The 55,065-nt window shown below is 67.6% G+C and carries 56 protein-coding genes, 3 tRNA genes and 1 other RNA gene (2 of these 60 cut by a window edge); 35 read left to right on the top strand and 25 right to left on the bottom strand.

Annotated features, from left to right (window positions below):
• On the top strand, positions 1-1,458 hold the 3' portion of the coding sequence (gene recQ / locus FZ029_RS04355) for a DNA helicase RecQ (RefSeq protein WP_149268141.1). The gene continues 459 nt to the left of window position 1, outside the view; only the last 1,458 of its 1,917 coding nucleotides appear in the window; its start codon lies beyond the left edge, outside the window; its stop codon occupies positions 1,456-1,458.
• A gap of 103 nt (positions 1,459-1,561) precedes the next feature.
• Positions 1,562-1,636: transfer RNA gene (locus FZ029_RS04350), tRNA-Thr, on the top strand.
• Between the two features lie 172 nt (positions 1,637-1,808).
• Here the strand turns inward: FZ029_RS04350 and map are convergent.
• Together map and sfsA are read right to left on the bottom strand one after the other, a co-directional pair.
• Positions 1,809-2,618, bottom strand: coding sequence for a type I methionyl aminopeptidase (map, locus tag FZ029_RS04345; protein WP_014246700.1), 810 nt, complete (start codon positions 2,616-2,618; stop codon positions 1,809-1,811).
• Positions 2,619-2,674: 56 nt separating this feature from the next.
• Positions 2,675-3,412, bottom strand: a complete 738-nt coding sequence (gene sfsA, locus FZ029_RS04340) for a DNA/RNA nuclease SfsA (RefSeq protein ID WP_149268175.1) — start codon at positions 3,410-3,412, stop codon at positions 2,675-2,677.
• A 66-nt stretch (positions 3,413-3,478) separates the two neighbouring features.
• Here sfsA and FZ029_RS04335 point away from each other — a divergent pair, with 66 nt between their 5' ends.
• Both FZ029_RS04335 and FZ029_RS04330 read left to right on the top strand, forming a co-directional pair.
• Entirely contained in the window at positions 3,479-4,279 is an 801-nt protein-coding gene (locus tag FZ029_RS04335) for a molybdopterin-binding protein (RefSeq protein WP_149268140.1), read from the top strand.
• 105 nt (positions 4,280-4,384) lie between these two features.
• Positions 4,385-4,630, top strand: a complete 246-nt coding sequence (locus FZ029_RS04330; RefSeq protein WP_109152243.1) for a hypothetical protein — start codon at positions 4,385-4,387, stop codon at positions 4,628-4,630.
• Here FZ029_RS04330 and FZ029_RS32880 read toward each other — a convergent pair whose 3' ends face one another.
• Positions 4,631-4,804, bottom strand: coding sequence for a hypothetical protein (locus tag FZ029_RS32880; RefSeq protein WP_174757217.1), 174 nt, complete (start codon positions 4,802-4,804; stop codon positions 4,631-4,633).
• 255 nt (positions 4,805-5,059) lie between these two features.
• Between FZ029_RS32880 and FZ029_RS04325 the strand changes: the two genes are divergently transcribed.
• A tRNA-Leu gene (locus FZ029_RS04325) sits at positions 5,060-5,144 on the top strand.
• Between the two features lie 111 nt (positions 5,145-5,255).
• Here the strand turns inward: FZ029_RS04325 and FZ029_RS04320 are convergent.
• The 3 genes from FZ029_RS04320 to FZ029_RS04310 all read right to left on the bottom strand — a co-directional run bounded on the left by FZ029_RS04320 (position 5,256) and on the right by FZ029_RS04310 (position 6,142).
• On the bottom strand, positions 5,256-5,441 hold the full coding sequence (locus tag FZ029_RS04320) for a hypothetical protein (protein ID WP_149268139.1): 186 nt from the start codon (positions 5,439-5,441) through the stop codon (positions 5,256-5,258).
• Positions 5,438-5,668 (bottom strand): hypothetical protein, encoded by a 231-nt coding sequence (locus FZ029_RS04315; RefSeq protein ID WP_149268138.1) that lies wholly within the window; start codon positions 5,666-5,668, stop codon positions 5,438-5,440. The genes FZ029_RS04320 and FZ029_RS04315 overlap by 4 nt, the downstream gene beginning before the upstream one ends.
• 90 nt (positions 5,669-5,758) lie before the next feature.
• Entirely contained in the window at positions 5,759-6,142 is a 384-nt protein-coding gene (locus FZ029_RS04310) for a rhodanese-like domain-containing protein (protein ID WP_149197875.1), read from the bottom strand.
• Between the two features lie 175 nt (positions 6,143-6,317).
• On the opposite strand from FZ029_RS04310, the gene FZ029_RS04305 reads away from it, so the two are divergent.
• Positions 6,318-6,671, top strand: a complete 354-nt coding sequence (locus FZ029_RS04305) for a carboxymuconolactone decarboxylase family protein (protein WP_149268137.1) — start codon at positions 6,318-6,320, stop codon at positions 6,669-6,671.
• Positions 6,672-6,722: 51 nt separating this feature from the next.
• On the opposite strand, the gene FZ029_RS04300 is transcribed toward FZ029_RS04305, so the two are convergent.
• Positions 6,723-6,807 (bottom strand) — tRNA-Leu (locus FZ029_RS04300).
• A 234-nt stretch (positions 6,808-7,041) separates the two neighbouring features.
• On the opposite strand from FZ029_RS04300, the gene FZ029_RS04295 reads away from it, so the two are divergent.
• On the top strand, positions 7,042-7,560 hold the full coding sequence (locus FZ029_RS04295) for a disulfide bond formation protein B (RefSeq protein ID WP_149197877.1): 519 nt from the start codon (positions 7,042-7,044) through the stop codon (positions 7,558-7,560).
• Positions 7,561-7,613: 53 nt separating this feature from the next.
• A complete protein-coding gene (locus FZ029_RS04290) occupies positions 7,614-8,141 on the top strand; it encodes a demethoxyubiquinone hydroxylase family protein (RefSeq protein WP_149268174.1) in 528 nt (175 codons plus the stop codon).
• 59 nt (positions 8,142-8,200) lie between these two features.
• Here the strand turns inward: FZ029_RS04290 and FZ029_RS04285 are convergent, their stop codons facing one another.
• On the bottom strand, positions 8,201-8,764 hold the full coding sequence (locus FZ029_RS04285) for an HNH endonuclease (protein ID WP_149197879.1): 564 nt from the start codon (positions 8,762-8,764) through the stop codon (positions 8,201-8,203).
• Between the two features lie 410 nt (positions 8,765-9,174).
• Between FZ029_RS04285 and FZ029_RS32875 the strand changes: the two genes are divergently transcribed.
• The gene (locus FZ029_RS32875; RefSeq protein ID WP_014248815.1) at positions 9,175-9,342 is read left to right on the top strand and encodes a hypothetical protein; all 168 of its coding nucleotides are present in this window, start codon (positions 9,175-9,177) and stop codon (positions 9,340-9,342) included.
• A 60-nt stretch (positions 9,343-9,402) separates the two neighbouring features.
• Entirely contained in the window at positions 9,403-10,248 is an 846-nt protein-coding gene (gene gluQRS / locus FZ029_RS04280; protein WP_149268136.1) for a tRNA glutamyl-Q(34) synthetase GluQRS, read from the top strand.
• A gap of 3 nt (positions 10,249-10,251) precedes the next feature.
• Here gluQRS and FZ029_RS04275 read toward each other — a convergent pair whose 3' ends face one another.
• The 5 genes from FZ029_RS04275 to ffs all read right to left on the bottom strand — a co-directional run bounded on the left by FZ029_RS04275 (position 10,252) and on the right by ffs (position 15,798).
• Positions 10,252-12,417: an NAD(P)/FAD-dependent oxidoreductase gene (locus tag FZ029_RS04275; protein ID WP_149268135.1), complete on the bottom strand. Its 2,166-nt coding sequence runs from the start codon at positions 12,415-12,417 to the stop codon at positions 10,252-10,254.
• 180 nt (positions 12,418-12,597) lie between these two features.
• Entirely contained in the window at positions 12,598-13,191 is a 594-nt protein-coding gene (gene recR, locus FZ029_RS04270) for a recombination mediator RecR (RefSeq protein ID WP_149268134.1), read from the bottom strand.
• 182 nt (positions 13,192-13,373) lie between these two features.
• Positions 13,374-13,697: a YbaB/EbfC family nucleoid-associated protein gene (locus tag FZ029_RS04265; RefSeq protein WP_085090301.1), complete on the bottom strand. Its 324-nt coding sequence runs from the start codon at positions 13,695-13,697 to the stop codon at positions 13,374-13,376.
• A gap of 3 nt (positions 13,698-13,700) precedes the next feature.
• Positions 13,701-15,596 carry a DNA polymerase III subunit gamma/tau gene (locus FZ029_RS04260; protein WP_149268133.1) on the bottom strand — a complete coding sequence of 632 codons (1,896 nt, stop codon included), beginning with the start codon at positions 15,594-15,596 and terminating at the stop codon, positions 13,701-13,703.
• Between the two features lie 104 nt (positions 15,597-15,700).
• An RNA gene (ffs, locus tag FZ029_RS04255) (signal recognition particle sRNA small type) lies at positions 15,701-15,798 on the bottom strand.
• Between the two features lie 151 nt (positions 15,799-15,949).
• Here ffs and FZ029_RS04250 point away from each other — a divergent pair.
• Together FZ029_RS04250 and FZ029_RS04245 are read left to right on the top strand one after the other, a co-directional pair.
• Positions 15,950-17,113: an AAA family ATPase gene (locus tag FZ029_RS04250; RefSeq protein WP_149268132.1), complete on the top strand. Its 1,164-nt coding sequence runs from the start codon at positions 15,950-15,952 to the stop codon at positions 17,111-17,113.
• 125 nt (positions 17,114-17,238) lie between these two features.
• Positions 17,239-18,123, top strand: coding sequence for a hypothetical protein (locus FZ029_RS04245; RefSeq protein WP_211104093.1), 885 nt, complete (start codon positions 17,239-17,241; stop codon positions 18,121-18,123).
• 110 nt (positions 18,124-18,233) lie between these two features.
• Here the strand turns inward: FZ029_RS04245 and FZ029_RS04240 are convergent, their stop codons facing one another.
• Positions 18,234-19,427: a phosphoglycerate kinase gene (locus FZ029_RS04240; protein WP_149268130.1), complete on the bottom strand. Its 1,194-nt coding sequence runs from the start codon at positions 19,425-19,427 to the stop codon at positions 18,234-18,236.
• A gap of 318 nt (positions 19,428-19,745) precedes the next feature.
• On the opposite strand from FZ029_RS04240, the gene FZ029_RS04235 reads away from it, so the two are divergent.
• Positions 19,746-21,350 (top strand): CYTH and CHAD domain-containing protein, encoded by a 1,605-nt coding sequence (locus tag FZ029_RS04235; RefSeq protein WP_149268129.1) that lies wholly within the window; start codon positions 19,746-19,748, stop codon positions 21,348-21,350.
• An 11-nt stretch (positions 21,351-21,361) separates the two neighbouring features.
• Positions 21,362-21,985 (top strand): ParA family protein, encoded by a 624-nt coding sequence (locus FZ029_RS04230; RefSeq protein ID WP_149268128.1) that lies wholly within the window; start codon positions 21,362-21,364, stop codon positions 21,983-21,985.
• A 159-nt stretch (positions 21,986-22,144) separates the two neighbouring features.
• Here FZ029_RS04230 and FZ029_RS04225 read toward each other — a convergent pair whose 3' ends face one another.
• The 3 genes from FZ029_RS04225 to FZ029_RS04215 all read right to left on the bottom strand — a co-directional run bounded on the left by FZ029_RS04225 (position 22,145) and on the right by FZ029_RS04215 (position 24,805).
• A complete protein-coding gene (locus FZ029_RS04225) occupies positions 22,145-22,939 on the bottom strand; it encodes a methyltransferase domain-containing protein (RefSeq protein WP_247892142.1) in 795 nt (264 codons plus the stop codon).
• A gap of 79 nt (positions 22,940-23,018) precedes the next feature.
• Positions 23,019-23,207 (bottom strand): hypothetical protein, encoded by a 189-nt coding sequence (locus FZ029_RS04220; RefSeq protein ID WP_085090296.1) that lies wholly within the window; start codon positions 23,205-23,207, stop codon positions 23,019-23,021.
• Between the two features lie 119 nt (positions 23,208-23,326).
• A complete protein-coding gene (locus FZ029_RS04215; RefSeq protein ID WP_149268127.1) occupies positions 23,327-24,805 on the bottom strand; it encodes a HAMP domain-containing sensor histidine kinase in 1,479 nt (492 codons plus the stop codon).
• A gap of 131 nt (positions 24,806-24,936) precedes the next feature.
• Between FZ029_RS04215 and rfaE1 the strand changes: the two genes are divergently transcribed.
• The 3 genes from rfaE1 to FZ029_RS04200 all read left to right on the top strand — a co-directional run bounded on the left by rfaE1 (position 24,937) and on the right by FZ029_RS04200 (position 27,321).
• Positions 24,937-26,382 (top strand): D-glycero-beta-D-manno-heptose-7-phosphate kinase, encoded by a 1,446-nt coding sequence (gene rfaE1 / locus FZ029_RS04210; protein WP_149268126.1) that lies wholly within the window; start codon positions 24,937-24,939, stop codon positions 26,380-26,382.
• Between the two features lie 197 nt (positions 26,383-26,579).
• Positions 26,580-26,789, top strand: a complete 210-nt coding sequence (locus FZ029_RS04205) for a cold-shock protein (RefSeq protein WP_109052004.1) — start codon at positions 26,580-26,582, stop codon at positions 26,787-26,789.
• Between the two features lie 163 nt (positions 26,790-26,952).
• Positions 26,953-27,321: a DUF6481 family protein gene (locus FZ029_RS04200; RefSeq protein ID WP_149197891.1), complete on the top strand. Its 369-nt coding sequence runs from the start codon at positions 26,953-26,955 to the stop codon at positions 27,319-27,321.
• 179 nt (positions 27,322-27,500) lie between these two features.
• On the opposite strand, the gene FZ029_RS04195 is transcribed toward FZ029_RS04200, so the two are convergent.
• The gene (locus FZ029_RS04195) at positions 27,501-27,659 is read right to left on the bottom strand and encodes an entericidin A/B family lipoprotein (protein ID WP_042443141.1); all 159 of its coding nucleotides are present in this window, start codon (positions 27,657-27,659) and stop codon (positions 27,501-27,503) included.
• A gap of 289 nt (positions 27,660-27,948) precedes the next feature.
• Between FZ029_RS04195 and lpdA the strand changes: the two genes are divergently transcribed.
• Positions 27,949-29,346, top strand: coding sequence for a dihydrolipoyl dehydrogenase (gene lpdA / locus FZ029_RS04190; RefSeq protein WP_149268125.1), 1,398 nt, complete (start codon positions 27,949-27,951; stop codon positions 29,344-29,346).
• Between the two features lie 87 nt (positions 29,347-29,433).
• Here lpdA and FZ029_RS04185 read toward each other — a convergent pair whose 3' ends face one another.
• The 4 genes from FZ029_RS04185 to fsa form a co-directional block, all read right to left on the bottom strand.
• Positions 29,434-31,614, bottom strand: coding sequence for a methyl-accepting chemotaxis protein (locus FZ029_RS04185; protein WP_149268124.1), 2,181 nt, complete (start codon positions 31,612-31,614; stop codon positions 29,434-29,436).
• A 309-nt stretch (positions 31,615-31,923) separates the two neighbouring features.
• Positions 31,924-32,874, bottom strand: a complete 951-nt coding sequence (locus FZ029_RS04180; protein ID WP_149268123.1) for a tyrosine recombinase XerC — start codon at positions 32,872-32,874, stop codon at positions 31,924-31,926.
• Complete coding sequence (locus tag FZ029_RS04175) at positions 32,871-33,593, bottom strand: DUF484 family protein (protein ID WP_149268122.1); 723 nt, start codon at positions 33,591-33,593, stop codon at positions 32,871-32,873. The genes FZ029_RS04180 and FZ029_RS04175 overlap by 4 nt, the downstream gene beginning before the upstream one ends.
• A 17-nt stretch (positions 33,594-33,610) precedes the next feature.
• A complete protein-coding gene (fsa, locus tag FZ029_RS04170) occupies positions 33,611-34,267 on the bottom strand; it encodes a fructose-6-phosphate aldolase (RefSeq protein ID WP_085090287.1) in 657 nt (218 codons plus the stop codon).
• A 105-nt stretch (positions 34,268-34,372) separates the two neighbouring features.
• Here fsa and FZ029_RS04165 point away from each other — a divergent pair, with 105 nt between their 5' ends.
• Complete coding sequence (locus FZ029_RS04165; RefSeq protein WP_247892141.1) at positions 34,373-36,691, top strand: primosomal protein N'; 2,319 nt, start codon at positions 34,373-34,375, stop codon at positions 36,689-36,691.
• A gap of 210 nt (positions 36,692-36,901) precedes the next feature.
• Positions 36,902-37,408 carry a cache domain-containing protein gene (locus FZ029_RS04160; protein WP_246457692.1) on the top strand — a complete coding sequence of 169 codons (507 nt, stop codon included), beginning with the start codon at positions 36,902-36,904 and terminating at the stop codon, positions 37,406-37,408.
• Positions 37,409-37,520: 112 nt separating this feature from the next.
• Here the strand turns inward: FZ029_RS04160 and FZ029_RS04155 are convergent, their stop codons facing one another.
• Positions 37,521-37,904 carry a hypothetical protein gene (locus FZ029_RS04155; RefSeq protein WP_149268121.1) on the bottom strand — a complete coding sequence of 128 codons (384 nt, stop codon included), beginning with the start codon at positions 37,902-37,904 and terminating at the stop codon, positions 37,521-37,523.
• Positions 37,905-38,289: 385 nt separating this feature from the next.
• On the opposite strand from FZ029_RS04155, the gene FZ029_RS04150 reads away from it, so the two are divergent.
• The 7 genes from FZ029_RS04150 (at position 38,290) to gstA (ending at position 45,225) form a co-directional block, all read left to right on the top strand.
• Positions 38,290-38,859 (top strand): F0F1 ATP synthase subunit delta, encoded by a 570-nt coding sequence (locus tag FZ029_RS04150; RefSeq protein ID WP_149197901.1) that lies wholly within the window; start codon positions 38,290-38,292, stop codon positions 38,857-38,859.
• Complete coding sequence (atpA, locus tag FZ029_RS04145) at positions 38,859-40,388, top strand: F0F1 ATP synthase subunit alpha (RefSeq protein WP_109075927.1); 1,530 nt, start codon at positions 38,859-38,861, stop codon at positions 40,386-40,388. The genes FZ029_RS04150 and atpA overlap by 1 nt, the downstream gene beginning before the upstream one ends.
• A gap of 87 nt (positions 40,389-40,475) precedes the next feature.
• Positions 40,476-41,363, top strand: coding sequence for a F0F1 ATP synthase subunit gamma (locus tag FZ029_RS04140; RefSeq protein ID WP_109075928.1), 888 nt, complete (start codon positions 40,476-40,478; stop codon positions 41,361-41,363).
• Positions 41,364-41,449: 86 nt separating this feature from the next.
• Positions 41,450-42,871, top strand: coding sequence for a F0F1 ATP synthase subunit beta (gene atpD, locus FZ029_RS04135; RefSeq protein ID WP_109075929.1), 1,422 nt, complete (start codon positions 41,450-41,452; stop codon positions 42,869-42,871).
• Between the two features lie 145 nt (positions 42,872-43,016).
• Positions 43,017-43,433: a F0F1 ATP synthase subunit epsilon gene (locus FZ029_RS04130; protein ID WP_149268120.1), complete on the top strand. Its 417-nt coding sequence runs from the start codon at positions 43,017-43,019 to the stop codon at positions 43,431-43,433.
• A gap of 272 nt (positions 43,434-43,705) precedes the next feature.
• Positions 43,706-44,530 (top strand): acyl-ACP desaturase, encoded by an 825-nt coding sequence (locus FZ029_RS04125; RefSeq protein WP_149268119.1) that lies wholly within the window; start codon positions 43,706-43,708, stop codon positions 44,528-44,530.
• A gap of 80 nt (positions 44,531-44,610) precedes the next feature.
• A complete protein-coding gene (gene gstA, locus FZ029_RS04120) occupies positions 44,611-45,225 on the top strand; it encodes a glutathione transferase GstA (protein WP_149268118.1) in 615 nt (204 codons plus the stop codon).
• 74 nt (positions 45,226-45,299) lie between these two features.
• Here gstA and FZ029_RS04115 read toward each other — a convergent pair whose 3' ends face one another.
• Positions 45,300-46,805, bottom strand: coding sequence for a DEAD/DEAH box helicase (locus FZ029_RS04115; RefSeq protein ID WP_149268117.1), 1,506 nt, complete (start codon positions 46,803-46,805; stop codon positions 45,300-45,302).
• A gap of 318 nt (positions 46,806-47,123) precedes the next feature.
• A complete protein-coding gene (locus FZ029_RS04110; RefSeq protein ID WP_149268116.1) occupies positions 47,124-47,687 on the bottom strand; it encodes a superoxide dismutase family protein in 564 nt (187 codons plus the stop codon).
• A gap of 141 nt (positions 47,688-47,828) precedes the next feature.
• On the opposite strand from FZ029_RS04110, the gene FZ029_RS04105 reads away from it, so the two are divergent.
• From FZ029_RS04105 to FZ029_RS04070, 8 genes are all read left to right on the top strand, one after another.
• Positions 47,829-48,275, top strand: coding sequence for a Fur family transcriptional regulator (locus FZ029_RS04105; RefSeq protein WP_149197905.1), 447 nt, complete (start codon positions 47,829-47,831; stop codon positions 48,273-48,275).
• Positions 48,272-48,496: a hypothetical protein gene (locus tag FZ029_RS04100; protein WP_109152216.1), complete on the top strand. Its 225-nt coding sequence runs from the start codon at positions 48,272-48,274 to the stop codon at positions 48,494-48,496. The genes FZ029_RS04105 and FZ029_RS04100 overlap by 4 nt, the downstream gene beginning before the upstream one ends.
• A gap of 289 nt (positions 48,497-48,785) precedes the next feature.
• Positions 48,786-49,604 (top strand): phage capsid protein, encoded by an 819-nt coding sequence (locus FZ029_RS04095; protein ID WP_149197907.1) that lies wholly within the window; start codon positions 48,786-48,788, stop codon positions 49,602-49,604.
• Positions 49,605-49,667: 63 nt separating this feature from the next.
• Positions 49,668-49,940: a hypothetical protein gene (locus FZ029_RS04090; RefSeq protein WP_149268115.1), complete on the top strand. Its 273-nt coding sequence runs from the start codon at positions 49,668-49,670 to the stop codon at positions 49,938-49,940.
• A 78-nt stretch (positions 49,941-50,018) separates the two neighbouring features.
• Positions 50,019-50,588 (top strand): hypothetical protein, encoded by a 570-nt coding sequence (locus FZ029_RS04085; RefSeq protein WP_149268114.1) that lies wholly within the window; start codon positions 50,019-50,021, stop codon positions 50,586-50,588.
• A 13-nt stretch (positions 50,589-50,601) separates the two neighbouring features.
• Positions 50,602-52,497, top strand: a complete 1,896-nt coding sequence (locus FZ029_RS04080) for a hypothetical protein (RefSeq protein WP_149268113.1) — start codon at positions 50,602-50,604, stop codon at positions 52,495-52,497.
• Positions 52,497-53,303 carry a hypothetical protein gene (locus FZ029_RS04075; protein ID WP_149268112.1) on the top strand — a complete coding sequence of 269 codons (807 nt, stop codon included), beginning with the start codon at positions 52,497-52,499 and terminating at the stop codon, positions 53,301-53,303. Before FZ029_RS04080 ends, FZ029_RS04075 begins: the two co-directional genes overlap by 1 nt.
• 232 nt (positions 53,304-53,535) lie before the next feature.
• Positions 53,536-55,065, top strand: partial view of a glycosyl hydrolase family 28-related protein gene (locus FZ029_RS04070; protein WP_149268111.1) — the 5' portion only. 501 nt of this gene lie beyond the right edge of the window; the window shows 1,530 of its 2,031 coding nt (coding positions 1-1,530); it begins with the start codon at positions 53,536-53,538; the stop codon falls past the right edge of the window.

The raw sequence follows: 55,065 nt of genomic DNA, 5'->3' as shown, positions 1-55,065 counted from the left end.
TTCGCGCTGGACGAGGCGCATTGCGTGTCGCAGTGGGGGCACGATTTCCGTCCTGAATATCTGCAGCTGTCGATCCTGCACGAGCGCCACCCGATGGTGCCGCGCATCGCGCTGACCGCGACCGCCGACGTGCAGACCCGCGCCGAGATCAAGGACAAGCTGGGGCTGACCGACGCCCGCGTCTTCCTGTCCAGCTTCGACCGGCCCAACATCACCTACCGCGTGGTGCCGAAGAAGAGCGAGCGCCAGCAGATGCTGGCCTTCCTGCGCGAGAACCACCCGGAAGACGCCGGCATCATCTATTGCATGTCGCGCAACAAGGTGGAGGATGTCGCGGCCTGGCTGAACCAACAGGGCCGCGAGGCTCTGCCCTACCATGCCGGGCTGCCTGCCGAGACGCGCGAGGCCAACCAGGACCGCTTCATCAAGAGCGAGGGTCTGGTGATGGTCGCCACGGTGGCCTTCGGCATGGGCATCGACAAGCCGAACGTCCGCTTCGTCTGCCACCTCGACCCGCCCAAGAGCCTGGAAGCCTATTACCAGGAGACCGGCCGCGCCGGCCGCGACGGCTTGCCTGCCAACGCCTGGATGGCCTACGGCATGGCCGACGTGGTGATGTTGCGCCAGATGCTGGAGCAGTCGGAGGCCGGCGACAGCCACCGCCGGGTGGAACGCGGCAAGCTGGAGGCCCTGCTTGGCTTCTGCGAGACGCCGGACTGCCGCCGTCAGGTGCTGCTGAATTATTTCAACGAGACGCTGCCGGAGCCCTGCGGCAACTGCGACACCTGCCTCGACCCGGTCGAGACCTGGGACGGCACCATCGCCGCGCAGAAGGCGCTGTCGGCGGTCTACCGCACCGGCCAGCGCTATGGCGCCGGCCACCTGATCGACGTGCTGGTCGGCAACGCCACCGAGAAGGTGGTGCAGCAGAACCATGACCAGCTGAAGACCTTCGCCGTCGGCAAGGATTTGACCAAGGTCGAATGGCAGTCGGTCTACCGCCAGCTGGTGGCGACCGGTCTGCTGACCGTCGATCTGGAGGGCTATGGCGGCTTCCGCCTGACCGATGCCGGGGTCGCCGTCATCAAGGGGCAGCGGGTGGTGAAGCTGCGCAAGGACCCGGTGCTGGAGCGCCGCCGTGGCGTCCATGACGCCCTGCGCCGCCACACCGCGCGGGGCGGAAGCTTGAACGGGGAGGGCGTGTCGCGCTCCGGCGCCCGCGGTGCGTTGTCGGCGGCCGACGACGCGCTGTGGCACGCGCTGAAGGACTGCCGGACGGCGCTGGCCAAGGCGCAGAGCGTGCCGCCCTATGTGATCTTCCACGACAGCACGCTGTTGGAAATGGTGGCCCAGCGCCCGCGCGACCACGCCGCCTTCGCCCATCTGCCGGGGGTCGGCGGGCGCAAGCTGGAACGCTACGCCGACGCCTTCCTGGAGGTGATCCGGCAGCACGGATGAGGCGTTCGGGTGCATGGCAGGCTTGAGGAGGAGCGGCCGATTTTTCCGAAATTCACCGCTTGCATCCCGCGAAGCACCTCGCTATGTTCCGCGCCACAACGACGCCGCAGTAGCTCAGGGGTAGAGCAACTGATTCGTAATCAGTAGGTCCGGGGTTCAAATCCCTGTTGCGGCACCAGTTTCTTCAAGGGCTCGGCAAGCAATTGCCGGGCCCTTGATCGTTTCAGGGCTGTTTCGGCGTTGTCCGTTGCGGCGATGGTCAATCGAGTGCTTGGCCGTTGCCACAAACAACTCGGGCGCCGCATCCCCCGACACGGCGCCCGCCACTCACCCGAAACTACCCGACTCCCTCACTCCACCGCGTAAGGCGGCTTCGTGTACCCCGCCGGCGACAGGGTGAAGATCTCCGCGCCGTCGGCCGTCACGCCGATGGAATGCTCGAACTGGGCGGAGAGCGACTTGTCCTTGGTCACGGCGGTCCAGCCGTCGCCCAGGATCTTCACGTCGGGGCGGCCGGTGTTGATCATCGGCTCGATGGTGAAGATCATGCCTTCCTTCAGGACCAGACCCTCGCCCGGCTTGCCGTAATGCAGGACCGACGGCGGTTCGTGGAAGACGCGGCCGACGCCGTGGCCGCAGAAATCGCGCACCACCGAAAAACGGTGGGACTCGGCGAAGGTCTGGATGGCGTGGCCGATGTCGCCCAGCGTGGCGCCCGGCTTCACCGCGGCGATGCCGATCATCAGCGCGTCATAGGTGACGTCGACCAGCTTGCGTGCCTTCACCCCGACCTCGCCGCACAGATACATGCGGCTGCTGTCGCCGTACCAGCCGTCGACGATCGGCGTCACGTCGATGTTCAGGATGTCGCCGTCGACCAGCCGCTTGTCGCCGGGGATGCCGTGGCAGACGACATGGTTGACCGAGATGCAGTTGGCGCGCGGGAAACCGCGATAGCCCAGCGGGGCGGGGATGCCGCCATGGTCGCGGATGAACTGCTCCAGCAGGCGGTCGAGCTCGCCCGTGGTGACGCCCGGCTGCACATAGGGGACGATGTAGTCCAGTGCCAGCGCGGCCAGACGGCCGGCCTTGCGCATGCCTTCGAATCCCTCCGGACCATGAAGGCGGACGCGGTTGGATTCGACGTGATCCTGTTCCAAGACGAAAGCCCCTATGCCAAGTAACCGAAAGCCGGATGCCGAAGCCCGCCACAGCCCTAAAGCCGGATCGGCAGCGGCCGGTCCAATTCAATCGATTCGGGCGTGATCGCGCAAGACCAACACAGCGCCTCCACCCCCGAATCCAGCGCGCGGCGCAGACCGTCATGATAGGCCGGATCGAGATCGGCCGCCGTGCGGAAATGGGAACAATCGCCGCGCTGGACAAGGTAGAGCATGACCGCACGGCAGCCCTGGGCCACCATCGCCGCCATCTCCTGCAGATGCTTGGCGCCGCGGGCGGTGACGCAGTCGGGGAACTCGGCGGCATCACCATGGGGGCCGTCGGGGCGGCGGAGGTGGACGTTTTTCACTTCGACATAGGCGGGAGGCCGGGCGCCGGGCTTGGCCGGGTCGTCCTCCAGAAGAACGTCGATGCGGCTGTTGCGGCCGTATTTCACCTCGCGCCGCAGCCGGTCGTAGCCGGCAAGTTCCGGGATGGTGCCGGCAGCGACGGCGGCGGCGACCAGCGCGTTCGGGTGGCCGGTGTTGACGCCGACCAGCCCCTCGCCCCAGGGGGTGGCGGCCTCCACCAGTTCCAGCGTGTAGGCCAGCTTGCGGTTGGGGTTGTCGGAGCGCGAAAGCCAGACGGCGGAGCCGGGAATGTCCAGCCCGATCATGCTGCCGGAATTGGGGACATGCGCCGTCACCTCCACCCCGTCCAGCAGGACGTCGGCGAGAAACCGCTTGTAGCGGCGGATCAGGCGGCCTTGAAGAAGGGGGGTGGGAAAGCGCATCTTGGCCGCGACGCTACCCTTGGCCTTCCCGCTCGACAAGAGCGTTCCACGGAGCCCCGCACCGCCATGACGTCCGAAACCGCAGAAAGCCCGGTTGCCGTGAACCTGACCGCCGCAAATCCCACTGCCGCCGTCCTGGTGATCGGCAACGAGATCCTGTCGGGCCGCACCAAGGACGCCAATCTGGGCCACATCGCCGAGAAGCTGACGGAGATCGGCGTGCGGCTGCGCGAGGCCCGCGTGGTGCCGGACGTGGAGGAGGAGGTCGTCGCCGCGGTCAACGCGTTGCGCGCCCGCTATACCTACGTCTTCACCACCGGCGGCATCGGCCCGACCCACGACGACATCACCGCCGCCTGCGTCGCCAAGGCCTTCGGCGTGGCATTGGAGCGCAATCCGGAGGCGGTCGCCCGGCTGGAGCGCCATTACGCCGCCGGCCAGTTGAACGAGGCGCGGCTGCGCATGGCGAACGTCCCGGCCGGCGGCATCCTGATCGACAACCCGATCAGCCAGGCGCCGGGCTTCCAGATCGGCAACGTCTTCGTCATGGCCGGCGTGCCCAACATCATGCGGGCGATGCTGGACGGCATTTTGCCGCGGTTGGCCGGCGGGCCGGCGCTGCATGCCCGCACGGTGGCCTGCGAGCTGGCCGAGGGTGTGATCGCCGCCGAGCTGTCGGCTCTGCAGGACCGCCATCCCGCCCTGGAGATCGGCAGCTATCCTTACTTCCGCGCCGGCTTCTTCGGGGTCAGCCTGGTCCTGCGCGGCACCGACGAGCAGGAATTGGCGGCCGCCACCGACGAGTTGGCGGAGATCGTCCGCCGTCTGGGCGGCACGCCCACCGTCACGGTTGGTACGAAAGGGTAGTCGGACTATGACCGCTGGTATGTCGGTGGGTCGATTGTCCCGGACCGATTCGGTCCTACATCAACAAACCGTCATCCAAATCAGCTTTGCCGCGGGAGTCCCGCCATGAAGAGCTTCGAGAAAGCAGCGCTGCTGTTTCTTCTCCGCCACCTGTTCGCCGGCATTGTCGGCGCCGTGGTGCTGGCGACCGGTCTCTTGTGGTTCGACGTCGCCAAGCTGGCGACGCTGATCGGCAACAGCGATTACGGCATCACCGCCACGGTGATGCTCTATGCCGGCCTGATGCTGACCTTCGGCAGCGTGTCGATGGGAATCGGCATCATGACGATGAACGAGGACACCCGTCCTTAATCAGATGCCGAACGGCCCGAATCGGTTATAGACCCAGACCAGGGCGACGATCAGCGCCAGCCAGAGCGCGGCATTGCGCAGCACGACTCCGCGGTTCCGGCGAAGGGCGGCCGGCACCACCAGGACCGCGACCATCAGCAGCGCCACCAGCGACATCCATTGCGTCTCGCTCACGCCGCCTCCTTCCTTCTTCCGGCCCTGTTCCGGGCCTGTCTCCCAGTTGCGCTTCCTTCGATATGGGAATGCCTGCGGTATTGCGAAGGCCTCTTGACCCGCAGCCCCGCGATTGTCTAAGTCATGACCACGGAACGGTGCGTTGCATATCGAGGTATGCAATCTGCGCGGGCAGCGCGGGACCGCTCCGTGGACATGAGCTTTGCCGTACGGATCCGGTCGCATGGGCTGGATTGCGATGGCAGAGTCCGGGGCGCGGGCGTGGCGAAACCGGTAGACGCAAGGGACTTAAAATCCCTCACCCTTAGGTATGCGGGTTCGAGTCCCGCCGCCCGCACCATATTGAATGTAAACGGCTTTCCTGGCGGATGTTTGAGCCTCCCGACGGGCGTGGAGCGGTCGGGAACCCACCCAGGTCCCACCCGTGCGAGACTTCCGCACCGGCGGTCGCTCACCGCGCCTCGACCGGGCCGCAGGTTCGGCGATGGGCCAGCAGGCAGTCTTCGGTCTTCGACTGCCGCATCAAGGCGTCCATCAGCCAATAGCCCAGCACGAGGACGATCATGATGGCGACGGCGGCGCCGAGATTGGCGGCCATGCGGGGGCGGTCGTCGTTCGGCGTCCTGTCGGGCATCATTTCTTGTCCGGCTTCCGCTTGGTCCGGCCATTGGCCGCCTCGCCCTCCTTGCGCTGGAGGAACAGGCGGCCGGCCTGCATCGCGGCTGTACGGCTGATGTAGCTGCCGCAGTCGAAGCGCCGGCCGTCGAACATCACCGTTAGGGTGAAGCTCTGCGGGGCGGCTTCATCGACCATGATCGACGAGGGGGCGGTCGGGGGGGCGGTCGGGGGGGAGGCGGGCTTCATGCGCTGGTCTCTGCTTCTTGCCTGCGGCGAAAGGATTCATACGTCCCCGGCTACGCGCAGACCAGCGGCTTCGACGAGCCCGCCTTCCACTCAGCGCTCCACCTTTCCGCCGGCATTGACCCAGGCGGCGAAACCGCCGCGCAGGCGGTTGATGGTGCCGGTGTGGCCGGCGGCCATCATGCGTTCGGCGGCCGGACCGCAGCGCATGCCGCCCTGGCAATGGAAGACCAGATGCTTGCCCGGATCGGTCGGGACGCGCGACGGGTCGAACCGCGACAGCGGGTTCAGGATCGCGCCCGGAATGTGGCCGGCGGCGTGTTCGTGCGGTTCGCGGACGTCGACGATCACCGCCTCGCCCTTGGACTGCCATTGGATCGCGGTCGCCGCGTCGATCTGCTGGATGCGGCCGGCACCGCTCTGGCCATCCGAGGGTGCCGCGGGAATCAGGCGGCGGAAAAGCGAGCACAGCGACATGATTCGTGGTCCTTCCAAATTCTTGGGGCGATTGGTGGGGATGGTGCGGGCGGGGAGGCGCCCGCGGACGGCCCTTGACCAATAAATTAGTATATTCTAATTTATTGTCAATGAATGGCGGTGCCGCCTGGGCGCAGATGGTCGGGCGGGCGCCTTTCAAGAACAGGAGACGACCATGCATAAGAACTGGCCGCAGATGACCGGTGAGCTGTCCGGCGCCATCCGTGAACTGCGCGGCGGTGCGCCCGACGTCATGAAGGCCTTTTCCGGAATGGCCCAGGCGGCGCTGAAGGCGAATGCGCTGGACACCAAGACCAAGGAGCTGATCGCGCTTGCCATCGCGGTGGCGATCCGTTGCGACGGCTGTGTCGCGTTCCATGCCGAAGCGGCGATGAAGCAGGGGGCGAGTCGCGACGAGGTGATGGAGACGATGGGGATGGCGGTCTATATGGGCGCCGGGCCGTCGGTGATGTATGCCGCCCAGGCGGTCGAGGCGTTCGACCAGTTCGCCGAAAAGGCGGCCGGCTGACCGGAAGACTTGATCCGGCCGGAAAGCGCGATCCCGAGTTTGGGGATCGGGTGGTGCGGGCGGTCGGACTCGAACCGACACTCCTTGCGGAACCGGATTTTGAGTCCGGCGCGTCTACCAATTTCACCACGCCCGCAGCGACGCCTCTTCTAACGCAACAGTCCGGAAACGGAAAGTGCAAAAGAACGGGGCGTCCGGGCAACCCCGTCCGGACATCGCCAAGCGTTGAGGACGCCGCCGCGGTGCCGCTTATTCCCCGCAGCGGCCGTTGCCCCTGCCATGCCGTCGCAGGGGCGCTGCGGGTGTCGCGGACGGCTGGCCGAACGGCCCGGTACGCGCTACCTTGTCGGCCATGACGACCAAGCCATTCATGTCCCGCGTCTTCGACGATCCCCGCGTGGCCGCCCTGCTGCTGGCGCTGGCCAGCGCCGGGGTGCTGCTGTCGGCCCTGTTTTTCCAGTTCGTGCTGGATTACCAACCTTGCGTGCTGTGCATCCTGCAGCGCTGGCCCTATGTGGCGGTGATGGTGCTGGGGCTGGTGACCTGGCTGTTCCGCCGCTGGAAGGGGCTGGGCGACGCGTTGCTGGTGGTGAGCGGGCTGGCCCTGCTGGCCGGTGCCGGCATCGCCGCCTATCATGTCGGGGTGGAGCAGCATTGGTGGGCCGGCACCTCGTCCTGCGGCGGGTCGGCGCCGGCCAATTCGCTGGAGGCGTTGCGCGCCCAGGTGATGGCCGCCCCGGTCACCCGCTGTGACGAAGTAGCGTGGTCGCTGTTCGGGATCTCAATGGCGGGCTACAACGTGGTGATCTCGCTGGCGCTGGCGGCCTACGCCTTCGTCGCGGCACGCATCGCCTACACCCGCACCCCGGTGTCGAGGACCGCATTGTGAGTGAAACGACGTCTGCCACCACTGTTTCCCGTTCCGGTTCGCTGCCCGGATCGATGCCCGGCGATTTGCCGCGGCGCGAGCGGCTGGCCCGCATCGTCCGCGTCGACCATGCCGGCGAATATGGCGCCAAGCGCATCTATGAGGGCCAGATCGCCGTCATGGGCAAGGGGCGCCACGGCAAAACCCTGCGCCACATGGCGGAGCAGGAACTGGTCCATCTGGAATATTTCGAAAAGCAGCTGAACCGGCGCCGGGTGCGGCCGACCCTGCTGCAGCCCCTGTGGCACGTCACCGGCTTCCTGCTGGGCGCCGGCACCGCGATCCTGGGCGAGCGCGCGGCGATGGCCTGCACCGTCGCGGTGGAAGAGGTGATCGAGGAGCATTACGAGGCGCAGCTGAAGCATCTCGGCCCCGAGGAGCGGGACCTGTCCGACAGCATCCGCAAGTTCCAGGCGGAGGAGGTCGAGCACCGCGACATCGGGCTGCGGAACGAGGCGGAGCGCGCGGCGGGCTATCCGATCCTGTCGGCGGCGATCAAGGCCGGCACCCGGGCGGTGATCTGGGTGGCCGAGAGGGTGTAGCGGGCGGGCGTAACCGGCGGGTGCAGGGGGGGCGACACCGTCCCCCCATCCGCACCGCGCTACGTCGGGTCCAATTCCGAGTCCCAATAAAGAAAATCCCGCCAACTTTCATGGAGGAAGTTTGGCGGGAAGGCGCGTCCGTTCTCTTGCAGCTCGTAGGCACTGGGCTGGAAGGGCGGACTGAGGGGGATCATGCCGCAGACGTGGGGAAGGCGGTCGCCCTTCGCCAGGTTGCAGGCCGAACAGGATGTTATGACGTTTTCCCACGTCGTCCGACCGCCGCGGGACCGCGGAATCACATGGTCGAAGGTCAGATCGTGGGTGGGGAAGGGGCGGCCGCAATACTGGCAGGTGAAGCGGTCGCGCAGGAAGACGTTGAAGCGGGTGAAGGCCGGGCGGCGCGTGGCCGGGATGAACTCTTTCAGCGAGATGACGCTGGGCAACCGGACTTCGAAACTTGGGGATCGGACGACCCGGTCATAGTGCGATACGATGTTGACCCGTTCCAGAAAGACCGCCTTGACCGCTTCCTGCCAGGACCATAGCGACAAGGGGAAGTAACTGAGCGGGCGGAAATCCGCGTTCAGCACCAGAGCCGGACAGTGATCGGGTGGTGGAGCCAATGGCCACTCCCTTATCTGAAACCGTTGTCTGGATCCCGGCACGCGACACTGGTGCGGCTTGTGCGCGGGGGCGTCTATGCTCCGCCCCGGCGGCCGGATCGCCGATCCGGGACAACCAAATACATAGTGGATCAGGGGGCCGGACTCAACATCTTGACCCGGTGCAGCCGAATTTCTTCACCGATGTGTAACCTTTTTTGCGCTGTGGACATGCCCGGAAAGGCGGCGGACCGCCATCCGGACCTTCGCGCGGGGGCTGTGACATCGACAACGATATCGGTAGAAAGTCCGGCCGCTTCCCTTGCACGCTTACCCCTCGTTAACCATGACGGCGCCATGGTGGGTCTCGTTGATCCAAGCTGATCCCGCCGGTTCGAACCGGCCGGAAGCGACCCCGAGGAAAGTCCGCCATGACCGCCGTCATCATCGACCTCGCCCAGAAGCGCCGTGAACGCGAGGAGCGTGAGCGCCAGATCCGCATCGACGCGTTCGACCGCGAACTGCGTCGCCGTCTGGCGCTGTATCTGGAAGGCGAGGAGATCCCGGTCGAGCCGATCCGCGACAATCCTTATATCTAAGTCCCGCCTTCCCGACAGATCCGCTGCCCGGTCCGGCGCGCGATCCGCTATAAGGCGGGGATGAGCGATCTCGTCACCCGCTTCGCCCCCAGCCCCACCGGGCACCTGCATCTGGGCCATGCCCATTCCGCGCTGTTCGGCTGGACCACCGCCCGCAGCGCCGCCGCCCGATTCCTGTTGCGGATCGAGGACATCGATCCCAACCGCTGCCGCCCCGAGTACGAGCGCGACCTGATCGAGGATCTGGCGTGGCTCGGTCTCGACTGGGACGGCCCGATCCGGCGGCAGTCCGATCATTTCGACGATTTCCGCGCAGCACTGGCCCGGCTCGAGTCGCTGGGCGTGCTCTATCCCTGTTTCTGCACCCGCAAGGACATCGCCGCCGAGATCGCGCGGGCCGGTGCGGCGCCTCATGGACCGGATGGGCCGCTCTATCCCGGCACCTGCCGGCACCGCTCCGCCGAGGAGCGCGCGGAGCGGATCGGCCGTGGCGACAGTTGGGCGCTGCGACTCGACGTGGAGGCCGCCCGGCGGCTGACCGGACCGTTGCGCTGGCACGACCGGGCGCGGGGCTGGCAGGATGCGGCGCCGGAACTGCTGGGCGACGTGGTGCTGGCGCGCAAGGACACGCCGACCAGCTATCATCTCAGCGTCACCGTCGACGACCATCTGCAGGGCGTGACCCTGGTCACCCGTGGCGAGGACCTGTTCTTCGCCACCCACCTGCACCGGCTGCTGCAGGCGCTGCTGGGCTACGATCCGCCGGACCATCACCATCACGGCCTGCTGCGGAACGCGGCGGGCGAGCGGCTGGCCAAGCGCGACCGTGCCCAGTCCCTGCGCTCGCTCCGCGCCGACGGCCGCAGCCCGGCCGAGGTGCGGGCGCTGGCGGGGTTTCCGGAATAGCGGTCAGCCCATCTGCGCCACCGGCAGGGCGGGGGAGCGGACGGCCTGCCCGGCGGGGCCTCGCAGGGCCTCGGGGGCCAGGCTTTCCTTGCCCAGCAGGGCTTCGGCCGCCAGCCGTCCGGAGATGACGCAGGCCTCGACGCCGGGACCGGGAAAGACGCCGGCGCCGGTCAGGCCCAGGCCGGGGATCGGGCTGCGGCGGGTCAGCCGTTTGTGGTCTGGGGCAATGCCGTAGATGCTACCGTCGCTGGTGTGGGCATAGCGGGCGAAGGTGGCGGCGCTGGCCTCCTGCCGGGTGGTGATGTGACGCTCAAGGTCGGGGATCAGGCGGACGGCGGCGGCGATCATCGCGTCGCCCTCCGCCCGCTTGCGTGCCTTGTAGGCGGGATCGGCGCGGTTCCAGCCGGCATCGGCCGGGGCCAGCCGAAGCAGGCTCACCGCGGCATGGCCGGCGGGGGCGAGGCTGCGGTCGTGGGTGGAGGGGACGGCGATGGCCATGCCGAAACCGGCGCCATCGGACGGCAGGAAGGTCATCGCCGGCAGGTCGGGGACGATGTCCAGCCCCAGCGTGACCATGAAGGCGGAGGTCGAGGGACGCAGCGCCGCGCAACGGGCGGCGTAGGCGGCCGGCAGATGCTCCGCCCCCACCAGTTCCAGCATGGTCCGCCGCACGTCGGCGTTGGAGATCACGGCGGGGGCGCGGATGACACGGCCATCTGCGGTTTCCACCCCGGCGGCGCGGCCGTTTTCGATCAGAATGCGGCTGACGGGGGTGCGCAGGCGGACTTCGCCGCCGTCGGCGCGGATCGACTGGGCCAGCGCGTCGGCCAGCGCCTGCGAGCCGCCGGCGGGATAGCGGCCGCCGGAGAACCAGTAGCCGAAGATCGGCGCCATCTGGCCGGCGGTCAGCAGTTCCGCCCGGTCGCTGAGATAGCCGGTCAGCACGGTCAGCAGGCGCTGGCCGGCGCGGTCGGGGATGTAGTGGTCCAGCATCTCCTGAAAGGGGCGGCTCATCCAGCGGAAGGCATGCGGGCAGTCCGCCACGTAGCGGCGCATCGCCGCCACCGAATCAGGAATGTTGGGCAGGCCGCGCTCGGCGCAGCCGCGATACATCTCGTCATGGATCGCCCGCATCTCCGCCAGGAAGGCGGCGGCGCCGGTGGCGCTGGGCGGGTGGTCGGCGGCGATCTGGGTTGCCAGTCCGTCGGCATCATCGGCCAGTTGGAGCAACTTGCCGTTCATCACCACGCCGCGATTCACCGGTTGCCACTCCACCCGGTCGTGGACGCCGAGCGTACGCAGCAGATGATCGACCGGGCCGCCGGGTTGGGCGCCGCTGATGTCGTGGACGCCGGCATCGAAGACGTAGCGGAAGGGCTCGGCACCCGCTTCGCCGCGGTTGCGGGCTTTGACCGTCCAACTGGTGCAGAAGCCGCCGGGGCGGTCATGCGCCTCCAGAACCGTGACCCGCGCCCCGGCCCGTGCCAGCAGCGCCGCCGCCGTCAGCCCGCCGATGCCGGAGCCGACCACCACCACGTCGCGTTCACTGGGGGCGGTGCGCGTCCGGTTCAGGATCGCGGGGGCCGGCCAAGGGTGCGGGTCGGAGTCGCTGAGCCGGCGGCGCATTCCCATCGTGACCAGCCAGTTCGGCAGCAGCCGGTTGGCGACCATGCCCAGCGCGCTGGCGCCGATGGAGACCGGGGCTTCCCAGCCGGGCAGGGCGGCGAAGCCGAGCCCGCCGACCAGGAACAGCACGCCCCACACCGCCGTCATCAGCCGGTTGACGGCGACGAACTGCGGCAGGTGCCAATACTCGCGGGGCCAGTCGTCGCGGGCATATTGCAGGGTGAAGGGGCTGCCGATGGCGATGCTGCCGAAGGCCATGGCCGACAGCGCCAGATGGATGGCGAAGCCCAGATTGTGCACCGGCCAGTCCCAGCCCAGCGGTGCGCAGAGCGGCAGGGCGGCGAAGAAGGCGGCGGCGACCAGCTCCGGCGCCTTGTAGGAGCCGCGCAGCCGGTCGAGGATGCAGAGGGCGAGACTGGCCGCCAGCGCCGTCAGCGAGGCCGGCAACAGTCCGGCGAGCGGCAGGACGGCGCCGAACAGCAGCCAGGGGGAAAACCCCAGCAGGATGCGAAGTGCGATGGGGAGTTTGCGGAGGGTGCTCATCGGGATGGTGCCTTCGCGGGGGATGCGGATTGCGAAGGACCATGGTCGGCAGGCGGGTGTACGTGCCAGCGCAGGTGCGCGGGGAGCAGGGGCGGCTTCGTGAAGTGCGGCGTACGGCGGTTGGCGATGCGTGAAATGCGGGGGCGTACGGCGGTGTACGTCCCAGGCGCGGGGCCGCTGTTACAACGGCCGCCGTGCCTTCAGCGCCGCGGTCAGCGTGCCGTCGTCGAGATAGTCCAGTTCGCCGCCGACGGGGACGCCGTGGGCGAGGCGGGAGACCGAGACGTCGGAGTCGGTCAGCCGGTCGGTCACCACATGGGCTGTGGTCTGGCCGTCGACGGTGGCGTTGAGCGCCAGGATGATCTCGCGCACCGCCGGGTCCTTGGCGCGTTCGGCGAGGCCGGCGATGTTGAGGTCGTCGGGGCCGACACCCTGCAGGGCCGACAGCAGGCCGCCCAGCACATGGTAGGTGCCGCGGAAGGCGCGGGTGCGTTCCAGTGCCCACAGGTCGCCGGCATCCTCCACCACGCAGATGACCGAGCGGTCGCGGGCGGGGTCGGAGCAGATGGTGCAGGGGTCGCGGCTGTCCAGGTTGCCGCAGATGGAGCAGGCGCGAATCGACTCGCCGGCCGCCGCCATTGCCTCCGACAACGGCACCAGCAGGCTGTCCCGCCGCTTCATCAGATGCAGTGCCGCCCGCCGCGCCGACCGTGGACCGAGTCCCGGCAGCTTGGACAGCAACTGGATCAGGCGTTCGATTTCAGGTCCGATCATTCACTTGGCGGCCGACACATAACTCCCTCTCCCGCCCCGGGAGAGGGAAGGGGCCCATGGCGTCAGCCATGGGAAGGGTGAGGGGTGATGCGAGGATCAGGGGATCCATGTCCGGATCACCCCTCACCCTCCCCGCCTTCGGCGGGTCCCCTTCCTCTCCCGGGGCGGGAGAGGGCAAGAAATCAGAACGGCAGCTTCATGCCGGGGGGCAGCTTCAGGCCGCCCATCATCTTCGAGGTTTCCTCGGCGACGTGCTGTTCGACCTTCTTCTTGGCATCGTTGAAGGCGGCGACGATCAGGTCCTCCAGCACCTCGACGTCCTCGGGATCGACGACGGACTTGTCGAGCTTGACCTTCTTCATCTCGCTCTTGCCGTTGACGGTCACGACGACCATGCCGGCGGCGCTCTGGCCGGTCACTTCGACCTGCTCCAGGCTCGCCTGCATTTCCTGCATCTTGGCCTGCATCTGCTGGGCCTGCTTCATCATGTTGCCGATATTCTTCATCGGTCAGTACTCTCCTTCGTCGTCGAGGGGGTAATAGACCCCATCGTCCTGCTGCTGAACCATGAAATCGGGTGTCTCGCCGTCATCCGCAACCGCCGCGCTCTCCGCCGCGGCAACTTCGGCGAGGTCGCGGACGTCGATGATCTTCGCGCCGCTGAAGGCGTCGAGCACGGCGCGCACCACCGGGTTGGCCTGCGCCTCCGCCCAGGCGCGGTGCTTTTCGGCCTGATCCTGCTCCGCCAGAGTCGGCTGTGCCGGGCCTTCGGACAGGGCGACGATCCAGCGATGGCCGGTCCATTCGGTCAGGAACTGCCCGACCTTGGCCGGCAGGGTCGGCGGGGCGGCGGGGCGGAGCTTCAGCTCCAGCCGGCCCGGCTCCATGCGGACCAGCTGGACCGTCTCCAGCAGATAGCCGTAGAGCGCGCCCTCGCGCCGGTCGGAGAACAGCTGCACCAGCGCACGGAAGTCGTGCGGCATCGGCGACAGCTCCTCGCCGGCCGCAATAGGGGCCGGAGTGGCGGCGGGGGCGGGGGCCGCCTGCGCCACCGGGGCGCTCTGCGGCTGGGCCGAGCCCATGGAGCGGGCCACGGCGTGCGTAGACTGGCCGGCGACCGCGACCGGGCCGCCGCCACCGCCGGGGCCGCGGCCCATCGGCGCGCCGCCTCCGGCATTGGCCCCACCATTGCCCTGCTGGGCCTGGAACTGGCGGATCAGCTCGCCCGGCGTCGGCAGGTCGGCGGCGTAGGACAGGCGGACGATCACCATCTCCAGCGCCTGTTGCGGCACCGGGGCGGCCTGCACCTCGTTCAGCCCCTTCAACAGAAGCTGCCACGCGCGGGTCAGCGCCGGCATGCCGAGCTTGGTCGACAGGGAGGATCCGCGCGTGCGCTCCGCCTCCGGCAGGGACGGGTCGTTGGCGCTGTCGGGCACCACCTTCAGCCGGGTCAGATTGTGGACGAGGTCCAGCAGGTCCTGCAGGATCACCACCGGATCCGCACCGACGCGGTGCAGGTCGGCCAGGATGTCCATCGCCTCGGCCGGGCGGGCGGAGACGGCGGCCTCGAACAGGTCGATGACGCGGGTGCGGTCGGCCAGACCCAGCATATCGCGCACCTGCTGCGCGGTGACGGTGCCGGCGGCCAGCGCGATGGCCTGATCGAGCAGCGACAGCCCGTCGCGCACCGACCCGTCGGCGGCCCGCGCGATCAAGGCGGCGGCGTCGCCCTCGATCTCCGCGCCTTCCATGGCGGTGATGCGGGTGAAATGCTCCTTCAGCACCTGGGCGTCGACGCGGCGCAGGTCGAAGCGCTGGCAGCGCGACAGCACCGTGACCGGGACCTTGCGGATCTCGGTGGTGGCGAAGACGAACTTCACATGGCTCGGCGGTTCCTCAAGCGTCTTCAGGAGCGCGTTGAACGCGCTCTTCGACAGCATGTGAACCTCGTCGATGATGTAGAGCTTGTAGCGGGCCGAGACGGGCGAGTAGCGCACGCCGTCGATGATCTCGCGGATGTCGTCGACGCCGGTGTGGCTGGCGGCGTCCATTTCCATCACGTCGACGTGGCGGTCTTCCGCGATGGCGCGGCAGTTGTCGCAGACGCCGCAGGGGCTGACCGTCGGCCCGCCGGTGCCGTCCGGGCCGGTGCAGTTCAGCGCGCGGGCGATGATGCGTGCGGTGGTGGTCTTGCCGACGCCGCGCACGCCGGTCAGCATGAAAGCCTGGGCGATGCGGCCGGACTGGATGGCGTTGGTCAGGGTGCGGACCAGCGCGTCCTGACCGATCAGCTCGTCGAAGGTCTTCGGCCGGTATTTGCGCGCCAGCACCCGGTAAGCCTGCCCGGTGGCGGGAGCGGAAGCGGCGGTGATTTCGGCGCCAGAAACGGCAGTTGTATCGGTCACGCGGCTGGCCTGTCGAAACGACGGGAGGGGAATTTCGGGCCGCAGGATAGCGTCCCGGCGCCGCGCTGTCGCCGTCTGTTTCGTGCTCGCAATTTTCGGATAGGGTGGGAGACTGGACGAACGACCCGAGCCGTAACTCGTTGCGGCTGCTTCCTTCCGGACCTGACCGGGTTGGCGAGGGACTCGTCCGACGCCAGCCTCCCGCGGCTGTTATGGAGATTCGCGCGGGCGGATGCAAGGGGAAACGGTTCGCGGGTGGGGGGCGTTACGCAGTCCGCAGCGGACTATTGACGATTATTTTTCGGACTATAAATTATGGTCTGGAATATAATTGGTTCTTAATGAGGCCGCCCGTGCCCTCTGCCCCTACCTCCTCAGCTGCGCAGAAGTTCCTGTTCCACCGGCCGAAGCTGGCGGCGTCCCTGGCCGACATCGTGACGGGGGACGCGCCGATCGGGGCGGAGCCGACGCTGTGTCTGGCAGCACCGCGGCGCACCGGGAAGAGCACCTTCCTGCGCCACGACCTGGGGCCGGAGTTGGAGAATCGCGGCATCCTGTCGGTCTATGTCGATCTGTGGGCGGACATGGCGGCCGATCCCGCGCATCTGATCGCGGAGGCGCTGAAGGCCGAACTTCGCCGGGCCGACAGCATCCCGGTGAAGGCGGCGCGGGCGGTCGGCCTTGCCAAGCTGGGGGTCGGCGGCGTGTCGGTCGACATCGACCGGATCGGACAGGCGCAGGGGACGACGCTGGCCGACGCGCTGGAAGCCCTGCTGGAGCGGACGCACAAGCGCATCGCCCTGCTGGTGGATGAGGCGCAGCATGCGCTGACGACGGAGGCCGGGCTGAACGCCATGTTCGCGCTGAAGGCGGCGCGCGACCGGCTGAACACCAGGGACGATGCCCGCGACGGTCCGAACCTGATGATCGTGCTGACGGGATCGCACCGCGACAAGCTGAGCCGGCTGGTGCTGAACCGCGACCAGCCCTTTTTCGGGACGAGCGTGCGCAGCTTTCCACTGCTCGACCGCGCCTATACCGACGCCTACTCGGCCTGGATCAACGACCGGCTGGCCGAGGGCAACCGGTTCGATGCCGACGATGTCTTCGCGGCCTTCGACGCGGTGGGGCGGCAACCGGAAACCCTGATGCGAATCTTGTCGGACGCGGCGCTGCTGGTCGGCGATGCCGGCGAATTGAAACGGGCGCTGGCGAACGGGGCGACCGAGATTCGCCAGCGGGTGTGGGACGATTATGAGTCCGCTTGGTCCGGGCTGTCGCCGTTGCAGCAGGCGGTGGTCGAACGGCTGGCGGTGGAGGGGCCGCAATCCGCACCCTTTTCCGCACCGGCGTTGCAGGCCTACGCCGATGTGGTTGGCGAAGCGGTGGAGCCGCCGGCCGTGCAGGCAGCCATCGAGGCCTTGCGGCAGAAGAACATCCTGTGGCGGTCGGCGCGCGGACAATATGCGCTGGACGATCAGGGAATGGCGGAGTGGATTAGGAAATTAAGCTTTTGACCAGTTCCTTTTCAGAGCTGAATACCTCTGTATTCACTGACCAAATTGCTTCAATTATGTCTTGCGCTTAATTTATTGCGGATTCTATGGCTGTCATCCTTTCTAATTTCGTCGAGGATGTTGTTATGGCATCATTGAGCTTTTTTGACAAACTACGAAAAAGATATTCAGATAAATTTGACAATCATAAAGAAAAAAGCAAAGAAGCAAAAAGGGGCCTAGTTAACATAAATGTGCCAGATGATTTCGTTGCTCAAGTAATGGTTAGATACATTATTTATGTATTTGTTAACTATGCTATATTCTATTTCTTTATTATGAAGGCTGTCGAAAGATGGCCAGAGGTTGCATTGGAAAAATCTGTTGTTATGTTCTTCGTATCAAGCGCAGTTTTGTTTAACGTTGAGGTTGTGTGCCTCTCGTTTCTTGGTTGGATACGTTCGTTCGACGCCAAGTTAATTGAGTACATGACTATTCTTATTAGTGTTTATGCATTGTATGGTATATCGGGTGTGGAATATAGTATTTTGAAAGACAGTGAGGCACAGGTAATTGAATACATAAATAAAACAAGCAAAGAGTTTACGTCGGGATCGAAAGAATATGTTGTAAGTAACTGTAACTTAAAATGGGGCCAGGGAGATGGCTTTGCGCAGAGAAGGGTGGCCAGGCAGGAAAGGTATTGTGAATTTATTGACGAATATAGTAGTGCAGATATTTCGGCGCTAAGTTATTCCGACATTTCTGAGATCATAAAGAAAGAATTTGATCTCTCTCGAGATGTATATGTCCGGTTCCACGAATTTGAAAGACAATTGACCGATATCAGAAAAGGCAAGATAGGAATTGAAAAAGCAAGAAGTGAAAAGGCGAACACGGGAAGACATTCTCAGCAGTTAGTAGCGTTCTGGCTTCTGGCTCTTGCGTTGGCCCTTAGAACTGCGAAAACAACAATTGAGATTTTCAAGCTCGATGATTTCAGTAAAAAGCAAAGAAGCGAAAGATCGTGATATTTTAAAAATCTACAACCTCTAACAAGAGTATTCCGATAAAATTCAGAAAAGGCCTCGAGATATGAAAATTTCCCGAGGCCTTTTCGTTCGCGATCCCGTGGAACCGCTTACTTCTTCAGTGCCGCCACACCCGGCAGTTCCTTGCCTTCCAGCCATTCCAGGAAGGCGCCGCCGGCGGCGGACACGTAGGTGAACTTGTCCTCGGCACCGGCATGGGCCAGCGCCGCGACGGTGTCGCCGCCGCCGGCGACCGACAGCAGGCCGCCCGATTCGGTGCGGGCCGCGACCAGACCGGCCACCGCGTTGGTGCCGGCGTCGAAGGGCTGGATTTCGAAGGCGCCGAGCGGGCCGTTCCAGACGATGGTCTTGGCGCCCTGCAGCTTCACGCCCAGGAACTCGACGGTGGCCGGGCCGATGTCGAGAGCCATCTCGTCAGCGCCGATGGCGTCGAAGGCGACGACGCGGTTGGCGGCGCCGGCCTTGAACTCCTTGGCGACGACGAAGTCCTTCGGCAGCAGGATCTCGCAGTTGGCTTCCTTGGCAGTCGCCATGATGGCGCGGGCCTGGTCGGCCATGTCCTTCTCGCACAGCGAAGCGCCGACGTCGGTGCCCTGGGCGAACAGGAAGGTGTTGGCCATGCCGCCGCCCAGCACCAGCAGGTCCACCTTGCGGACCATGTTGCCGAGCAACTCCAGCTTGGTGGAGATCTTCGCACCGCCGACGACGGCGGCGACCGGACGCTCCGGCTTCTCCAGCGCGAGCGTCAGGGCCTTCAGCTCGGCTTCCATCAGGCGGCCGGCGGCGCTGGGCAGCAGGCGGGCGACACCCTCGGTCGAGGCATGGGCGCGGTGCGCGGCGGAGAAGGCGTCGTTGACGTAGAGGTCGCCCAGCTCGGCCATCTGCTTGGCGAAAGCCGGGTCGTTCTTTTCCTCTTCGGCGTGGAAGCGGGTGTTCTCCAGCAGCACGATGGCGCCGTCATGCACCTTGGCGATGGCCTCCTTGGCCTTGTCGCCGACGCAATCCTCGGCGAAGGCGACCTTCTGGCCGACGGCGGCGCTGAGCGCGTCCAGCACGTTGCGCAGGGAGTTCTTGGCGTCCGGGCCGTTCTTCGGGCGACCGAAATGCGACAGGACCACGACCTTGGCGCCCTTGGAGGACAGCTCCTTCAGGGTGGGGGCGAGGCGGTCGATGCGGGTGGTGTCGGACACCTTGCCGTCCTGCATCGGAACGTTCAGGTCGGCGCGGACCAGCACCGTCTTGCCGCTCACCTCGAGGTCGTCGATCGTGTTGAAATCGGTCATCTTCACACTTCCCCAATTATGGCCCCTCCCCAACGGGGACAGGCCGTTTCAGTTTGCGGGAACCCAACCACAGGCCTGCACGCTTTGCAACGCCCCAGGGGTGGGGTGAAATGGGGCATAATGACCCTGCAACCGCATGCCCCAACCGCGTCCGCCACGCTTCGTTCCGGTTATCTCGAAACGGACCGGGATGCAGGGGCGGGGAGTACCGCAACCGCAGGCTCCTGCAACATTTCCGTAACTTGACCCTGTCCATAGGCTGTGCAAACACCCAACTGTAGGCCAATGGGCCGCAAAACGGGGGTTGAAGCGCAGGCGATGGCTGAGGCCGAGATCAACCGCGAGACGGAACTGAAGCTGGCGGCGAAGCCGGAAGACTTCGACGGGCTGCGCGCCGCTTCCGCCATCGCAGACCGGACGTCCGGGCCGGCGGTGACGCGGACCCTGGAAAGCACCTATTACGACACCGAGGACCGCCGGCTCGCCGCGCGCAAGGTGACGCTGCGGGTGCGCAAGACCGGCGACGGCTATGTCCAGACGGTCAAGTCCGCGCCGGACGAGGACGGGCTGGGGCGCGGCGAGTGGGAATGCGCGGTGACCTCCGCCGCCCCCGACCTGACGCTGATCGCCGACGGCGCCGCTATCGAGCTGCTGGGGTCGCTCAGCGACAGGGAATTGCGGCCGGTCTTCACCTCCATCGTCGAACGGACCACGCAGGACGTGACGCTGGGCGACGGCGACGATGCGGCCCTGATCGAGGTCGCCTTCGACCGCGGCCGGATCGAACTGCCCGACGGCCGGTCGCGCGACCTGTGCGAGGTCGAACTCGAACTGAAAAGCGGCACGCCCGCCGCGCTCTACGATCTGGCGCAGGAGCTGACCAAGTCCGCCCCGCTGCGGCTGGAGATGCGGACCAAGGCGGAACGCGGCCATGCGCTGGCGAACGGCGCCGCGGACAAGGCGCTGAAGGCGGAAAAGCTGCTGCTCGACCCCGAGACGACGGTGGAGGGGGCGGTCGCCCGCATCGTCCGCGCCTGCCTCGCCCACATGGTGGCGAACGAGGCGGTGACGCTGGCCGGCGAGGATCCGGAGGGCGTGCACCAGATGCGCGTCGCGCTGCGCCGGCTGCGCTCGGCCACCGCGCTGTTCCGGCCCTTCATTCCGGCCGCGCAATATCTGTGGCTGGTCGGCGAGATCAAGTGGCTGGCCGGCAGCCTGGGGCCGGCGCGCGACTGGGACGTGTTCGGCGAGGAACTGCTGGCGCCGGTGCGCGACGCCTTCCACAAGGCCGACGGCCATGGCCGCTCGGCGGTGGAGGATCTCGACACGCTGGCGGCGGCGGCAGAGGCAAAGCGGCTGCGCGCCTATGAGGGCGTGCGCGAGGCGATCCGGTCCGAGCGTTACACCGCCTTCCTGCTGGGCGTCGGCAGCTGGGTGGAGAAGCGCGGCTGGCGCGACCAGCCGGTCAGCGAGGAATCGGTGCGGCTGTTCCAGCCGGTGATCGGGCTGGCCGACCATCTGCTGAACAAGCGCCACAAGAAGGCCAAACGGGCCGGCCACGGCTTCGCCCATCTGCCGGTGGCCCAGCGCCACCAGCTGCGCATCGCCTTGAAGAAGCTGCGCTATGCCGTGGAGTTCTTCCGCAGCCTGTATGACGACAAGCCGGTGCGCCGCTACATCCAGCAGCTCGCCGCCTTCCAGGATGCGCTGGGGCATCTGAACGACGTGGCGACGGCGACCCGGCTTCTGCACGAGCTGCACGACGACGGCAGCCGGTCTGCCCCCGGCGAGCCGCGCGCCGCCGGCATCGTCATCGGCTGGCACGCCCGCGGGGTGGCCGACACCGAGGCGGCGCTGGTGGCCCTGTGGCATGATTTCATCGACACCAAGCATTTCTGGTCGAAGCCGGACGCCGCAGTGTAGAGTCCACGGCCATGCTCACGATCCTCGTCGCCAACATCAAGGGCGGCTGCGGCAAGACGACCGTCGCCACCCACCTCGCCGCCGCGTCCGCCGCGGCGGGCCTGCCGACCGTGCTGGCCGACGTCGACCGTCAGCGCTCCTCGCTCGGCTGGCTGGAGCGCCGGCCGGAGAAGGCGCCGCTGCTGGTCGGGCTCGATTGGGCCAAGGACTTCACCGACACGCCGCGCGGCACCAAGCGGCTGGTGATCGACGCGCCCGCCGCGCTGAAGACCAGGCAGATCGAGGATCTGGTGAAGATGGCCGACATCGTCGTGCTGCCGGTGCTGCCCGGCGCCTTCGACGAGCAGGCGACCCAGCGCTTCCTCACCAAGCTGGACGAGCTGAAGCGGATCGCCAAGAAGAAGACCATTGTGGCGGTGGTCGGCAACCGCATGCGCGCCCGCACCAAGGCCGCCGACCGGCTGGACCGCTTCCTGGGCGGCATCGGCCATCAGGTGGTGACCCGGCTGCGCGACAGCCAGATCTATGCCGATGCGGCGGAAAGCGGTCTCAGCCTGTTCGACATGCCGGGCAAGCGCGCCGCCGAGCATCGCGGTGACTGGCAGCCGCTGCTGAGCTACATCGACGAGGTTTGAAGCGGGGCGGGTTGCTTTGCCCCCTCCCTCCCACGGCTCCGCCGCGGGTCCCTCCCTCCCCCGCCTTCGGCGGTAGAGGGGGGAGTTTGCGAGGCGACGGCAGTCCCCTCTCCCTCGAAGAGGGGGAGGGTTAGGGAGGGGGCCGCATGCGAACCCTCCCTACACCCGCACCACCATGAACAGCCATTGGGTCGGGATCAGCGCGCTGCCGCTGGAATGTTCGGGATAGGCGGTTTCCAGCCGGCGGCGGTAGGCGGCGAGGAAGCGGTCGAGTTCGGGGCCGGTCAGGCGGTCCATCACCGGGACCAGCTCCGACTGATGCAGCCATTGCAGCAGCGGCACGTCGCCGTCCAGCGCATGGAAATACTCGGTCTCCCACAGATCGATGGCGGCGCCCTGCGGGCTGAGCCAGTCATAGTAATCCTGCGGGCCATAGCTCCGGCCACCGATTGATTGGGCGGCGGGCCAGGCGCCGTGCAGCCGGTCGGACCAGGGGCCGTCGGCAGCCGTGTCCAGCAGCAGGCGGTGGGCGGTCTGGTCCTGCGGGCGGGGCAGGGCGACGGCGAGCACGCCGCCGGGGCCGAGCGCTTGCAGCAGGTCGGGGAACAGCCGCTCGTGCCCGGCGACATGCTGCAGCCCACCCGCGGAGATGACGAGATCCGCCGGCCAGTGCGGGCGCCAGACGGTCAGATCGGCCTGCTGGTAGCGCACGCGCGACGGCGTGTCGGCCGCCCAGCGCAGCATCGCCGGGGACTGGTCGACCGCCAGCACGTCGGCCAGCGGCCAGCGCGTCGCCAGCAGCCGGGACAGCTGACCGGCACCGCAGCCGAGATCGACGATGGTGTTCGGAGCCAGGGAGAAGGGAAGCGCCGCCGTCAGGTCCATGACAGGACGACGGCGCAGGACGTCAATCGTCGCGAAGGCGTTGGGGTCCCATGCCATGTTCAGAGCCATGTGGCACCCGCTTGTGTTGGGCGCCTGCCCCCCGGGTCTTTCACCCGGCCATCGCGTTAGCGGTCGCCTGTAGGCTTGGTCAGTGGGCGGAGCCCATGCGGTCGAAATAGCGGCCGATCGACGCGAAGATGAAGAGCACGCAGCCGAGGAAAACGATCAGACCGCCGGCCGCGAAGGCTTCGTCCGCCGCGCGCGAAGAGGCGAGCAGGCCGACGAATGCCATGATGCCGGCGAGGATGGGGTTGATCCAGAAGGAGAAGGCTTTCACGTCCCGGAGTCCTTTCAGAACAAGGCGTTGTCAGGGTGGAAGCGCCCGCCTCCCGCCCCGCCGGGCTGCCCGCGAACGCTTCGCTGTTGAAGGAATTCTGCGGGAGGGAGCCCGCGGAATCAATGCGACACAAACGACTTGTGCGCTGCAACAGCTACAGGATCGGTGTCCGCGTTGCATTGCGGTATGTCAAGGGCGAAGGCCGTTCCGGCGGCATCGCTCTCCACCAGCCTGAGATCCCCGCCATGGGCGCGCAGCACCTCGCGCGCGATGGCGAGGCCGAGGCCGATCCCGCCGGCCCGCGCCGATCCGGCGAAGGGCTGGAACAGGTTTTCCCGTGCGCGCGGGGCGAGGCCGGGACCGTTGTCGGCGATGGTCAGGGTGAGCGCGCCTGCGCGCCCGGCCTGGGCGGAGAGGCGCACCCGGTCGGCGCCGGCCTGCACCGCGTTGCGGCCGAGATTGACCAGGGCGCGGCCGAGCTGGGCGGCATCGACCTGGGCCAGGGTGCCGGCGGGGATGTCGTTGATCCATTCCGCTTCCACCCGGCCGCCGTCGGGACGGGCGGTGGCGAGCACCTCGGCCCCCGTCTCCTCGGCCAGCCGGTGCAGGTCGGTGGGCGCGGGGCTGAGCGGCAACACGCCGTCGCGGGTGAAGGACAGGGTCTGGCTGCACAGCTCCACCGCCCGGTCGAGCGAGGCGACCAGCCGCGGCGTCACCCGCCGCACTTCCGGATCGGCGCTCTCGGTCAGCCGCTCAGACAGGAGGGAGGCGGTGGAGAGGATGCCGCGCAGGTCGTGGTTGATCTTCGCCACCGCGGTGCCGAGCGTGGCGAGCCGTTCGCGCTGGCGCAACGCCGCGCGCACCGTGCCCTGCATGGCGGCAAGCTCGCGCTCCGCCACGCCGATCTCGTCGCTGCGGCTGCCGGGCACCAGCGGCGGGGCGCCGTCGGGATCGCGGCGGAAGGCGACGACCTCGGCGGTCAGCCGGCGCATCGGCCGCACCAGCAGGGCATGCAGCGTGACATAGACCAGGATCGCCGCGATCAGCGAGATGGCGACCGACACCGCCAGGATGCGGCGGGAGAAGTCGAGCATGGCGTCGATCAGCGGCCGTTCGTCCATCGTCACCTCGACGCGCTGGGCCGGGTCGTTGGGCGAGCGGTCGATCACCCGGATCACCCGGTCGCGCGGCCCGAGAGCGCCCCCCAGCGCGCCCTCCAGGGCTAGCCACAGGGCGTTGCCGGCATCGACGAACTGCATGCCCATGCCGGTGCCGCGCAGGTCGTACACCGCATCGACCCGCGGCGGCATCGGGCTGGACAGCATGTAGACGCGGGCGCCGGGCTGGATCAGGTCGATGACGTGGGTGCCGGTGTAGGCCAGCAGCTTCGCCTGCAACTCCTTCGTCACCATCAGGTCGGGCGCCGCCTCCACCGACAATGCCGCGATGTGGGCGGCGGCCAGCCGCTCCTCCAGGTAGCTCATGCGGAAACGGGCGATGGAGGGGGTGTAGATCAGCACCTCCGCCAGCAGCACGAACAGGATGGTGAGCAGCAGCAGCTTGGCAGACAGGCTGGTCGCGACGGTGGAACGGGACATGCGGGGGACCAGCGGGAATGGGAGGGGGGTGTTGCCGGAACGCCATCGTACGACGGTGACAAACGAGCGTCACCAGTTCGGAGGCCCCGATCCGCTGGCGTTACCGCTTTGGCATTGGTAAGACAGGCGCCATGAGCGACCTTGCCCGTCACATCGACACCCTGTCGCGCGCCAACGTGCTGTGCCTTGGCGACGTGATGCTCGACCGTTTCGTCTATGGTTCGGTGGACCGGGTGTCGCCGGAGGCGCCGATCCCCGTCCTGCGCGTGGACCGCGAAGTGCCCAAGCTGGGCGGCGCCGGCAACGTCGCCGCCAATCTGGTGGCGCTGGAGGCGGATTGCCGCTTCGTCTCGGTGGTGGGGCGCGACGGCATCGGCGCCGACCTCCTGGCCCTGCTGCGGCGCGAGGGCGTCAGCGACGGCGCCATCGTGATGGAGGAGGGGCGCCAGACCACGGTCAAGACCCGTTTCATCGCCGGCCAGCAGCAGCTTTTGCGCACCGACATCGAAACGGTGGTGCCGATCACCGTCGCCGACCGCGTGCTGGAGCGCGTGCGCGACCTGCTGCCCGAGGTGGGCGGCGTCATCCTGTCCGATTACGGCAAGGGCGTGCTGACCGACGAGCTGGTGGTGGCGGTGATCGCCGCCGCGCGGGAGGCCGGGCGCACCGTGGTGGTGGACCCGAAGGGGCGCGACTACCGCCGCTATCGCGGGGCCGACATCGTCACGCCCAACCGCAAGGAGCTGATGGAGGCCACCGGCCTGCCGGCCCGCACGGACGAGGAGGTGATCGCCGCCGCGCGTCACCTGATCGCCACCTGCGGCATCGGCGCCGTCGTCGCCACCCGCAGCGAACAGGGCATGTCGGTGGTGACGGCCGAGGAGGCGGTGCATCTGCCGGCCGAAGCGCGCGAGGTGTTCGACGTGTCGGGCGCCGGCGACACGGTGGTGGCGACGCTGACCGCCGCGCTGTCGGTGGGGATCGATCTGGTCGATTCGGCGCGGCTGGCCAATCTGGCGGCCGGCATCGTGGTGGGCAAGGTCGGCACCGCGGTGGTCCGTTCGGCCGAGCTGCTGTCCGGCCTGCACGAGCAGGAATGGCGCCACGGCGAGGAAAAGGTGCTGACCCGCGACGCCGCGGCGGAACGGGCGGAGCGCTGGCGGCTGCGCGGCAAGCGGGTGGGCTTCACCAACGGCTGTTTCGACCTGCTGCACCCCGGCCACATCTCGCTGCTGAAACAGGCCCGCGCGGCTTGCGACGTGCTGGTGGTCGGGCTGAACAGCGATGCGTCGGTGAAGCGGCTGAAGGGCGACAGCCGGCCGGTGCAGAACGAGACGGCGCGCGCCACGGTGCTGGCGTCGCTGGGCTGCGTCGATCTGGTGGTGATCTTCGGCGAGGACACGCCGGAAATGCTGATCCACGCCCTGCGTCCCGACGTGCTGGTCAAGGGGGCGGACTACACCATCGCCACGGTGGTGGGGGCGGATTTCGTCCAGAGCTATGGCGGGAAAGTGGTGCTGGCCGAACTGGTCCAGGGCCAGAGCACGACCAACACCATCAAACGCATGAAGAGCTGAGACAATCGGGCATGCATCGGCGGCGAGAGTCGATTGTCGCTTGTAAACCGCCGATGCCTGCCCCATCTATGGATGGTCGACGTTGCTCTGGGCTTTGTTATTCTGATCCGTCACGCGGATCTGGGTCTCTTCCCCGAAGTGAAATTGATGCGCCAGCGCAAACTCGCGCGGCGCAACGCCAGGAAGGGAACTGACCCATGGCTATCGGAACCGTCAAGTTTTTCAACTCCACCAAGGGCTTCGGCTTCATCCAGCCGGAAGACGGCACGGCCGACGTGTTCGTCCACATCTCCGCCGTCGAGCGCGCCGGGATCAGCAACCTCGGCGAAGGCCAGAAGCTGTCCTTCGACGCGATCCGCGATCCGCGCCGCGGCAAGGTTGCGGCCGAGAACCTCCGCGCTCTCTGAGCGCAGCAGGTTCGAAGAGAAAGGGCGGCTTCGGCCGCCTTTTTTTGTACCCGCCACCTCGGTTGACGATGCCCGGCCCGACCGGCCCCCCGATCTTCCCAAGGTTGATCCTCCCGAGGATGATCTTCCCGAGGGTACGGGGAAATTCACGAAATGGATGGAAATGAACGGCTTTAAGAATGCAGGGCTTTCGGAGCGTCTGAGCGCCGCCGCCGGCGCGAAGAAGGCACTGCTGGACAAGTTCAAGGCGCAGCCCGGTGTGAACGATCCGATCTTCGCGGAGCGCGAAGAGGCCCGGCGCGCCGTCCGCGTGGCCCGTGAGGCCCGTGAGGCCGAACGCAATGCGGCGCGCGAAGCCCGCAAGGCTGCCGAACAGGAAGCGTTGCAGGCGGAACAGGCCGAGCGGGCCGCCCGCGAGGCGCTGGCCGCCCAGGAGATCGCCGAACAGGCCAAGCGCCAGGTGGCGACGGCAGCCGAGGCGAAGGCCGCCCGCGATGCCCGCTATGCGGCGCGCAAGGCCAGGAGCCGCTGACCCGCATCGCGGGATGCCGGGACCGACGTGACGCGCCGCTCCGGCCGTCACACCAAAACAGCCATGGAGCCCGATGCGGTCGATCCGAACCGCATCGGGCTCCATGGCTGTCTTGTTGGTGGCTGTTCCGTCGTCGGCCTTGGAAAGGATGGATTTCCAAGGCCGAGCCGAATGCCGATTCACATCTTCTTCTGGACGTTGTCGGCGCCCCGTTCGATGGCGCGGCCACCGGCCTGCACGTCCTGGCCGGCGCCCTCGACCGTGTTGCAGGCGGCCAGCGTGGTGCCCAGCAGCGTGCCGAGGACGGCGAGCAGGGCGAACTTCTTGACGGTGGTCATGGTGGTCTCCGTTGCGGTGGCAGTGTGATGCCGACTGGAACGCAAGCGGGGCCGTAAAGGTTTCCGCACTCGAAGGGGGAGGGGGCTTGCGCAAAGGTGGTGCCCTTCGCTTCGGCAGAGACATTCCGAAATCCGATTCCGGCCGCAACCCTGCACCCAGAGACGAAGTGTCCCGTTGCCACGGGGCGTGAGCGCGGGCATAAATCGCCCCGCGGAATATCTCGCGGCCCTCCCCGCTGGATGGGACGGCTTTTGGCAACGAGCAAGAATGGCGAAAGGAAAGCCTCTCATGGCTGAAAGCACTTTTGACGTCGTTGTGATCGGCGGCGGTCCCGGCGGGTATGTCTGCGCGATCCGCGCGGCGCAGCTCGGCTTCAAGGTTGCCTGCGTGGAAAAGCGCGGGACACTGGGCGGCACCTGCCTGAACGTCGGCTGTATCCCGTCCAAGGCTCTGCTGGCGGCGTCGGAGAAGTTCGAGGAAGCGGCCCACGGCCTTGCCAAGTTCGGCATCAAGGTCGGCAGCGTCGACCTGGACCTGCCCGGCATGCTGGCCCACAAGGACAAGGTCGTTAAGGACAACGTCACCGGCATCGAGTTCCTGTTCAAGAAGAACAAGATCGCCTGGCTGAAGGGCGCCGGCAAGATCACCGCCCCGAACACCGTCGAGGTCGAGGGCGTCGGCACGATCACCGCGTCGAAGGCGATCGTCATCGCCACCGGTTCGGACGTGACCCCGCTGCCGGGCATCGCCATCGACGAGAAGCGCGTGGTGTCCTCCACCGGCGCCCTGACTCTGCCGGAGGTGCCGAAGCATCTGGTCGTCATCGGCGGCGGCGTCATCGGCCTGGAACTGGGCTCCGTCTGGGGCCGCCTGGGCGCCAAGGTGACGGTGGTCGAGTATCTCGACCGCGTGCTGCCGACCATGGACAACGAGCTGTCGAAGCAGGCCCAGCGCATCTTCGCCAAGCAGGGCATGGACTTCAAGCTGAGCACCAAGGTGACCGGCGCGTCGGTGACCGAGACCGGCGTGACCCTGACGGTCGAGCCCGCCGCCGGCGGCGAGGCGCAGACCATCGAGGCCGACACCGTGCTGGTCGCCATCGGCCGCCGCCCCTACACCGAAGGCCTCGGCCTGGAGACGGTGGGCGTCGAGCTGGAGCGCGGCCGCGTCAAGATCGACGGCCATTTCCAGACCAACGTGCCGGGCATCTACGCCATCGGCGACGTGGTGGAAGGCCCGATGCTGGCCCACAAGGCCGAGGAAGAGGGCGTCGCGCTGGCCGAGCAGCTGGCCGGCCAGAAGAGCCACGTCAACCACGACCTCGTCCCCGGCGTCGTCTACACCTGGCCGGAAGTCGCCGCCGTCGGCAAGACCGAGGAGCAGCTGAAGGCCGCGGGCGTCGCCTACAAGGCCGGCAAGTTCCCGTTCACCGCCAACGGCCGCGCCCGTGCCGGCGGCAACACCGACGGCTTCGTGAAGATCCTGTCGGATGCCTCCACCGATCAGGTGCTGGGCGTCCACATGATCGGCCCGAACGTGTCGGAGATGATCGGCGAGCTGGTGCTGGCCATGGAGTTCAGCGCGTCCGCCGAAGACGTCGCCCGCACCTGCCACGCCCACCCGACTCTGTCGGAAGCGGTCAAGGAAGCGGCCCTGGCGGTGGACGGCCGTCCGCTGCACATCTGATCGGAACCAACAGGTCCGAAACAGCAAAAGGGCTCCCCCGCCGCTTGGCGGGGGAGCCCTTTTCCATTGTGGTGACATGTCCGCCCGTCAGGCCGCGCGGATGGTCGACAGGAAGCCGTTCACCACGCTGCGCAGGCGGCCGGCGTCGCTGGCGAGCTGACCGGAGACCGACAGGACGGTCTCGGCGGAATGGCCGGCCTCGATGGCGGCGCTGCGGACGTCGGCGATGGTCTTGGTCACCTCCTGGGTGCCGCTGGCGGCCTGCTGGACGTTGCGGGCGATCTCGGCGGTGGCGGAGCCCTGTTCCTCCACCGCGGCGGCGATGGCGGTGGAGATCTCGTCGATCTGGGCGATGATGCCGCCGATGCCCTTGATGGCGCTTGCCGTCTCGTCGGTGACGCGCTGCATGCCGGTGACGTGGCCGGCGATCTCCTCCGTCGCGCGGGCGGTCTGGCTGGCGAGGCTCTTCACCTCCTGCGCCACCACGGCGAAGCCCTTGCCGGCCTCTCCGGCGCGGGCGGCCTCGATGGTGGCGTTGAGGGCGAGAAGGTTGGTCTGGCTGGCGATGTCCTGGATCAACTGCACCACCGTGCCGATCTTCTCCGCCGCCTCGGTCAGGCTGAGCACCTGCCCGTTGGCCTGCTGGGCGGCCTCCACCGCCTCGCGGGCGATCTGGGCGGAGCGGTTGACCCGCTCGCCGATCTCCTGGATCGAGGAAGACAGCTGCTCGGTGGCGCTGGCGACGGTCTGCACGTTGCTGCTGGCATCCAGCGAGGCATTGGCGACCACGCCGGCCTGCTGGCTGGTCTGGGTCGCTGTGGCGGTCATCGTCTGGGCGGTGCCGGTCATCGACTGGGCGGCACGGTCGACGCCGTCCACCACATTCATCACCTGGGCTTCCAGGTTGTCGGCGAGCTGCAGCATGGCCTTGCGACGCTCGGCGTCGGCCTTGGCCTGATCCTCCGCCCGCTGGTCGATCATCCGCTTCAGGTCGGCCAGCATCTTGCGCAGGGCGTCGGCGAGCGCGCCGACCTCGTCGGCCTGCCGGATGTCCAGCGTCTGGTCGAAGCGGCCGGCGGCGATGCCTTCGGCGAAGCTGACGCTGGCGCGGATCGGACGGGCGATGCCGCCGGCGACCACCCACATCACCGCGACCGCGCCAAGCGCGACCAGGGCGCCGACGGTGATCTGCCACAGGATGTTGGAGTTGGCCCGTTCACCCAGATTGGCGGCGAGAGCCATGCTGTCCGCCAGCACGATGTCCTTCGGCACCTGGACCAGCACGGCCCACGGCTTCTGGGTGTTGCCGAGCGTGATCGGGGCGAAGCTGCGCAGCATGTTGGTGGAGGCTTCGATGTCGACATGCGGCTTGCCCGCCTGGACACTCGTAAGATCGGCCTGCCACGAGGCATCGAAGGTGGAAATCGACTGGCCGATCAGGTCGGGCCGCGCGCTGTGGGCGACGATCAGCCCCATGTTGCTGATGATGACCACCTGGCTGCGGCCGTCGAACACCGCGGCGCTGACCTTGGTCGACAGCTGCTGCACGAAGTCGAGGTTGAAGTCGGCGCCGGCCACGCCGCGGAACTTGCCGCCGATGACCACAGGCACCGACAGGGTCGCCAGGAACACCTGCTTGCCCTGCACGACATAGGGCAGGGGGTCGAGCACGCTTTCGCGGCCATTCTCCTGCGGGCCGATGTACCAGCCGCCCTTCATCACGCCGTTGGGGTGACGGTCGCGGCTGTCATACTCGACCAGCGGCTGCATGGCGATGCGGCCGTTCTGGTCGCGGTTCCAGTAGGGGATGAAGCGGCCGGTGGCGTCCGTGCCGGTTTCGCGGCGGTTGCGGAACTCCTCGTCCCGGCCGTCGAGCGCGTCGGGCTCCCATGCCGAATAGGTGCCGTTGAACAGTGGGTTGTTTTTCAGAACCGACAGCAGGACGCCGTTGAAGGCCTCGCGCCGCTTGTCCGGCGGGACATGGCCGGGCAGCCCGTCGTCGGCGAGGCTGGCGAAGCTGCTGGCCATCGTTCGCGCGGCGTTCAGCGCGGTGTCGAATTCCGACCGCAGCAGGCCCGCCTGGGTGGCCGCGAGGTTCTGCAGGGATTCCGTCGTCTTGCTCTCGATGATCCGTTCGACGTTGTCGGTCACGAACTCGTTGCTGGAGCGCGTCGACAGGACGGCGAAGCCGACGAGCACCGCGACGGTGCCGGCCAGACACAAACCCGACAGCATCGCGATCTTCGATTGGATCGATTTTATTTGCATGATGTTCCCCCCGCGTGAATCGCTCGCTGGAGGGAACTGTGGAACTGGCCTGTTAACGAAAAGTGAAGTCTGGGTAAGGGTTGGGTGCTGGTCTTTGGTGCTAAAGTAGGATGCTCAGGCATTATTTCGGGAGAATTTGCGTCCATCTTGGCCGATCACTTGAAATCGCCTAAACGCACTTTTGTTATCAATGCGCGGACATATTATTACAAGGGCGCGCCTGGCGCGCGAAGGCGTTGCCAACATCGGTGAGAGCGATCGACATGAATACCCTGATATGCTTGCCTTGATTGTAGAGGCCGGTCCCGGTCAGCCCTTTCGCGCCCGAGGATGGGCGTTGCGGTACACGTTCATCAGCTGCTCGTTCTCGACGTCCGTGTAACGCTGGGTAGTGGAGAGCGAGGCGTGGCCGAGCAGATCCTGGATGGCGCGCAGGTCGCCGCCGTCCGCCAAAAGATGGGTCGCGAAACTATGTCGCAGGGCGTGCGGCGTCGCGCTGTCGGGCATACCCATCAGGGCGCGCAGCTTCTGCATCTGGTGCTGGGCGACGCTGGCGTTCAGCCGGCCGCCGCGGGTGCCGACGAACAGCGGGCCGTCCGGCGCCAGCGTGAAGGGGCACGACTCGATATAGGCGCGCACCGCCTCCGTCACCGCCGGCAGGACCGGGATCATGCGGTCCTTGCGCCCCTTGCCGGTGACGCGCAGCGTGTCGCCCAGCGGGGCGTCCTTCCTGGCCAGACCCAGCGCTTCGGAGATGCGCAGGCCGCAGCCGTAGAGAAGGGTGAACAGGGCGCGGTCGCGCTTGCCGATCCAGGGCTCGTCGCGGTCGCGCTCGGCCTCCTCCAGCAGGCGGTCGGCGTCGATCTCCGTCAGTGGGCGCGGGGCGGGGCGCTTGACCTTCGGCGTGGCGAGGGTGGCGACGGCGGGGTTGTGCAGCCGGCCGCTGCGGTCCATCCAGCGGAACAGGTTGCGCACCGCCGCCAGCTTGCGCGCCCGGCTGGCCCCGACCAGACCGTCCATCGCCAGCCTGGACATCCAGGCGCGGAAATCCGCCGCCTTCAGGTCGCCCAGGTCGTTCAGCGAGGGCGGCGAGCCGCCGCGAAATTCGGTGAGGAAGCGCAGGAATTCGCCGACATCGGCGGTGTAGGCCGACAGGGTGTGGCGGGAGACCGCCTTCTCGCTCTCCATCCAGCGCCGCCAGTGGGCCAGCACGTCCTGAACGTCCGGTTTGGCGGAGAAACCCAGAACAGGCTCGGTCACGCCGGCAGCTCCAGCCAGCCGCGGATCACCCGCTCGATGACGCGGGCGAGGAAGCCGACCAGCTCGGTGCCCTGGCCGGTGTGGAAGGTGTCGGGCTCGCGGCTGCCGAAGGCGAGCAGGCCGTCGGGCGTCTCGCTGGAAACCTGGATGCGGATCAGCGCCTCCGACCGGACGAGGCCGGCGCCGGGACCGTAGATCTCGGGATCGCCCTGGATGTCGGTGTTCAGCACCACGTCGGCGCGGCCCAGCCGGTCGGCGATGGCGCCCGGTTCCACCACCCGCACGCCGGAGCGGTGGACGTGGGGGATGTCGTTGCCGTTGGATTCGATGACCAGACAGGCGACGTCGAGGTCGAGCAGGACCGCGAGGTCGGTGGTGATGGTCTGGATCAGCTGCTCGAAGCTCTGGGCGTCGAGCAGGAACAGGACCGCGGCATGGATGCGGTTCTGGCTGTTCAGGTTGGCCCGGCTGGTGCCGATCAGCTCGCGCTGCTGGTCCTTGAGGGTACGGACCTCGGCGCGCAGCCGGTCGACCATGAAGGCCTGGAGGTCCACCACCCCACGCCCGCGGTCGACCGACGGCGGGGTCAGGTGGTGGACCAGATCGGCGTTCTGGGCCAGGAAGTCCGGGTGGGTCCGCAGATAGGCGCGCACATCCTCCGAAGAGAGCGTCGACGTCCGGTGCGGGCTGTGGCCCGGTTCGCGGCCCCTGTCGGCCATGATCGCTCCGGCCCGCCTTACAGGATCGACTGGCCGGTCTTCTTCCAGTCATCGACGAACTGGGAGAGACCCTTGTCGGTCAGCGGGTGGTTGAACAGCTGCTTCAGCACCGACGCCGGCGCGGTCACGACATGGGCACCCAGGCGGGCGGCCTTGACGATGTGCATCGGGTTGCGGATCGAGGCGACCAGCACCTCGGTCTTGAAGGCGTCGTAGTTGTTATAGATCTCGCAGATGTCCTTGATGATGCCCATACCATCCTGGCCGATGTCGTCCAGGCGGCCGACGAAGGGCGACACGAAGCTGGCGCCGGCCTTGGCCGCCAGGATCGCCTGGGCGGGGGAGAAGCACAGCGTGACGTTGACCATCGTGCCTTCGGACGAGATGATCTTGCAGACCTTCAGGCCGGCCGGGGTCAGCGGCACCTTCACCGCGACGCGGTGGGAGATCTTGGCGATCTTGTGGGCCTCGGCGAGCATGGTCTCGAAGTCGGTGGACGCCACCTCGGCGCTGACCGGACCGTTGACGACGTCGCAAATCTCGGCCACGAGGTCGAGGAATTGACGGCCGGACTTGGCGATCAGGGAGGGGTTGGTGGTAACACCGTCCAGCAGACCGGTATCGGCCAGATCGCGGATCTCGGCGATGTCGGCGGTGTCGACGAAGAACTTCATGACGAAGGGTCCATGCTTGCTGATGTTGACCGGAACCGGCCGCGCCGGAAAGCTGACCGACGCGCCGTCCCGCCCGGTGCCCGGGACATGAGGCCACTCTAGCCGATGCATTCGACTTCCGCCAGTTCCGCCCCGGGCTTTCAGGGGGATCTTCTTGGGGACACGCCCGAAACGGGGCAGCCCGAAGGCGATTCCGCAGCCAATTCCAGGGCCAATTCCGCAGATTTCCCGGCGAAGCCGCAGACCTGCGGATCGGACCGCCGCGTCGCCGTCCTGCTGCCGCTGCCGCTGCGCGAGGCCTACGACTATCGCGTGCCGGACGGCATGGATCTCGTCCCCGGCGATTTCGTCGAGGTGCCGCTGGGCCCGCGCCGGGTGATCGGCGTCGTCTGGGGTCCCGGCGCCGGGACGCTGGAGTCCGGCCGGCTGAAGCCGGTGGTGCGCCGGTTCGACGTGCCGCCGATGACCGAGGTCGGCCGCCGCTTCGTCGAATGGGTCGCCGCCTACACCATGACGCCGCCGGGCTTCGTCCTGCGCATGGCGGTCAGCGTGCCGTCGGCGCTGGAGCCGCCCAAGCCGATGCTGGCCTATCTGCGCAAGCAGGGAGCGGAGCCGCCGCCCGGCTTCAAGATGACCGACCCGCGCAAGCGCATCCTGGCCTTGCTGCAGGACGGCCCCCCTCGCACCCCGGCGGAGCTGGCCGACGAGGCCGGCTGCGGCGTGACGGTGGTGCGCGGGCTGGCCGAGGCCGGGCTGCTGGAACCGGTGATGCTGCAGCCGACCCGGCTCGGCCGGCCGGACTGGCGCCGGCCCGGACCCAGCCTGTCGCCCGACCAGCGGGCGGCGGCCGACGATCTGCGGGCGCGGGTGGCGTCGGGCAGCTATTCCACCGTGCTGCTCGACGGCGTCACCGGCTCGGGCAAGACGGAGGTCTATTACGAGGCGATCTCGGCGGCGCTGGAACAGGGCAAACAGGCGCTGGTGCTGCTGCCGGAGATCGCGCTGTCGGCGCAGTGGCTCGACCGCTTCGCCCGGCGTTTCGGCGCGCCGCCGGCGGAATGGCATTCGGAGCTGACCGGCGCCCAGCGCCGCGACACATGGCGCGCGGTGGCGAAGGGCGAGGTGCCGGTGGTGGTCGGCGCACGCTCGGCGCTGTTCCTGCCCTATCCGGACCTGGGCGTCATCATCGTCGATGAGGAGCACGACTCCGCCTACAAGCAGGAGGAGGGGGCGATCTACCACGCCCGCGACATGGCGGTGGCGCGGGCGCACCTGGGCGGGCTGCCGATCGCGCTGGTCTCCGCCACGCCGTCGCTGGAGACCAAGGTCAATGCCGACAGCCACCGCTATGCCCGCATCGAACTGCCGGCCCGCCATGGCGGCGCGGTGCTGCCCGATGTGGAACTGATCGACCTGCGGCGCGACCGTCCACCGGCCCGGCACTGGCTGGCGCCCAGCCTGCGCAAGGCGCTGACCGACACGCTGGCCGTCGGCGAGCAGGCGATGCTGTTCCTGAACCGCCGCGGCTACGCCCCGCTGACCCTGTGCCGCGCCTGCGGCCACCGCATGCAATGCCCGAACTGCACGGCGTGGCTGGTCGAGCACCGGCTCGCCCGCAAGCTGCAATGCCACCATTGCGGCCTGCAGCAGCCCTTGCCCCACGCCTGCCCGGAATGCGGGGAGGAGGGGACGATGGCCGCCTGCGGTCCCGGGGTGGAACGCATCGCCGAGGAGGTGGCGGAGCTGTTCCCCGATGCCCGCGCCGCCATCATGGCGTCCGACACCCTGCACGGCCCGCGTGCCATCCAGGAGATGGTGGAGAGCATCGGCCGGCACGAGCTTGACATTATCATCGGCACCCAGGTGATGGCGAAGGGCCACCATTTCCCGATGCTGACGCTGGTGGGGGTGGTCGATGCCGATCTGGGACTGAACGGCGGCGACCTGCGGGCGGCGGAGCGCACCTACCAGCTGCTGCATCAGGTGGCCGGGCGCGCCGGGCGCGGCGAGCGGCCGGGCCGGGTGATGCTGCAGACCTTCATGCCCGAACATCCGGTGATGCAGGCGCTGGCCGCCGGCGATCGCGACGGCTTCTATCAGCTGGAGGCCGAGATGCGGCTGGAGGCCGGGATGCCGCCCTTTGGCCGGCTGGCGGCGCTGATCGTCTCCGGCGAGGATCCGACGCTGGTGGAGCGGGTGGCGATGGCGCTTGGCCGGGCCGCCCCGCGCAGCGACTCGGTCCATATATTGGGGCCGGCCCCGGCGCCGCTGGCCCTGCTGCGCGGACGGCACCGCCGCCGCCTGCTGCTGAAGGCGCCGCGCAGCACCCAGGTGCAGCCGCTGATCGCGGAGTGGCTGGACAGGGTGGAGATTCCGCCGGCCATCCGGGTGCAGATCGATGTCGACCCCTATAGCTTCCTTTAGGCAGCTTCCTTTAGCTGCCATTAGGGCGGGCAGGGCAGGCTGCGGCGAATTGACACGATTCGGTCGTGGTAGGGCACAGGCATGGCACCTGTGACGTTTGGTCCATTGCGCGGCGCCGGGCATGGTATTACCACGGTCGGGATGGTTCCGAATCCAAACTTCCTTCCCGGACCCAAACATCACAGGCACAGGTTCAGGCTGATGGTCGGCATGGTCTCCAAGCTTCGTCTGCGCGTTCAGCGGCAAACACTGCTGACCGTCCTGCCTGTTCTTCTGCTGCTGGTGGTCATCGCCTTTGCCGCCGGCGCCCCGGCCCGCACCCGCGGCACCGATGCCGAAGCGCTGACGATGATCGACCGCGCCGAACAGCTGCTGGAGCGGATCGGCCCGGACGCGGCGGCCGAAGCTTTTGCCGCCCATGATAGCGCTTTCACCGACCGCGACCTCTACCCGATGCTGCTGGACGACAAGGGCGTGATGGTTGCCCATGGCTGGACCGCGACGCTGAACGGGTCGAACCTGAAGGAGCTGCGCGACGTCGACGGCAAGCCCTTCATCCGCGAGGCGCTGGATGGGGTGGCGCGCGACGGCCGCACCGACGTCACCTATCAATGGATCGACCCGCTTACGGGCCAAGTCGCGCGCAAGACGATGCATGCCCGCCGCCTGGTTCTGAACGGCAAGCCCTACATGCTGGCGGTCGGGGTCTATCGCTGAGGCGTTTATGAAACTGCTGCGGCGGGATGCCGCAGGCCGCTTTTTTACATGGTGAAAATTACCGCGGCCAAATCCAGGGGACCAAATCCAAGGGGGCCAAATCCAAGGCAGGTCAGGGCGACCGCGGACGGCGCGGGCGCCAGATCGACAGGCATTCGGCGGCGTTGTCGCCGGCCCCGATGCCGTACCAGCCCGATCGGTCGTGGAAGGACAGGCTGTAGCGCCCCTTGGCGTCGCGCTCGAAGCGGAAGACCGGGCGGTCGACCTCCGGCAGCAGCACCAGAAGCCGGTCGTGGGTGCGCCCCGACTCGCGCAGCACGCCGACCCAATGTCCATCGCGAATCTTGGGTTCGGCCACGGCGGCGAAGGCGTCCAGATCGTCCGGGGTAAAGCGGGCGCGGCTGAACTGGATGACGTTGGGCGCACGCTCCTCCAGCCGGGAGCCGGCGCCGGCGTCGGTGTCCGCAGGGGTGTCGGTCGTCGGCAGGATGGACATGGCGGATAAGGCCTCTGATCTCTCGGGACCGGCTGCGGCGGAGCAAAACGACAGGAATACCAAGGTCGGATCGGCCGCCCGCACGGTTCCGGCCGACCCTGGATCAGATTGGTTAACCTTGAATTAAACCGGGAATAGGGCCACATCGAAGTCACAGCCGGTATGACCAGTCGAGCGTCGCCCGAGTCCTCGGCGAACGCAGTTGCGACCAATGATTCCGCAGTTGCTCAAAACGCCGCAGCCAAATTGTCCAGACCCCGTTGCGTGGTGGCGATTCCTGTGATATTGGACCGCTCGCTTTCGCGGCCGGGGTGTTTGTGCCTCGGGTTGACACCCTATAAGGCCGCCGAATTCACCGTCTACCGAACTCAATTCGAGGGATCAGGTGGCATCCGAAGGAACAGGCGTATCCGAACTCGCCGCGCGTTACTCAATCGCGCTGTTCGAGCTTGCGGACGAAAACCAGGCGTTGGACACGGTCGCGAGCGATCTGGCCACGCTGAAGCAGATCCTGGCCGAGAGCGCTGACCTCCGTCGCCTCGTCCGCAGCCCCGTCATCAGCCGCGCCGATCAGGGCAAGGCCATGGCCGCTGTCCTGGACAGCGCCGGCGTGTCCGATCTGACCAAGCGCTTCATCGGGCTGGTGGCGGCCAACCGCCGCCTGTTCTCGATCGACGGGATGATCGACGGCTTCCTGGCCGAACTGGCCCGGCGCCGCGGCGAGGTCACGGCGCAGGTCACCTCGGCCCAGCCGCTGAGCGACGCCCAGCGCAACGCCGTCATCGACGCGCTCAAGGCGTCCATCGGTTCCAAGGTGTTGGTGAACACCTCCGTCGATCCGGAGCTGATCGGCGGCATGATCGTTAAGTTCGGCTCGCGCATGGTCGATACCTCGGTGCGCACGAAGCTGAACAAATTGCAACTCGCCATGAAGGCCTCAGGGGGATCAGTCTGATGGATATCCGCGCCGCAGAAATCTCTGCGATCCTCAAGCAGCAGATCGCGAATTTCGGGACCGAGGCGGATGTCGCCGAGGTTGGTCAGGTCCTGTCGGTGGGTGACGGCGTCGCCCGCGTGCACGGCCTGGACAACGTCCGCGCCGGCGAAATGGTCGAGTTCCCGGGTGGCCTGCAGGGCATGGCGCTGAACCTCGAGACCGACAATGTCGGTATCGTGATCTTCGGCGACGACCGCGGCATCAAGGAAGGCGACACCGTCAAGCGCACCGGCACCATCGTCGACGTTCCGGTCGGCCGTGGCCTGCTGGGCCGCGTGGTCGACGGCCTCGGCAACCCGATCGACGGCAAGGGTCCGCTGGTCGACGTCGAGCGCAAGCGCGTCGAGGTGAAGGCCCCCGGCATCATCCCGCGCAAGTCGGTGCACGAGCCGATGCAGACCGGCCTGAAGGCCGTCGACAGCCTGGTTCCGATCGGGCGCGGCCAGCGCGAGCTGATCATCGGTGACCGTCAGACCGGCAAGACCGCCGTCGTCATCGACACCTTCCTGAACCAGAAGCCGATCAACCAGGGCGACGACGAGAGCAAGAAGCTCTACTGCATCTACGTCGCCGTCGGCCAGAAGCGCTCCACCGTCGCCCAGATCGTCAAGACCCTGGAAGACGCCGGCGCCATGGAATACTCCATCGTCGTCGCCGCCACCGCGTCGGAGCCGGCTCCGCTGCAGTTCCTGGCGCCGTACACCGGCTGCACGATGGGCGAGTATTTCCGCGACAACGGCATGCACGCCCTGATCGTGTACGACGATCTGTCCAAGCAGGCCGTCGCCTACCGCCAGATGTCGCTGCTGCTCCGCCGTCCGCCGGGCCGCGAAGCCTATCCGGGCGACGTGTTCTATCTCCACAGCCGCCTGCTGGAGCGCGCCGCCAAGATGGGCGACGCCCATGGCAACGGCTCGCTGACCGCCCTGCCGGTCATCGAGACCCAGGCCGGCGACGTGTCCGCCTACATCCCGACCAACGTGATCTCGATCACCGACGGTCAGATCTTCCTGGAAACCGGCCTGTTCTATAAGGGCATCCGCCCCGCCATCAACGTCGGTCTGTCGGTGAGCCGCGTCGGCTCCGCCGCCCAGATCAAGGCGATGAAGCAGGTCGCCGGCACCATCAAGATGGAACTCGCGCAGTACCGCGAGATGGCCGCCTTCGCCCAGTTCGCCTCGGACCTCGACGCCTCGACCCAGCGCCTGCTGGCCCGCGGCGCCCGTCTGACCGAACTGCTGAAGCAGGGCCAGTTCCAGCCGCTGCCCGTCGAAGAGCAGGTCGTGTCGATCTTCGCCGGCGTGAAGGGCTACCTGGACGCCATCCGCGTCGAGGACGTGAACCGCTTCGAGGCCAAGTTCCTGTCGGAAATCCGCGCCAAGGGCGCCGATATCCTGGCGGCGATCCGCACCGACAAGCAGATCACCTCGGCGACCGAAGAGAAGCTGAAGGCGTTCCTCGACGGCTTCGCCAAGGTCTTCGCCTGACCGACCGCGCGCGGGGGCGGGAAACCGCCCCCCACCGTCTTGTAGAGACGGGCACGGAACGACCTCGAGCGGAATTGAAGGGCCGGCATGCCTAACCTCAAGGACCTAAAGAACCGGATCGCGAGCGTCCAGTCGACGCGCAAGATCACCTCGGCCATGAAGATGGTCGCGGCCTCCAAGCTGCGCCGCGCCCAGGAGCAGGCGGAAGCCAGCGGTCCCTACGCGGAGCGTATGGGCCGCATGCTGTCCTCCCTGGCCGCCAACGTGCAGGACAGCGGCAACGGCCCGAAGCTGATGACCGGAACGGGCGCCGATCAGGTGCATCTTCTGGTCGTCATCAGCTCCGACCGCGGTCTGTGCGGCGCCTTCAACGGCTCCATCGTCCGCGAGGCCAAGCGCCAGATCGTCCGCCTGCAGGGCGAGGGCAAGACCGTGAAGCTGCTGACCGTCGGCCGCAAGGGCCGCGACCAGCTGAAGCGCGAGTTCGCCTCCCTGATCGTCGAGAGCTATGAGGATGTCGGCCGCCGCCGGCTCGGCTTCAGCGACGCCGACATGGTGGCGACGAAGGTGCTGTCGATGTTCGACGCCGGCGAGTTCGACGTCTGCTCGGTCATCTTCAACAAGTTCAAGTCGGCGATCTCGCAGGTCGTCACGGTTCAGCAGCTCATCCCCTTCGCCGTCGCCACCGAGGCCGCCGAGGCCGCCGGCGCCGAGGCCAAGGCGATGTACGAGTTCGAGCCGGACGAGGAGCAGATCCTCGCCGAACTGCTGCCGCGCAACCTGTCCATCCAGATCTACCGCGCCCTCCTGGAGAGCGCCGCGTCCGAACAGGGCGCCCGGATGACCGCGATGGACAACGCGACGCGCAACGCCGGCGACATGATCAACAAGCTGACGATCACCTACAACCGGACGCGCCAAGCCTACATCACCAAGGAGCTGATCGAGATCATCTCCGGTGCCGAGGCCCTGTAACGGCCGCATCCGACACGTAGCGTCCAGCCTATTTGCGCCGGCGACGGCATACCGACACTTACCGAGTTCCTAGGGAGCTTTACTCCATGGCCACCACCAATTCTGTCGGCAAGATCACGCAGGTCACGGGCGCCGTCGTGGACGTGCAGTTCGACGGCGACCTGCCGGCGATCCTGAACGCGCTGCACACCCAGAACGACGGCAAGACCCTCGTTCTGGAAGTGGCGCAGCACCTGGGCGAGAGCACGGTCCGCACCATCGCCATGGACAGCACCGACGGTCTGGTGCGTGGCGCCGAGGTGTCGGACACCGGCGCCCCGATCGCCGTGCCGGTCGGACCTGAGACCCTGGGCCGCATCATCAACGTCATCGGCGAGCCGATCGACGAGCGCGGCGCGGTCAACGCCGCCCGTTCGCTGCCGATCCACCGTCAGGCTCCGGACTTCGTCGACCAGTCGACGGACGCCGAAGTGCTGATCACCGGCATCAAGGTCATCGACCTGCTGGCCCCCTACGCCAAGGGCGGCAAGATCGGCCTGTTCGGCGGCGCCGGCGTCGGCAAGACCGTGACGATCATGGAGCTGATCAACAACGTCGCCAAGGCGCACGGCGGCGTGTCGGTGTTCGCCGGTGTGGGCGAGCGTACCCGTGAGGGCAACGACCTCTACCACGAGATGATCGAGTCGGGCGTCATCAAGCTCGACGGCCCGGGTTCCAAGGTGGCCCTGGTGTACGGCCAGATGAACGAGCCGCCGGGCGCCCGCGCCCGCGTCGCGCTGAGCGGCCTGACGCTCGCGGAATATTTCCGCGACGAGGAAGGCCAGGACGTGCTGTTCTTCGTGGACAACATCTTCCGCTTCACGCAGGCCGGTTCGGAAGTGTCGGCTCTGCTGGGCCGCATCCCGTCGGCGGTGGGTTACCAGCCGACGCTGGGCACCGACATGGGCGCCCTGCAGGAGCGCATCACCTCGACGAAGAAGGGCTCGATCACCTCGGTGCAGGCCATTTACGTGCCCGCCGACGATCTGACCGACCCGGCCCCGGCCGCCTCCTTCGCCCACCTGGACGCCACCACGGTGCTGTCGCGCTCGATCGCCGAAATGGCCATCTTCCCGGCCGTGGACCCGCTCGACTCGACCAGCCGCATCCTCGACCCGCGCGTCGTCGGTGAGGAGCACTATCAGGTCGCCCGTTCGGTCCAGAAGGTTCTGCAGACCTACAAGTCGCTGCAGGACATCATCGCCATCCTGGGCATGGACGAGCTGTCGGAAGAGGACAAGCTGGTCGTGGCCCGCGCCCGCAAGATCCAGCGCTTCCTGTCGCAGCCGTTCCACGTCGCCGAGGTGTTCACCGGCACGCCGGGCGTGCTGGTCAGCCTGGAAGACACCATCAAGGGCTTCAAGGGCATCGTGAACGGCGACTACGATCACCTGCCGGAGGCCGCCTTCTACATGGTCGGCACCATCGACGAGGCGATCGCCAAGGCCAAGAAGCTGGCCGCCGCCTGATCCTGATCCGGGATCGCGGCATTCCGACCCGGCTCCACCGGCCCTGAGAAGGGGCCGGAGAAGGTCGGGCGGAAATCGACATCAGCACACCCCCTCCCCCCGTCAGCGGGGGAGGGGGTTCCTATGAAGAGGCACCAGGAAACCCATGGCCGATAAAGTCGAATTCGAGCTGGTCTCGCCGGAAAAGCTGCTGAAGTCGCAGCCCGTGGACATGGTCGTGGTGCCGGGTTCGGAAGGCGATTTCGGCGTGCTCGCCGGTCATTCGCCGATGATCTCGACCGTGCGTCCGGGTGTCATCGACGTCTATGAGGGCGACCGCGTGGTCGACCGCGTCTTCGTCGCCGGCGGCTTCGCCGAGGTCACCGAGGCCCGCTGCACCGTGCTGGCCGAGGAAGCGGTGGCGCTGACCGACCTGGACCGCGCCACGGTCGAGAAGCAGATCAAGGACCTGTCCGAGGACGTGGACGACAGCAAGTCGGACGCCGAGCGCGCCGCCGCCGAGGCCAAACTGGCCGTCGCGCGCGCCAAGCTGGACGCGCTGACCCAGACCTCCGCTCACTGAGCGGAGGCCGTCGGCCCGGTTCCGGTCTGTTGGGAATCCGGAGCCAACGGCATATATCTCTTCGGTCGAACGGGCGGCTTGGGCATCCAGGCCGCCCGTTCGCGTTGCGACTTGGTTGCATCGCGAGAAAGAGCGATTACATTCGAAGGCCTGAACCGTGAACCCCGCCGCACCCGACGGCATAAAGGCGGGGACACGGGAGCGGCAAACCCTTTCCCGATATGAACCGGCCGCAACGGCAGCGCGGCCCAGAACGAGGCGGTAGAGCGGACATGGCGCGTGCGCATTGGCGAATCGACGAGCTTCCCTGGGACCGTTTCGACGCCAGCAAGATCGATCCTGATCTGGTCCCGCTGATCAAGGCGGCGGCCCTGGTGGAATTCAACGCCGACGACTACACAGCCTATCTGTGCAACGTCTTCAAGGACGATCCGGAGTTCCAGGAGGCCGCCCGCGGCTGGGCGATCGAGGAGGTCCAGCATGGCGAGGCGCTGGGCCGCTGGGCCGAGCTGGTCGATCCGACCTTCGACTTCCGCGCGGCGGTTGAGCGCTTCCGCGCCGGCTACCGCGTGCCGATCGACCTCGACGCCTCGGTCCGCGGCTCGCGCACCGGCGAGATGATCGCCCGCTGCATGGTGGAGACCGGCACCAGCTCCTACTACGCCGCCATCGGTGATTCGACCGACGAGCCGGTGCTGAAGGAGATCTGCCGCAACATCGCCGCCGACGAGCTGCGCCACTACAAGATCTTCTACACCTACGCCAAGAAGTATCTGGACCGCGAAGGGCTGAACAAGGTGCAGCGGCTGAAGGTGGCGCTGTCGCGCATCGGCGAGTCGGAGGACGACGAGCTGGCCTATGCCTACTACGCCGCCAACGCCCCGGCCGACGCCGCCTACGAGCACAAGCTCTACAACGCCGCCTACAAGCGGCGCGCCTTCGGCCGCTATCGCCGCAAGCATGTCGACCGCGCCATCGCCATGGTGTTCAAGGCCTGCGGGCTGAAGCCGCACACGCGGCTGTGCAGCGTCGCCTCGCGCGGTGCTTGGTGGTTCATCGACCGGCAGGCCAGGAAACTGGCGGCCCAGGCGGTCTGACTCCCGCCGCGACGCTGGCGGCGCCGGCCTCTTTGGGGTAGCCATGATGGCCTAAACCACCCAACGAGGGTTTCGGAGACATGAAGCTCTATTACAAGCCCGGCGCCTGCTCGCTGTCGCCGCACATCGTCCTGCGCGAGGCCGGGCTGCCCTTCGATCTGATCAAGGTCGATCTCGTCACCAAGACGCTGGCCGACGGCAGCGATTTCCGCGCGGTGAACCCGAAGGGCCAAGTGCCGACCCTGGCGCTCGATGAGGGCGGCATCCTGACCGAGGGTGCCGTGATCGTGCAGTACATCGCCGACAAGGTGCCGGACAGCGGCCTGATCCCGGCGGCGGGCACGATGGAGCGCTACCGCGTGCAGGAACTGCTGAACTTCATCGGGTCGGAACTGCACAAGGGCGTCGTCCCGCTGTTCCCGATGCTGAAGGACGTGGTGTCGGAGACGTACAAGGGCTTTGCCGCCAAGGTGCTGGGCGCCAAGCTGTCGGTTCTGAACCAGCAGTTGGAGGGCAAGGCCTATCTGACCGGCGAGGTCTTCACCGTCGCCGACGCCTATGCCTATACGGTGCTGAGCTGGTTGCCGCGCATCGCCTTCGACCTGTCGCCCTGGCCGAACCTGGTGGCCTTCGCCGAGCGCGTGGCCGCCCGTCCGGCGGTGCAGGCGGCGCACGCCGCCGAAGCCCAAGGCTGACGGTCGGCCGGTCCGGATAAGAAAGAAGGCCCCGTCTCGGTGAGGCGGGGCCTTTTTCGTGGGCGCTGTCAGGGTCAGGCGGCGCTGGGCTTGCGGCGCAGCGGGGTGTTGCCGCCGGGAGTGCCGGCGGCGCGCGGCGCCTGCTTGCCGCTCCCCTGGCTGTTGCCATGCGACACGGCATGCGGAGCCGGGCGGCGGTCGTGGCGGTTCTGGTCGTTGCGGGCGGCGTCCGGACGCGGCGCGCCGGCCGGCTTGCCGGCCTTCTGCGGAGCCTTGGCAGGCTGCGGAGCCTTGGCAGGCTGCTGCGCCGCCTTCGGGGCGGCCTTCGGCGCGGCGTTCGCCGGGCGGGCCTGCTGCTGGTTGCGGTTGTTCTGGTTGCGGTTGCTGCCCGGCGCCTTGGGGCGGGGCGGCGGCTTGGACGAGGCGTGGATCTGCGCCACGTCCACCGCATGGTAGGGGTGGGTGGTGTCGGACGGGATCGGCTGGCGGATCGTCTTCTCGATGTCCTTCAGATAGCCGACCTCTTCATGGTCGCAGAAGGACACCGCGCTGCCGTCGGTGCCGGCGCGCGCGGTCCGGCCGATGCGGTGGACGTAGCTTTCCGGCTCGTTCGGCAGATCGAAGTTGATGACGTGGCTGATGCCGTCGATGTCGATGCCGCGCGCGGCGATGTCGGTCGCCACCAGCGCCCGCAATTCGCCGGCGCGGAAGCTTTCCAGCGCGCGGACGCGGGCCGACTGCGACTTGTCGCCATGGATGGCGTCGGCGGCGATGCCGGCCTTCTTCAGATGGTCGGCGATGCGGTCGGCGCCATGCTTGGTGCGGGCGAAGACGATGGTGCGGGCCATCGCGCTGTCTTCCAGCAGGTCGGCCAGCAGGCGGCGCTTGTCGCTGCGCTCGACGAACAGGACGCGCTGGTTGATGCGCTCCACCGTCGTCGACTGCGGCGTCACCTCGATGCGCTCGGCATCGGTCAGGATGCTGTTGGCAAGGTCCACCACCGCGTCGGGCATGGTGGCGGAGAACAGCAGGGTCTGCCGCTCCTTCGGCAGCACCGCGACCACCTTCCGCACGTCGCGGATGAAGCCCATGTCGAGCATGCGGTCGGCCTCGTCCAGCACGAAAAGCTCGATGCCGCCGAGATTGACGTGGTTCTGCGCCATCAGGTCGAGCAGGCGGCCGGGGGTGGCGATCAGCACCTCCGTCCCGCGGGCGATGGCGGCGACCTGCGGGCTCTGGCCGACGCCGCCATGGATGACGGTGCGGCGGATCGGCAGATGGCGGCCATAGGTGGTGAAGCTGTCGCCGATCTGCAGCGCCAGTTCACGTGTCGGGGTCAGGATCAGGGCGCGCGGCGACTTGGCGGCCACGCGCTTCTTGTTCTGGAACAGCCGCTGCAGCATCGGCAGCGTGAAGGCGGCGGTCTTGCCGGTACCGGTCTGGGCGAGGCCCAGCACGTCGCGGCCGGCCAGAAGAAGCGGGATGGCGCCGGCCTGGATCGGCGTGGCCGTGGAGTATCCCTCCTCCGCGACGGCGCGCAGAAGAGGCTCGATCAGGCCGAGGCCGGAAAATTCGGTCATGGAAGCGATGGTCCTGGTCACCAGAATGGGGGCCGCGCCAGGAGGGAGCGGCCGGGCTTGCGCGCTCCGCGGCGGGTTGGCGCGGAGCCGTCGGGCGGCGGGCGATCAGGCGAGCGCAAGTCCTGCGCGGCGCCGGGCGCCGTCCGACCCTGGACAGATAGGGCCGGTGGCTTGATTTGGCAAGCAAACTCGTCGCGCGGCAGGGGTGCGCGGAGTGTTGCGCAGGGACGAGCGGAGACGTGACAGGAGGGGAAAGGGCGCGAACCGACGCCGTGAAGCTGCGGCATATGGTCGCGCCCCGGTGCCGTTCGTCGGCGTTTACGGCTTCTTGATGATGCCGCAGGCGAGGCGGTCGCCGGAGTTGCCGGCGGGCTGGCTGAGATAATCGTCGGGCTGGGCATGGATGATGATCGAGGTGCCGCCCTGTTTGAACAGGCCGTCGGCGCCGTCGGTCAGGCTGACCATGTGGGTGATCGCCTCGAAGCCCGCCTTTCCGGCCTCGTTGGCCCAGATGTTGGGAAGCTCACCGTAATGCATGTGTTCGGACTCAAGGCCGTGCTTGGAGCCCTGGGCGCCGAAATGGCCGCCGGCCGCCTTGAAATCGGGGGTGCAGGCGCCGTTTTCATGGATGTGGATGCCGTGCCAACCCGGCGGCAGCCCTTCCAGCTGGCCATGCACCAGGATGCCGTGCGGGAACTTGGTGAAGGTGACGGTGCCCAGCGGCTTGCCCTGGGCATCGGCGATGGCGGCCTGGGCGGCCGGGGCGGGGGCGGCGGCGGATTGTTGGGCGAAAGCGGGGGCGGTCGCCAGCGACAGGCCGGCGAACAGCAGGGCCGGGATCGGCCCCGGAATCGACGAGGAGCGGAACAGGGTGTGGGACATTCCGGTGGGTCCTCCATATTGGCCGGGTCGCGTGGGCGGCCGGCGGATTCGCGACGTTGCGCCGCTGCGAAACCGCTCTGGGATTGCGAACGGTTTTCAGTATGATGGGGGTATCGGCAAGCAAAGACCAGGGTTGGGGTTATGACGTCGCGTCTGGAAGCATTGTGCATGGAGAAGGGGCTGAAGATGACCGGGCAGCGCCGCGTCATCTCCCAGGTGTTGTCGGAGGCGGACGACCATCCCGACGTCGAGGAGGTGCATCGCCGCGCCGTTCAGATCGACCCGCGCATCTCCATCGCCACCGTCTACCGCACCATGCGGCTGCTGGAGGACGCGCAGGTGATCGAGCGTGTCGATCTGGGCGATGGGCGTGCGCGGTACGAGGAAGCGACGGCCGACCACCACCATCACCTGATCGACACCCGCACCGGCCGGATCATCGAGTTCGCCAGCCCTGAGCTGGAGGCGATGAAGGAGCGGATCGCCCACGAACTTGGCTACAAGATCGTCGGCCATCGGCTGGAAATCTACGGCGTGCCGCTGGACGACGCCGGTGACGACGCCCGGGATGAGGAGGAGCGTCCATGACCGATCCCCGTTTCTTCGAGGCCGATCAGCCGATTGCCGATGCCATCGCCTGCCGCGACGCGGTGCAGCGCTGCTATTCCGGCCTTTGCCGTTGCGGCCAGCCGGAACGCTATGCGCTGGAGGCGGCGGTGACCGTGTATCGCTACCACCATCCGGAGATCCCGCCGGCCCAGGCGGAGACCATCGTCAGCCATTGGGTTGCCGGGCCGGTTCGGCATTGATATGTGAAAATAGTCCTTGATCTTCACCGCATAAAATCCTAGAACCAATCTTGTCAAGGCGATGGGTCCGCCCCTCGGACCTGCCGCCCGACAGCACCAAAGCTCCCCCCTCGCTTCGGTCCGAAAAGGGCCGGCCGGACACTCGAAGGTCCGGCCGGCCCTTTTCGTTTTCGCGTTTCGCCCGCGGCCGGCGCTGCGTCCCGCACGCATCCCGACAACCGGATGGCGGAACGATCCCTCCCGCCGTCCCCGAGCGGGAGCCGCAGGAACGCGAAAGGAAAATACACCTATGTCGACCAGCATCGCCCAGGCTTTCGTCAAGCAGTTCGAGCGCGAGGTCCACGAGGCCTATCAGCGCATGGGCTCCAAGCTGCGCAACACGGTGCGCAGCAAGAACAACGTGCAGGGCGCCTCCACCGTCTTTCAGAAGGTGGGCAAGGGCGCCGCCTCCACCAAGTCGCGCCACGGCGCGGTTCCGGTGATGAACCTGGACCACACGCCGGTGGAATGCGCGCTGTACGATTTCTATGCCGGCGACTGGGTCGACCGGCTGGACGAGCTGAAAACCAACATCGACGAGCGGCAGATCATCGCCAATGCCGGCGCCTACGCGCTGGGCCGCAAGACCGACGAGCTGCTGATCGCCGAGCTGAACAAGTCCGTCAATTATGCCGGCGGCGCCACCGACGGGCTGACCAAGGCGAAGATCCTGGCCGCCTTCGAGATGATGGGCGAGGCCGACGTGCCGGACGACGGCCAGCGCTATGCCGTCGTCGGCTGGAAGCAGTGGAGCCAGCTGCTGGGCATCGAGGAGTTCGCCAGCTCCGACTATGTCGGCTCCGACGAACTGCCCTGGCGCGGCACCCAGGCCAAGCGCTGGCTCGGCACGCTGTGGCTGCCGCATTCCGGCCTGACCCTGAACGGCGGCGTCCGGCTCTGCCACTGGTACCACAAGACGGCGGTCGGCCATGCGGCGGGTGCCGACGTGAAGACCGACATCACCTGGCACGGCGACCGCGCGGCGCATTTCGTCAACAACATGATGAGCCAGGGCGCCGCGCTGATCGACACCACCGGCGTGGTGACCCTGCGCTGCCTGGAGAGCTGAGCGGGGGAGGGTGATCCCTCCTCTCTTCCGCTTCCCCCCACAAAAATCCGGAGTCTTCGATCCATGGCCTATGCGTCCAAGGATTTGAGCGTGCTCGCCTATGCGAACGGCTTCACGCTCTGGCACTACACCACGCGCGACGTGGCGACCGATGTCGACACCGCCGGCTATTTCAACGGCGCCGCCGACCTGCTGCGGGTGGGCGACATGCTGCTGGCGAACTGTGCGGTCGGCACCGCCAGCCCGGCGGCCGGCGTGCTGGTGGTGGCCGCCAGCGCCAACGGGGCGGTGGATGTCGCCAACCTGACGCCGTTCGGCAGCGCCAACAGCGACTGATCCGCCGAAGGGGGAGGGCGCCGCACGTCGACCATGAAGGGCGACGCCTTCCCGGAACCCTGGAAAGGGAGAGTTGCCATGGCCCTGACCGCCATCGGCCTGTGCGGCCGGGCGTTGATCAAGCTCGGCGCCACCGCCATCGCCTCCTTCGACGACGGCACAGCGGAGGCGGAGGTGGCCGCCGCCCTCTATGCGCCGACGCGCGACGCGCTGCTGTCGGCCAATGCCTGGAGCTTCGCCAGCGTCCAGGCGACGCTGCCGCGGCTGGCCGAGCCGCCGGTCGCCGATTATGCCGGCGCCTTCCAGCTGCCGGCCGATTTCCTGCGGGCGCTGGGGGCGGGCGGCGACGGGCGGGGACGCGGCCTGTCCTATCGCATCATCGGTCGGACGCTGCTGTGCGATGCCGGCGCCGTCACCCTGTCCTACATCGGCCGCCCGGCGGAGGAGGAGTTTCCCGCCTTCTTCGACCAGGCGCTGATCGCCCGGCTCGCCGCCGAATTCTGCCTGCCGCTGACCGAAAGCTCGACGCGGGCGGAGCTGCTGGCCCAGCTGGCCGAGAGCGAGTTCCGCCGCGCCCGCCAGATCGACGCCCAGCAGGACAGCCAGCCCGGCTTCGAGGACTTCACCCTGATCGACGCGCGGGCATGATGAGGAGCGCGTGATGGGACGGCTGCATCAGGTCAAGACCAACTTCACCGCCGGCGAGGTGTCGCGCCGCCTGCTCGGACGCGGCGATCTCAAGGCCTATGACAACGGCGCGTTGGCGCTGCGCAACCTGTTCATCGACCCGACCGGCGGGGTGACCCGGCGCTCCGGCCTCGCCTTCACCGCGCTGGCCCGCGGCGATGGCCGGCTGGTGGCGTTCGAGCGCAATGCCGAGCAGACCTATCTGCTGGTCTTCACCGACGGCTGGATCGACGTGTTCCAGGGCGGGACCAAGCTGGCCTCGGTTGCCGCACCCTGGACGTTGACGCAACTGGCGCAGATCACCTGGACGCAGAGCGCCGACACGCTGCTGGTCTGCCACCCCGACCTGCCGCCGCGCAAGCTGACGCGCGGCGACGATGGCGGGTGGACCTTGGCCGAGTGGATTTTCGCGGTCGAAGGCGAACTGGTGCGCACGCCCTTCCACCGCTTCGGCGATCCGGCGGTGACGGTGACGCCGTCCGGCACCAGCGGGGCGATCGGCGTCACCGCGTCGGCCCCGGTGTTCGACCCGCGCCATGACGGCACCCGCATCCGCATCAAGGGCAAGCAACTGCTGGTGACCGGCGTGGTGTCGGCCACCCAGATCAACGCGACGGTCAAGGAAACGCTGGCCGACACCCAGCCGACGACGCAATGGGAGGAGCAGGCCTTCTCGGTGTTGCGCGGCTGGCCGGTGTCGGCGGCCTTCCATCAGGACCGGCTGGTGATCGGCGGGTCGCGCGACCTGCCCAACCGGCTGTGGCTGTCGCGCTCCGCCCAGATCTGGAACTTCGACCTGGGCGAGGGGCTGGACGATCAGGCCATCGAGTTCGGTATCCTGTCCGATCAGGTCAACGCGGTGCGCGCCGTCTTCTCCGGCCGGCATCTGCAGGTCTTTACGTCGGGCGCCGAATATATGGTGACCGGCGACCCGCTGACCCCGCAGAGCATGCAGGTCAACCGGCAGACCCGCATCGGCTCGCCGATGGACCGCGCCATCCCGCCGCGCGACGTGGAGGGGGCGACGCTGTTCGTGCCGCGCAACCGGCGCGAAATCCGCGAGTTCCTCTACACCGACACCGAAGCGGCCTATCAGGCCAACGATCTGGCGTTGTTGGCCCGCCATCTGGTGTCCAGCCCGCGCGATCAGGATTATGACCAGAACCGCCGGCTGCTATTCGTGGCGATGGAGGACGGCACGCTGGGGGCGCTGACCGCCTACCGGGCGGAGAATGTCACCGCCTGGACCCTGCTGGAGACCGACGGGGCGGTGCGCTCCGTCGCCGCGGTGGGGGACGAGGTCTATGCGCTGGTGGAGCGGCGGGGCGTGTGGACCGTCGAGCGGTTCGACGACGCGCTGAACCTCGACGCCGCGATCACCGGCGAAAGGGGTGAGGCAACCGCCGTCTGGGGTGGGCTGGCGCATCTGGAGGGGCGGACGGTCGCCATCGTCGCGGACGGGGTGATCCGCAACCCCGCCACCGTGCAGGCGGGCAGCGTCACGCTCGATCCGCCGGCGCGCAAGGTGGAGATCGGTCTGCCCTACACCCACCGGATCGAACCGCTGCCGCCCAACCTGCTGGGGCAGGCGACCGGGGCCGACATCGTCCGGCTGGTCGCCGTCACCTTCCGGCTGGAGGAGACGGCGGCGCTGCGCGTCGATCTGGGACGTGGGTTGCAGGAACTTCCGCTTCACCGGCTGGGGCCGCAACCGGCCGGCGGGGTGCCGCCGCGCGTGTCCGGCGACCGACGCCTGCGGGCGCTCGGCTGGCGCCACGACACCGACGTGCCCCTGTGGCGCATCGAGCAGGATGCGCCGCTGCCTTTCACGCTGCTTTCCGTGACCATGGAATTGAAGGTGAACGACTGATGGGTGGAATCACTCCCCTCGTGACCACGGCGTTGCCGCTGGCGAACTCCGTCATCGGCACCGTGCGCAACGCCGGCGCCGGCCAATCCAGCGCCGCCGCGCAACAGGCGGCAGCCCAGCAAGCGGCTGCCGAACTGGAATACAAGCGCCAGCAGGATGCGGCGCAGGCTGCCGCCGCCCAGGCGGCGCTGGAGCAGAAATACCGCGAGGAAGCGGCGGCGGCCGAACGCAGCGCCCAGGCCGCAGCCGCCGCCCGCCAGCAGCAGGCCCAATTGGAGGCCGAGGCGCAGGCCCGCCAGTGGAGCCACGACGCCGAGTTGCGCCAACGGGAGCAGGAGCTGCAGCGCCAGAAGGACGAGGCCGCCGCCGCGGCTGCTGCGGCGGCGCGGGCCAAGGAGATGGAGGATTTCCGCGGGTCCCAGGAACAGACGCTGGCCCAGCTGCGCGCCAGCCAGGAGGAGGCGGTCCGCGCCAAGGAAACCGACGCGCAGACCCAGCTGGCCCAGCTGACCGCCGCGGCGGACGCCGCCGAGCAGCGCCGGCTGGCGGCATTGCGGCAGGCGGTCAGCAAGACCCGCGCCGGGCTGGGCGCGCGGGGGGTGACCGCACAGGACGGCTCGGGCGAGGCGATCCTGCTGGGGCTGACCAACTCCAGCGAGACCGAGCACAAGGACGCCCAGGCGACCGACCAGCTGAAACGCGCCGCCATCCAGCAGAGCCTGGACGAGGCCAAGCGCCGCAACCTGCTGGAGTTGTCGCAACTCGCCGACCGTCAGCGGCTGGAATACATGAGCAAGTTCTTTTGAGGAACGGCTCCCTCTCCTCGGACTGGCTACGGCATTCTTTCGGCCGTCATTCCCGCGAAGGCGGGAATCCAGCCGGCTCTGCGGCCGATCCGCGGAGCACCCTGGACCCCCGCCTTCGCGGGGGTGACGCAAAGTTTCCGAGGTTCCAGAAACCTATCAACGTCGTGAGATGTGGGAAATGCCGTAGCCCGGAACGGGGGAGGGCACTTCACAGTCTTCGCGGAGACCCCCGATGACCACGTCGCTTCTCATCCCGCGCGGGACTCCGCGCGTGCAGTATCTCGCCGACGGCATGCAGCGGGTCTTCACCTACCCGTTTCCGATCTTCGCCGACGAGGATCTGCAGGTCTTCCTGGGCGCCGCGCTGCAAAGCACCGGTTATGCCGTCGGTGGGGCCGGCGCCAGCGCGGGCGGGACGGTGACCTTTGCCGCGGCGCCGGCGGATGGAACACTGGTGCTGCTGCGCCGCCGGCTTCCCATCGAACGGCGCAGCGATTTCGGCGAGAGTGGGCCGCTGCCGGCCTCCGCCCTCAATGGCGAGCTGGACCGGCTGACGGCGATGCTCCAGCAGGTGGCTGGCGATCAGGAGCTGATGCTGCGCTATGGCGACAGCGACCTGCCGGCCTCGCCGCTGCTGCCGGAGCGGGCCTTGCGCCAGGGCAAGCTGCTGGCCTTCGACAGTGCCGGCAACCCCACGATCCGCCCGCCGGTGGACGAGGAGGCGCTGGCGACCTATGTGCCGCCGGGGGCCGGGGCCACCGCCCGGCCGGTGCGCGACAAGCTGGCCGACCTCGTATCGGTGAAGGATTTCGGGGCGGTGGGCGACGGGTTGGTCGACGACACGCTGGCCCTGCAGGCGGCGCTGACCTCGGCCCACGCGGTGTTCGTGCCGCCGGGGACCTACCGCATCGCCAACACGCTGACGCTCGGTCATGGGCGGACGCTCTACGGGGCGGGGCAGGCGTCGGTGATCCGCGGCGCGTCCAACGGCTTCGACCTGATTCATCTGCCGGACGGCTACGCCACCCTGTCGGGCCTGCGGCTGGAGCAGGGCAAGGCGGGGGTGCGGCTGTTCGGGCGCGACGGGCCTTGCGTGCAGAACAGCCTGACCGACCTGACATTCTGGGAGCCGGAGGTGGGGCTGGTCTTCGACGGCTATATCGACCCCAATTTCCCCTGCTATTGGAACAACATCGCCCGCGTGCTGGTGGCGCGGCCGTCGCGCCATGGGGTGTGGCTGACGCGGACGGGGGCGGGCGACACGCCGAACGCCAACCGGTTCCATGCGGTGCGGGTCTATTCGCTGTCGGCGCCGATGACCGGCTGCGGATTTTTCGTGGAGCAGGGGCGCTTCAACAACGCCTTCTTCGATTGCGAGGCCAATCTGTGGCCGCAGGCGGAGGCCTGTTTCCGCGTCGGCTCCGTCACCGACAAGACGCTGATCGTCAATTTCTACGCCGAGTCGCTGGGCGCCCTGCCGAACCTGCAGCTGGATGCCGGGTCGGTGGAGACGGCGATCATCAACCTGTTCTCCGCCGCCGCCGGGCCGGCGATCCTCGACCGGTCGGGCGGGCAATATACGGCGGTCAATGCCGGCTATCCGGAGAAGAACCGGCTTCAGCGCAGCCGCGTCACCGAACTGGTGGTGGAGGCGCTGCGTTACGACACCGAGTATGTGGAGCCGGCCACGGGCGGGCTGGTGGCGCTGGACCTGAGCAGTTCGGTCTATCTGGCCAGCGCCTATGGCGGGGCGGTCGAGTTG

Origin of the sequence: Azospirillum sp. Sh1, from assembly GCF_008365135.1 — a bacterium.
Classification (GTDB): Bacteria; Pseudomonadota; Alphaproteobacteria; order Azospirillales; family Azospirillaceae; genus Azospirillum; species Azospirillum oryzae.
Note: the sequence above shows the minus strand (reverse complement) of the source record. Positions and strands in the feature narration are given on the sequence as shown.

Excerpts from the sequence above, each read along its gene's own strand:
- sfsA (WP_149268175.1), bottom strand. The coding sequence starts at position 3,412 with ATGCGCTTTCCCACCCCCCTTCTTCAAGGCCGCCTGATCCGCCGCTAC.
- FZ029_RS04335 (WP_149268140.1), top strand. The coding sequence starts at position 3,479 with ATGACGTCCGAAACCGCAGAAAGCCCGGTTGCCGTGAACCTGACCGCC.
- FZ029_RS04330 (WP_109152243.1), top strand. The coding sequence starts at position 4,385 with ATGAAGAGCTTCGAGAAAGCAGCGCTGCTGTTTCTTCTCCGCCACCTG.
- FZ029_RS04320 (WP_149268139.1), bottom strand. The coding sequence starts at position 5,441 with ATGATGCCCGACAGGACGCCGAACGACGACCGCCCCCGCATGGCCGCC.
- FZ029_RS04315 (WP_149268138.1), bottom strand. The coding sequence starts at position 5,668 with ATGAAGCCCGCCTCCCCCCCGACCGCCCCCCCGACCGCCCCCTCGTCG.
- FZ029_RS04310 (WP_149197875.1), bottom strand. The coding sequence starts at position 6,142 with ATGTCGCTGTGCTCGCTTTTCCGCCGCCTGATTCCCGCGGCACCCTCG.
- FZ029_RS04305 (WP_149268137.1), top strand. The coding sequence starts at position 6,318 with ATGCATAAGAACTGGCCGCAGATGACCGGTGAGCTGTCCGGCGCCATC.
- FZ029_RS04295 (WP_149197877.1), top strand. The coding sequence starts at position 7,042 with ATGTCCCGCGTCTTCGACGATCCCCGCGTGGCCGCCCTGCTGCTGGCG.
- FZ029_RS04290 (WP_149268174.1), top strand. The coding sequence starts at position 7,614 with ATGCCCGGCGATTTGCCGCGGCGCGAGCGGCTGGCCCGCATCGTCCGC.
- FZ029_RS32875 (WP_014248815.1), top strand. The coding sequence starts at position 9,175 with ATGACCGCCGTCATCATCGACCTCGCCCAGAAGCGCCGTGAACGCGAG.
- gluQRS (WP_149268136.1), top strand. The coding sequence starts at position 9,403 with ATGAGCGATCTCGTCACCCGCTTCGCCCCCAGCCCCACCGGGCACCTG.
- FZ029_RS04275 (WP_149268135.1), bottom strand. The coding sequence starts at position 12,417 with ATGAGCACCCTCCGCAAACTCCCCATCGCACTTCGCATCCTGCTGGGG.
- recR (WP_149268134.1), bottom strand. The coding sequence starts at position 13,191 with ATGATCGGACCTGAAATCGAACGCCTGATCCAGTTGCTGTCCAAGCTG.
- FZ029_RS04265 (WP_085090301.1), bottom strand. The coding sequence starts at position 13,697 with ATGAAGAATATCGGCAACATGATGAAGCAGGCCCAGCAGATGCAGGCC.
- FZ029_RS04245 (WP_211104093.1), top strand. The coding sequence starts at position 17,239 with ATGGCATCATTGAGCTTTTTTGACAAACTACGAAAAAGATATTCAGAT.
- FZ029_RS04240 (WP_149268130.1), bottom strand. The coding sequence starts at position 19,427 with ATGACCGATTTCAACACGATCGACGACCTCGAGGTGAGCGGCAAGACG.
- FZ029_RS04235 (WP_149268129.1), top strand. The coding sequence starts at position 19,746 with ATGGCTGAGGCCGAGATCAACCGCGAGACGGAACTGAAGCTGGCGGCG.
- FZ029_RS04230 (WP_149268128.1), top strand. The coding sequence starts at position 21,362 with ATGCTCACGATCCTCGTCGCCAACATCAAGGGCGGCTGCGGCAAGACG.
- FZ029_RS04225 (WP_247892142.1), bottom strand. The coding sequence starts at position 22,939 with ATGGCTCTGAACATGGCATGGGACCCCAACGCCTTCGCGACGATTGAC.
- FZ029_RS04215 (WP_149268127.1), bottom strand. The coding sequence starts at position 24,805 with ATGTCCCGTTCCACCGTCGCGACCAGCCTGTCTGCCAAGCTGCTGCTG.
- rfaE1 (WP_149268126.1), top strand. The coding sequence starts at position 24,937 with ATGAGCGACCTTGCCCGTCACATCGACACCCTGTCGCGCGCCAACGTG.
- FZ029_RS04205 (WP_109052004.1), top strand. The coding sequence starts at position 26,580 with ATGGCTATCGGAACCGTCAAGTTTTTCAACTCCACCAAGGGCTTCGGC.
- FZ029_RS04200 (WP_149197891.1), top strand. The coding sequence starts at position 26,953 with ATGAACGGCTTTAAGAATGCAGGGCTTTCGGAGCGTCTGAGCGCCGCC.
- FZ029_RS04195 (WP_042443141.1), bottom strand. The coding sequence starts at position 27,659 with ATGACCACCGTCAAGAAGTTCGCCCTGCTCGCCGTCCTCGGCACGCTG.
- lpdA (WP_149268125.1), top strand. The coding sequence starts at position 27,949 with ATGGCTGAAAGCACTTTTGACGTCGTTGTGATCGGCGGCGGTCCCGGC.
- FZ029_RS04185 (WP_149268124.1), bottom strand. The coding sequence starts at position 31,614 with ATGCAAATAAAATCGATCCAATCGAAGATCGCGATGCTGTCGGGTTTG.
- FZ029_RS04175 (WP_149268122.1), bottom strand. The coding sequence starts at position 33,593 with ATGGCCGACAGGGGCCGCGAACCGGGCCACAGCCCGCACCGGACGTCG.
- fsa (WP_085090287.1), bottom strand. The coding sequence starts at position 34,267 with ATGAAGTTCTTCGTCGACACCGCCGACATCGCCGAGATCCGCGATCTG.
- FZ029_RS04165 (WP_247892141.1), top strand. The coding sequence starts at position 34,373 with ATGCATTCGACTTCCGCCAGTTCCGCCCCGGGCTTTCAGGGGGATCTT.
- FZ029_RS04160 (WP_246457692.1), top strand. The coding sequence starts at position 36,902 with ATGGTCTCCAAGCTTCGTCTGCGCGTTCAGCGGCAAACACTGCTGACC.
- FZ029_RS04155 (WP_149268121.1), bottom strand. The coding sequence starts at position 37,904 with ATGTCCATCCTGCCGACGACCGACACCCCTGCGGACACCGACGCCGGC.
- atpA (WP_109075927.1), top strand. The coding sequence starts at position 38,859 with ATGGATATCCGCGCCGCAGAAATCTCTGCGATCCTCAAGCAGCAGATC.
- FZ029_RS04140 (WP_109075928.1), top strand. The coding sequence starts at position 40,476 with ATGCCTAACCTCAAGGACCTAAAGAACCGGATCGCGAGCGTCCAGTCG.
- atpD (WP_109075929.1), top strand. The coding sequence starts at position 41,450 with ATGGCCACCACCAATTCTGTCGGCAAGATCACGCAGGTCACGGGCGCC.
- FZ029_RS04130 (WP_149268120.1), top strand. The coding sequence starts at position 43,017 with ATGGCCGATAAAGTCGAATTCGAGCTGGTCTCGCCGGAAAAGCTGCTG.
- FZ029_RS04125 (WP_149268119.1), top strand. The coding sequence starts at position 43,706 with ATGGCGCGTGCGCATTGGCGAATCGACGAGCTTCCCTGGGACCGTTTC.
- gstA (WP_149268118.1), top strand. The coding sequence starts at position 44,611 with ATGAAGCTCTATTACAAGCCCGGCGCCTGCTCGCTGTCGCCGCACATC.
- FZ029_RS04115 (WP_149268117.1), bottom strand. The coding sequence starts at position 46,805 with ATGACCGAATTTTCCGGCCTCGGCCTGATCGAGCCTCTTCTGCGCGCC.
- FZ029_RS04110 (WP_149268116.1), bottom strand. The coding sequence starts at position 47,687 with ATGTCCCACACCCTGTTCCGCTCCTCGTCGATTCCGGGGCCGATCCCG.
- FZ029_RS04105 (WP_149197905.1), top strand. The coding sequence starts at position 47,829 with ATGACGTCGCGTCTGGAAGCATTGTGCATGGAGAAGGGGCTGAAGATG.
- FZ029_RS04100 (WP_109152216.1), top strand. The coding sequence starts at position 48,272 with ATGACCGATCCCCGTTTCTTCGAGGCCGATCAGCCGATTGCCGATGCC.
- FZ029_RS04095 (WP_149197907.1), top strand. The coding sequence starts at position 48,786 with ATGTCGACCAGCATCGCCCAGGCTTTCGTCAAGCAGTTCGAGCGCGAG.
- FZ029_RS04090 (WP_149268115.1), top strand. The coding sequence starts at position 49,668 with ATGGCCTATGCGTCCAAGGATTTGAGCGTGCTCGCCTATGCGAACGGC.
- FZ029_RS04085 (WP_149268114.1), top strand. The coding sequence starts at position 50,019 with ATGGCCCTGACCGCCATCGGCCTGTGCGGCCGGGCGTTGATCAAGCTC.
- FZ029_RS04080 (WP_149268113.1), top strand. The coding sequence starts at position 50,602 with ATGGGACGGCTGCATCAGGTCAAGACCAACTTCACCGCCGGCGAGGTG.
- FZ029_RS04075 (WP_149268112.1), top strand. The coding sequence starts at position 52,497 with ATGGGTGGAATCACTCCCCTCGTGACCACGGCGTTGCCGCTGGCGAAC.